Here is a 54,688-nt window from a genome sequence, read left to right as displayed (position 1 = left end):
GCTGCTCAGGATTTGCTGGCTGGCCTGCTCTTGCTGCTCGTAGTTGTTGGCGTCGCGGATCAAGCCGTCGCGCACACCGTGCAGCATGTTCACGATGTTGCGGAAGGCCTGATTCATCTGACCCATGGTGTCGTAGGACGTCGCCTGGGCAGAGCCGCTCCAGCCGGCACCGGCGATGTTCTGCGACGACGCCCACATGCGACGGGCCTCGTCCTCGACGGTCTGGGCGTGGGTCTCGAAACGACCCGCCATGGCCCGCATCGCGTGCGGGTCGGTCATAAAGCGTGTTGCCATGGTGCTTTCTCCTTATCTAGCTGTTGACAGATTTGCTGTTGATCAGACGACGACCTGCTTGGGCATGACGATCGGCTTGAAGCCGTACCGCGGCCCGGCGCCGTAGGCACCCGCGCCCTTGGCGGCGGCGGCCGCACCCGGCATACCGGGCATCGCGGTGACGGGCGCTCCCGCTTCCTCGGCGGCGACGGCCCAGCCGCTGCCGTTGGTGACCGAGCTCACGGTGGTCGCTGGCACGGCACTCGCCCAGCTGGCCGGCACCGACAGCCCGCCGACCGCGGCCGCCTCGCCCAACCCCGCTGCCGCGGCGCCGCCCAGCGGCGTCGTCGAGCCCGCCAGGGCCGCCGCTCCCGCGACGGGGGCAACGACGTCCGCTGCCACTGCGGCGGCCGGCGTGGCGCCGGCGAGGGTGTGGCCCAGCGAGACGGCGGTCGGGATGGCCGCGCCGACGAACCACGCCGCGGTCACACCGATCTGCTGGATGCCGTTGAATATGGAGAGGTCACCGAAGAGCTTGTCTCCGGCCTGGATCAGGCCCGCCATGGACGGGAATGCCGACTGGAAAGCGCCCCAGATGTTGTCGCCGAACGCCACGGGGAAATTGATGGCGCTGGCTGCCGGCGCGGCGGCAGCCGCCTGGGCGACGGCGGCACTCTGTAGGCCCGCCCCACCCGGGTTGGTCGTGGGCGCCGCCGGTGTCAGGTCCGGCAGGACCGAACTGGCCGCGGCCGCGGCCGCGTAGGTGTACATCGTGACGGCGTCCTGGACCCACATCTCCGCATAGTGGGCCTCGGTAGCCATGATCGCCGGAGTGTTGATGCCCAGGAAATTGGTAGCAACGAGCGTCGCCAGCAACGACCTGTTCGCAGCGATGACCGGCGGGGGCACGGTCCCGGTGAACGCCGCCTCGTAGGCGGCCGCGGATGCGGTGATCTGGGTCGCCGCCTGCTCGGCCGCGGCCGCGGTGGTGGTCAGCCAGGCGATGTAGGGCTGGGCTGCCGTGGCCGCCGCCGCCGACCCGCTGCCCGTCCACTGCTCGCCGGTCAGCGTGCCGATGATCGACTCCCACGAGGTGGCCGTCGTGCTCAGCTCCGCGGCCAGGTTGCTCCAGGTGGTTGCCGCGGCCATCAGCGGCCCCGCACCGGCCCCGGCGTACATGAGCGCGGAGTTGATCTCAGGGGGAAGCGCTGCAAAGTCCAAGACCATTTTTTAATCGGCTCCTTCTGACTGAATTTTTCGCTAGTTGTCGGTGTGCTTAGACGGCTGTCAGCTTGGGCATGACGATCGGCTTCACGCCGTAGCGAGGCGCACCGAAGCCAGCGCTGTTGCGCGCAGCGCCCATCCCGGGCAGGCCGGGGATGATCCCGCCCGTCCCCGCGGCGGGCGTGCCGCCAAAGCCGACGGTCCGGATGGCCGTCGCCGGGCTGGTGATGGCGGGGGCGGCGGAAGCCCAGCTCGGCGGCACCGCCAGCTTGTTGCCGACCATGGTTGCTCCGCCCATGCCGGCCACCGGCATCAGGCCCATGCCACCCGCAGCGGGTGCCGTCTCTCCGGCCAGAGCGGCACCGGCGTCGGCACCGACGTCGGCCGCGGCTTCGGCGGCATCCGCGGGCAACAGGCCACCACCGGCCATGCCGACAAGGCAGGACATGGCCGAGGCCCAGTTACCGAACTCGTAGCTGCCGAAGTTGGCCGCGTTGCCGGACAGCGTGAACGGGTTGCCGTTGGTGGTGCTCCCGAGGACGGTCGCAATGTTGTTGATGATGTTGGTAAGGCCGTCGACAGGGTTGGCCGCGGCCGCGTTGGCGGCCTCGGTGGCGCTGTAGGTGCCAGAGCTGAGGCCCAGGGTGTTCACAAACTGCTGCTGAATCTGCTCGGCCTCTGCGGCGAACTGCTGGTACAGCGTGCCGTACGCGCCGAAGATCTGGGACTGAAGCAGCGACACCTGGTCAGACGCGGGGGGCGCGATGGTGGTCGTCGGGACGGCCGCGGCCGCATTCTGAGCGGTCAGCGACGATCCGATCCCCTGCAGCTGTGTCGCTGCGGCGAGCAACTCGGCTGGGATTGCCGTAAGGAATGACATCTATTGCTCCTAGTGTGTTTACATCCGACCCGTACGCTGGGTCCGGCGCTGTGCGTTGGCGTACGAAACCCTGTGCGTTGCCGGTAAATGTAGTGATCCCCGTGTCCACGGTCCGCGTCGAAAGCCGCACTGTGACGGCCGTTTACGGCTTCTTAACGGAGGCGCCGGCAGTTTTAACAGGGTCCTGTCGGCCGACATGGCAACGTCATCTGACACCTAGCCGATGCATACCTGCCAGGCGCGCGGCGCGCGGATCCTACGGGAAGCGCGGCTTTGACGCACGTCGGCCAGACGGCAGAATTGCGGCGGCGAGGGGCCGTCGGCGTCGGTCGTCGCGCACGCTAGATTCGCCGCCGGGCCCCCATAGCCCAATTGGCAGAGGCAGCGGACTTAAAATCCGCCCAGTGTCGGTTCGAGTCCGACTGGGGGCACGTTGTGGCGCAACACCTTTCGCGTTGCGCGCCCGTGCCTCGCCGACGTGCGCTCAGTGCTTTTTGAGCCGTGTCCGCCAGAACACGATCCCGGCATAGAACAGCGACAGCAGCACCAGCATGCCCATGTCGAACAGCCACTTGGCAGGCGTGTGCTTCCAGTGGCTGTCCTGCCGAAGGAACACTTTGGGTATCAGGGTCCAGATGTCGACGGTGGACGCCGACGCCGCATAACCCCAGCGTGAGGGCATGAACCAGGAGATCTGGTCGAGCACGATCCGGTTGGTCACCGGCACCAGCCCACCGCAGAACACCAACTGTGCCATCAGCGACACCACCAGCAGCGGCATGATCTGCTCGTTGGAACGGGCCAGCGACGAGAAGACCAGGCCGAAGATCGCCGCGGCCACGCACACCGTCGCGACGGTGACGTAGAGCTCGAGGGTGGCGTTAGCCAGCACCACCGCCGGCCGGGTGGGCGCGCCTTTGCCCAGGATCGTGATGGTGGTCAGGACCACTGCCTGGACGATCGCGAACACGCAGAATACGGCGATCTTGCCCCCGAGGTAGGCCGTCGTGGACAGGCCGACCGCCTGTTCTCGCTGGAAGATCGGGCGCTCGCCGATGAGATCGCGGATCGTCAGGGCGGTACCCATGAAGACGGCACCCACGGTCAGCAGCGTCAACAGCGTCATCGGTTCGGTGGGCTCCGAACCTCTCGGATCGGCCACGCCGAAGCCCGTCTTGCCGGGAACGGTGAGCGACAGCAACCCCATGACCAGCGGCAACAGCGCCAGAAAGACGAAGTACGCGCGGTCGGCGACGATCAGTCGAACCTGGCGGCGTGCGATCGTCAGGAACTGCTTCCACACGCTGGTGTGTGCCGGCTCACCCAAATCGGCCGGCTTCGCCCCCGCGGGGACGGGTAGGGGCGGACTGGCCTGGGCCAGGAAGCGGCGATTCGCGCCTTCGGGGTCGGCACCCACGCTGCTGAAGATCTCGGCCCAGTCGGTGGTTCCCATCGCCTCGCCGATCTCGCGGGGCGGGCCGCAGTACGCCGTCTTGCCGCCGGGCGCCATCAGCAGCACCTGGTCGCAGAGGCTGAGGTAGCTCAGCGAGTGCGTCACCACGAGCACCACCCGCCCGGCGTCGGCGAGCTGCCGCAGCATCTTCATGACCTGCAGGTCCAGGGCCGGGTCCAAACCCGAGGTGGGCTCGTCGAGGATCAGCAGCGACGGCCCGGTCAACAGCTCCAGCGCCACCGACGCCCGTTTGCGCTGGCCCCCGGACAGCTTGTCCACGCGCGTGCCGGCGTGCTTGGTCAGGCCGAGTTCTTCCATCACCTGGGCAACGACCTGCGCGCGGTCTCGTTTGCTCGTGTCGGGGGGCAGCCGCAGCTCCGCCGCGTAGCCCAGCGCCTGGTCCACCGTCAGCTGACGATGCACGACGTCGTCCTGAGGGACCATCCCGATCCTGCTTCGCAGCGACGCGTACTGCTCGTGGATGTTGTGACCCTCGAACGTCACCGAGCCGGAGGTGGGGCGGGTGGACCCCGCGATCAGCCGGGCCAGCGTCGTCTTGCCCGCACCCGACCCGCCGATGAGCGCGGTCAGCGTGCCCGGCCTGGCGGTCAGGGCCACGTTCTCCAACAGCCGCTTGCCGTCGATCTCGAAGTTGATCCCGCGGACCTCGAGCCCGCCGGTGCGCGTCGCCGCTTCCGTTTGGCGCGCCAGCATTCCAGCGGAGAAGACCAGGTCGACATTGCCGATCGTCACGACGTCGCCGTCGGTGAGCAGCGCGGACCCCATACGGGTTCCGTTGACGAACGTCCCGTTGATGCTGTGCTTGTCCCGGATCTCGGTGCCGAGCGGCGTCGGGGCGAGGTCCGCGTGATACCGCGAGGCCAGGACGTCCGGGATGATGATGTCGTTGTCCAGGGCCCGACCGATAGTGGCGGCCGTCGCGCGCTGCTCGCCCCCCGGTGGGGCCTGCACAGTGCGCACCCTGACGGTTTCGCCCTGCGGTATGTCCGCGATTTCCCCCTTGGGGCCGGCCGGTGCCGGAATCGTCGGCACCGCCGTCTCGGTGGGTTGCATCGAGCTGTCCGGATACGACGTCTGCCGCGCGGCGGGGACCTTGACGACGGGGACCGATGCCACCGTCGGCGGCAGCTGGCCGACCGCGCCCTGGTGGTGTCCGATCTGGAAGCTCAGCCGTGGCCCCTCGGGGCCGCCGAGATTGACGGTCTGACCGTCGCGGATGTCGACGGCCGGCGTGCGGCGACCGTTGACGAACATCCCGTTGAGCGAGCGGTTGTCAATCGCCATCCACTTGCCCTGATCGAAGCGCAGCAGCAGGTGCGCGCGGGCGACCAGCGGATGCGCCACGCGCAGGTCCGCGCGCAGGTCGCTGCCGACGATGACATCGTGGCCCGTCGCGAAGCTCTGTTCCGCGACATCGGAGTGAACCGTGAGTACCGGCGGCGCGACTCGGGTCATCGCAACAGTATTGAGCACGGCTGCGGCAATGATTTGCGCTTTCGCTGGGTTTTGTGTGGGCCGTCAGCCCTGTCGTCAGCCCTGTTGTTCGATGTCCAGCTCGACGAGGACCCGGCGCAGCAGCTTTCCGGTGGCGTTGCGGGGCAGCTCTTCGATGAAGACGACGTCGCGGGGCACTTTGTGGCGGGCGAGGTTGTCCTTGACGAACTGCTTGATCTCGGCTTCGTCCTGGGCGGCGCCCGGCTCGGACACGACAAAGGCGCGCAACCGTTTCCCGAACTCGACGTCGTCGACGCCGACGACCGCCACCTCGGCGATGTCGTCGCGCTCCTCGAGCAGGTTCTCGACTTCCTGCGGGAACACGTTCTCACCGCCGGAGACGATCATGTCGTCGTCGCGGCCGTCGACGAACAGCAACCCGTTCTCGTCGAAGTGGCCCATGTCGCCGCTGGACATGTACCCGTCGAGGATCTGCTTGTTCCGGCCATCGGTGTATCCGGAAAACGGCGCGCCGTTGCGGACGAAGATCCGGCCGCGACGGTTGGCGCCCTCGATACGTCGGTCCTGTTCGTCGTACAGCACCACATCGCAGGTCAGGGGAGCGCGGCCGGCGGTGCCGGGCGCTGCGCGCAGCTCGGCGGGGGTGGCGACCGTCGCGATCGCGCACTCGGTGGAGCCGTACATGTTGTAGAGCACGTCGCCGAAGGTGTCCTGCACGCGAGTGGACAGCTCTGGGCTCAGCGCCGACCCGGCGACCAGGATCACCTGCAATGAGGACGTGTCGTACTTGGCGATGACGTCGGGCGCGAGTTCGACCATCCGGTGCAGCATCGTCGGGACCGCGACCAGCATGTCGGCGCGATGGTCGGCGATGAGCTTCAAGGTGGCTTCGGCCTTGAATCGCCGGGCGGTCACCACCTTGTTGCCCAACGCGGCGCCGACGGTGTAGGTGGCCCAACCGGTGCTGTGGAAGATCGGCGAGACGATCACCATGGTTCCCTTGCGCGGGAACGGGATTCGGTCGACGATCTGGGCGGTCGCCAGGGGAGACACCGTGTCGCGCGGCGCGCCCTTGGGCAGGCCAGTCGTGCCGCTGGTGAGGATGACCGACCCACCCGATTTGCTCGGCGGGGGCAACGGCTCGGTGGGGTGATTCGCCACGATGTCGTCGAGGGTATGCGCGTCGGCGGGCACGTCCGTGCCGTCGTCCACCCAGATCAGCACGCGTGGCAGGTCGGGGGGCAACGCGTCGAGCAGGCCGAGGAACTCGCTGTCGTGCAGCACGACCTTGACGTGCTCGCGCTCGCACACTTCCGCGAACTGCGGCTTCGCGAAACCGGTGTTCATCAGCACCAGGCGGGCGCCGACCTTGCCGCAGGCGGCCATCGCGATGACCAGGCCGCGATGGTCGCGACAGAGCAACCCGACGACGGAGCCCGCGGCCACGCCGAAGGATTGCAGGCCGTGCGCCAACGCCCAGGACTGCTCGTCGACCTGCCCGTACGTCAGCGTCCCGCGTTCGTCGACGATCGCGGGCAAGTCCACGTATCGGCGCCCGCCCAGGATCGTCATGGTGGCCTGGGGTCCGTAGACGCGGGAGAGCTTGGCGGCTTGCACCGTCGAATTCAGATCCCTCAGGTCGAGGATGCCGGTGTCGGCGAGTCGTTTGACCGCGCGGCCCGCCTCGCTCACGTGCTGCAGCTTCTGCTGGATTGTGGTCAGTGCATTGGCCATCGGGGCTCCTCGCGACAGGTTGCGTCAAAAGGTAGCAACCGCCGCCGCGGGGGCTGCGGTACCCGTGTCACACAGCGTTAACACGGCAGCAAAGTTGGTTCAGCAATTCCCTGATACACCAGCACCAATGCATTAACGCAACCATCGGCTCTAAGAGAGGAACAACAGCATGGCTCTCGTACGAGGGTTTGCCGCAACCGTCGCGATCGCCGGTTTGGCTGTCGGTGCGGCCGGAACCGCTTGGGCTGAAACGCCGACCATGAGCGGGACTTACTCGGCGACATCGACATCGCCGACTGGCCGAACGGTTTCGACCGACTGGTCCGTCAGCTCGTGCGGCGACGGATGCATCTGGGTGAAGGCCGGGGCGGGCAGCGGCCAGGGTCACCTCGTCAACGGGATGTGGGAACTGGACACGATGAACAGCCTGAGCTGTCCGGACGGTTCCAACGTCATGTACGGCGCCCAGTCCCACCTCGTCTGGGATCCGGTGACCTACGAGGGGACCTCGCAGATCTCCTACATGGTCCCGGCCTGCGGTCACCCGGCCGGCTTCACGCAGACCAACAAGCTGAAGCTCAAGCCGCCGTCGTAATAGCGGCGTAATAGCGGGTCACCGGCGCGTTGACACCGTGGGACTGTGCGCCCACGGTGGAGGCTGTTGGCGCCCTGCGTGGTGCATGTCGTCGGGGTCTCATGCCGCGGCCAGCAGCGCGGTCGCCGCGACGGCTTCCAGCAGGAAATAGAGCCAGGTGGGGTAGAACGGCGTCCGCTTGTCGACGACGGCGGAGACAAGGCGTCCGAATGCCATACCCGCCATGGCCGTTCCAACGGTGATCATGATTCCCGAGCGATGGAAACCGGGGTCGATGGCGGCGACCGTGAGCAGCGCCGCCATCGCCAGGCCGTAGCCGCCGTCACGGCGCGCACCTCGGCGCGAACGGGCGCAACATCGCGGCCGGGGCCACGAGGGCGTAGACCCCCATGCCGACGAACTCCTGCCCTCGGCTGCCCCCGTCGGAGACCTGCATCGTATCCGGACGCGGACCGAGCGGTTTCCAAGAATCTTTTGAGACCCAGACCTCACGCTCATACCTGCAAGCGCATTGAAAGGAATCAGCTATGAGCACCCAGGCGACGCAAGAACGCTCCGGTACCCAGATCCGCCCGATGACCGGCCCGACGGTCTGGAACCAGGCCAGCCTCCGCTCCGAGGACTACGTGATCACGGTCGAGCCCCACCAGGCCGCCGCCTGCCTGCGCATCCGTGACGAGCTGCGCAGCCGCGGCAAGCGCCTCGACACCATCGAGCCATCCGACTTCCGCGTCAAGGAACTCGCGGAGATCGCCCGCGGCATGCGCCGCGCCATCGGCGGCGGCCCCGGCTTCGCTGTCGTGCGCGGTCTGCCCCTCGACGGCTGGACGGACGAGGAAGCGTCGATGCTGTACTGGGGCCTGGGCACCTACCTGGGCGGCCCGCAGCCGCAGAACAAACAGGGTGACCGCGTCTACCTGGTCGCAGACACCGGCCAGTCCGTCGTCGAGGCGCGCGGCTCCAAGACGAACTCGGAGCTGATCTTCCACACCGACTCCGCCTGCGCCTACGCCGGCAGCCGCCCCGACATCCTCGGCCTGCTGTGCCTGCGCAAGGCCGTGTCCGGCGGCGAGTCGGTCATGGTCAGCGGCCACACCGCCTACAACGTCCTGCTGGAGACCCAGCCCGACCTGGTACAGGAGCTCTACGGGGAGTTCTGCTACGACCGCTCGCACGAGACCGAACCGGGCGAGGACCCGATCACCGTCGGCTCGGTCTTCACCGACACCCCGGACGGCGTGCAGATCCGCTACAACCGCCTGCACATCGAGCTGGGCCACTACCGCGGCGGCCGGCCCCTCACCGACCGTCAGCGCCAGGCGCTCGACGCCTTCGACCGTGCCCTGAACGACCCCGCCAACTTCGTCGAGTTCACGCTCAACCCCGGCGACGTCTTCTTCGCGGACAACCATGTGACGCTGCACAACCGGCGCGCATTCGTCGACGCCACCGAGGTGGAGCAACGGCGCTGCCTGGTGCGGCTGTGGCTGGCCGCAGAGCCGCGCAACGCGGCCGTAGCGCAGGCCCCCCACGGTGCCCGCAGCCGGACCGTCAGCGCACGCGCGCACGCCGCCGCCGAAGGCCGGGCGCAGCAAACCTGAACAGGGTTTTGGTCGTAAGGAAGGAGCAGTATGAACAACCGCGGCATCAAATTGAGCATCGCGGCGGCTGTCATCGCCGGCGGATTCCTCGCGATGCCATTGGCGCAAGCCGCTCCGAACTGTACGGTGGCCGGGCCGCACCTGGACCTGCACCACTCCAGCGGCTACGACGTGACCGTCGAGGCCAGGGGCGCGTCGATCGGACCCACCGCCGTGGTCCGCAGCCCCGGCCGGGTCACCAATTGGAATGCCACTGGCGCCGTCAACGGCCACAGCATCGATTTCACGATCACCGCGGCCGGCAGCAAGGCGTACGTCCACTACACCGGGACGGTCGGCAACGACGGCATTGCGCATGGCACATCCGGCGAGATCGGCAGTCCGGTCCCGCTGGCCGCGGGGCCGTGGACGTCGACAAGTGCGCTCACCTGCTAGCGGCAACCGATCTTTGGCGAAACGGCAAGACGGGCTCTAAGCAGCTTGTATGCTCCTGGCCGTGGCAATACTGCAAGACATCGAGAAGTGGCGGCACGGCTGGTACGTCGGCGACGACGGCACCCGAATCAAGGCCGTAAAGCAGGCGCTCAGCCAACGGGAAAAGCCCGTCTACCTCGAAATCGGCGTGTGTCGTGGATACGCGTTCCGGAAATTCACCGCGGACGAGAAGATCGCCGTCGACCCCAATTTCAAGCTCTCGGCCCGCTCTCGCAGACTCGCCGCGGAGAAGGGACGCGCGGTCCACTACTTCGAGACGACCAGCGACGCCTTCTTCGAGAACGAGGCGGACTTCCTCGAGCGTCGGGGGGTCGACGTCGCCCTGATCGACGGGCTGCACACCTATGAGCAGGTCGTCCGCGACGTGGAGAACACCCTGCGCTACCTGCGTGACGACGGCGTGATCATCCTGCACGACTGCAACCCGTTGTTCGAGCACATCGGCCGTCGCGCGGAGAACTACGACGACTTCCGCGCAAACGCCCGGTGGTGGGAATGGCTGTGGAGCGGCGACGTCTGGAAGGCGATCGTGCAGCTGCGCAGCACCCGCGACGACCTGCGGGTCGCGGTGCTGAACTGCGACTTCGGCGTCGGGATCGTCCGCAAGGGCGTGCCGGACTCGGTATTGCCCTACACGGTGGCCGAGGTCGAGGCGCTCACGTACGACGACCTGGTCGCCGACCGCGAGCGCCTGCTCAACCTGCGGCCCCCGGGGTATCTGGACGAATTCCTGGCCTCGTCGGCGGGTTCGCCGCGCGGGTAGCTCGACAGCTGGCCCGGACCGCTCGAGTGTCGGGTTAAGGCACGCGAATCGACATGGGGCGTGTATTAAGTCGACACTCGGCGCGGATGTGATGTGGGGCGGAGGCGTCAAACGATCGCGGCGAGATGCTCGAAGCCCGCGATTGCGGCGACCTCGGGAAGGCGGCGGATGCTGCCGTTCTGCGCCCACTGACCTTCGGGCACCTCCTGGATGACGCACGAGGTGACCAACATCCGGCGGTCGTCGCCGTCGATGGCCGACCTGGCCGCCTCCTGAAGCTCCTCGGCGAACCGCGCCTTGCGCGCGCCGTCGAGCACGCCGGTGCTGACCTGCCAGTCGACGAACACGCCGGCGATCGCCGCGTCGACCCGTTGGCCGCCGGAGTAGAAGCACCCCGGCCCAAGCTCTTCCAGCAACACCAGCGCACGCATGCGGGTTTGCGGCAGATCGGGAACCGACTCCGCACGGCACGCTGCTTCGGTGAGGGCTACCGCCAACCGCGCCTTTTGTGCCTCGTCGAATGCCCCGGGCGTCAGCGTCACTCGCAGTAAAGGCATGTTCACTCCTTCGGGATGGGCGTTGCAAACGAATGTGCTACGGCGCGCCCCCCGAGGCCAGTGGCGAGAATGACAATTTTCTTGCGAAATCAGCCATTCCTCTGCGCCCGTCCCGCAGCCGCCCACTTCATGGCAAACCGCAGCTCATAGACTGGCCCATCGTGGGCATGCTGGCTGGCTTCGCGCCGTGGATCGTCTATTGGGTGTTGATCGGTAACGTGCCGTTCCGGGCCGCGGCGCTGATCGCGCTGGCGGTGGCCGTGATCGGGCTCGCGATCGGCCGGGGCGCCCGAAAACCCGCGACCGTCTTCGAGATCGGTTCGATCGCTGTGTTTTCGGTGCTCACGGTGCTGGTACTGGCAACTCGCGAGCCGTCCATCGCGCGGTGGATACTGCCCGTCAGTAACGCCGGAATCTTGACGGTGGCGCTGGTCAGCGTGCTGATCGGCAAACCGTTCGTGCACGAATTCGCCGCCGCCGAACAGCCCGCCGACGTGGTCAAGACCTCGCTGTTTGTCCGGATGAGCAAGGTGTTGACGTGGGTGTGGGTGGGCGCGTTCGCCGGCATGACGGTGTCGTCGCTGATCCCGCCGATCGTGCACGGCATCGACAGCGTCGAGTCGTTCTACGTCTGCTACTGGGTGGTTCCGTTCGTGCTGTTCGGGGCGGCGGCGCTGGTGTCGCAGTTCTTGCCGGCCCGGATGCTCGCGGGGATCGAGGACGTCGCCCGGGAGACCTCGTTCGTCGCTTACGACGAAGCCACCATCGACGAGCTGTACTACCTCGCCCAGGAACACGCCAACCGCGAAGTCGGTCCCGGCAAGGAGGCCTACAGCGTCAAGGTCGGCGGCATGGGCACCCCGTTGACCGGTGACGAGTCGCGAAAGTCGTGGCCGTCGACCTACAAAGTGCGCGACAAACGGCACTGATTGGAACGGGCTTGGGATTCTCGAAGCGCTGGGCGGCCGCGGTGGGGACGGTGCTGTTCCCGGTCGCGGCGTGCTCTTCGCTGGACGCGCCGACGGAGTCGCCGCTCCACGCTAGCGGCACCCCGAGCACGAAACCCGGTGTGGTGCTCACCATTTCACCGAGCCAACTGCTGGCCGCCACGAAAGGCGTGACTCCGGTCGCGTTCGGCAAGCCAGCGCACGGCACCATCAGCTACGGCTCGTACGGGTCCATGATCTACACGCCCGACGCCGGCTTCACCGGCACCGACCAGCTCCCCGTCACCGTCAGCCACGCGGTCAGGCTCTACGCCGAGGACCAGTCGCCGCTGACCATCGTCGGCGAGGTCGCCATCCAGGCCAACGCGCACGGCTCCGCGATCGCCGCCGTGCCCGGCAGCGCCGACGAGATCTACGGCCTCACCGACCGCGGCCCGGCAGTCCCGGGCCGTTCGCCCAACGAAGTCGTGCTCCCGGTGCCCGATTTCCACCCCCAGATCGCCAAGTTCAAACTTGCCGGCGGGGTCGCGTCGCTGGAGCAGATCATCGTGCTGACCGGCCGCGACGGCAAGCCCCTAGTGGGCCTCATCGACCCACAGGCGCCGGCCGCGGAAACGCTGGTGGACCTCGACGGCAACCCGCTGGCGCGTTCGGATCACGGCCTGGATGCCGAAGGCCTGGTCGCCATGGCCGACGGCACGTTCTGGGTGTCCGACGACTACGGCCCGTTCATCGTTCACTTCGACGCCCACGGCAAGGAGCTGGACCGCCTCTCGCCGTTCGACGGGACCCTGCCGCGGGAGCTCGCGCTGCGCAGTCCCAACCAGGGCATGGAGGGTCTGACGATCACGCCCGACGGCAAGACGCTGGTCGGCATCATGCAATCGGCCCTCAATACGCCGGGCCTGACCGGCGCGCCGAAATCCGTCCCTGTCACCCGCATCGTGACCGTCGACCTCGCCGACCGCACCAAGGTGCACGAGTACCTCTATCCCCTGTCCAATCCTCAGGAGACGCGGGTGGGCGTCTCGGACATCACCGCGCTGAGCGCCACCACGTTCCTCATCGCGGGACGTGACGGCGCGCCCGCGCCCGCCGGCAGCAAGAAGATCTACACCGCCGACATCTCCGGAGCCACCGACGTGGGGCCCCTTTCGGCGGTGCCTGGCACGTCGTATCGCGCCGACGCGGGCGGGCTGCTGGTCAACGGCGTTCCGATCGAGACCTTTGTCGGCGTCAGCACCGACGCGGCCGCGGCGGACAAGCTCAAGGCGGCCGGCATCACCGTCGCCGTGAAAACGCTTGAGCTCGACGTCGGAGAACTGCTCCGTTCGCTGTCGCCCAGCGGGGACTTCTTCGGCCACGACAAGATCGAAGGCATCATCAGCCGTGACGGCGGGAAGACGCTGATGATCGCCAACGACAGCGACTTCGGCCTGGCCGGCCTGGCCACCGACACGCCGCCGTTTGTCCTCAAGCCGAAGATCCTGCCCAACGGCACGCAGGACAGCGGCGAGATCCTGGCCGTCGATACCACCCAGCTGCCCGCCAAGCTGCAGACGGTAACGATGTCGATCAACGTGGGCTGAGCGCTCAGGCGGGCGTGAGGCGGAAGACCCGGATGACGCGGGGAGCGCACTTGGTGCGGTAGTCCTCGTAGCCGGGATAGAAGTCGACCGCGGTGGCCCACGCGTCCGCACGGGCATCGCCCTCGAGCAGTTCGGCGCGGTACGGCCGGGGCGCGCCCCGGAATTCGATCGTGCATTCGGGATGCGCCAGCAGGTTGGCGCTCCACGCCGGATGGCTGTCGCGCCCGTAGTTGGATCCGATCGCCAGCAGGGTGGTGCCCTCGTCGATCAGTGCCAGCGGATGGGTGCGCTGCTGTCCCGATTTGGCGCCGGTGCTGGTGAGCAGCCCCACCTTGTCGACGCCCATCACACTGAGCCGGCCGTTGGTCCGGGGGATCACGAACTTGTCGATGTGCGGCGCCAGGTGCAGGGTGAACAGGAAACCGGCGCGGCTGCGCGCGAACCGCTCCACCAGCGCCTCGTCGAGCCGCAACCTGCGCCCGCGATACGGGCTTTCCCGGAGAAACGCCACGGCTAGGACAGTACCCCCGCGAGTGGCAAGCTGGCATGGTGAATGCGATCAGCCCCGATGCCATCCGCGCGGAGACCATTTCCATCACCGGCCACGGCTGCGACGAGATCGAGGCCTACCGGGCCAGCCCGCTGGCCGACGGGGCGCGCGGCGGCATCGTATGGATCCACCACATGCCCGGATATGACCGGGAGACAAAGGAATTCGTCCGCCGCCTGGCGGTGAGCGGGTATCACGCGCTGGCCCCGAACCTGTACTCCCGGGAAGCGCCGGGCGCGGCTCCCGACGACGCGGCCGCGGCCGCGCGGGCGGCCGGCGGGGTGCCCGACGAACGATTGGTCGGCGACGTCGCCGGCGCGGTCGAACACCTGCGGTCGCTGCCGGGCGCGAACGGAAAGTTCGGCGTCATCGGACACTGCTCGGGCGGACGGCACGCGTACCTGGCGGCCTGCTCGCTGCCGTTCGACGCGGCGGTGGACTGCTACGGCGCGTTCATCGTCGAGGAGGCGCCGGAGGGGATGCCCAAGACCATGAAGCCCATCCTCGACCTGGTGCCGCGCCTGAGCTGCCCGTTGCTGGGCCTGTTCGGCGCCGACGATCGCTTCCCGGCGCCCGACGGGGTCGCCACGCTGGATGCCGAGCTGACCCGGCACGGCAAGCCGCACGAGTTCCACTCCTACGACGGCGCCGGCCACAGCTTCTTCTCCGTCGACCGGCCCGCCTACCGCCCGCAGGCGGCGGTCGACGGCTGGCGCCGCATCGACGAATTCTTCGCCAAGTACCTGAAAGGCTAAGCATGTGCACATATCTCACTGAACACGTCGAGATCGACGGCAGCGGCAAGGGCGCCACGGGCTGGTTCGGCGCCGACCGCGCCACCGTGTACGTCGACCATCCCGTCCATGCGCCCTACGGCCACACCGTCAACATCGACGTGCTCAACCCGGGGCTGGGCCCGTCGGCGCGGGTGGCGCTCGAACTCACCGAGGAGAGCGCGCTCGCGTTGGCCGACGCCATCCATCGCGCGATCGGCCACGCGCCCGCCGGCCTGGCCTCCAGGGACCAGCCGTGACCGACTATCCGCCGCCGGCCGCCGCGCGGGGGCGCGTCGAGCCGGCGCCGCGCCGGGTCCGCGGCTTTCTCGGGCATGAGCTGGTCTTCGACACCACCGCGGCCCGTTATGTGTGGGAAATCCCTTACTACCCGGCGTATTACGTGCCGCTGGCCGATGTCCGCGCGGAGTTCCTGCGCGACGAGGACCACCCGCAGAAGGTGCAGTTCGGCCCGTCGCGGTTGCACTCGCTCGTCGGCGCCGGGCGAGCCCACCCCTCGGCCGCGCGGGTGTTCGACGCCGACGGCGACGGCCCGGTGGCGGGCTACGTGCGCTTCGAGTGGGAGCCGTTGCGGTGGTTCGAGGAAGACGAGCAGGTCTACGGCCACCCGCGCAATCCGTATGCGCGCGTCGACGCGCTGCGGTCACACCGCCACGTCCGCGTGGAGCTGGACGGCGTGCCGCTGGCCGACACCCGCGCACCGGTGCTGCTCTTCGAAACCGGCTTGCCGACAAGGTATTACATCGACCCGACCGATGTGTTCTTCGAGCATCTGGAACCCAGCCCGACGCAGACGCTGTGCCCGTACAAGGGCACGACATCGGGGTACTGGTCGGTGCGGGTCGGCGACAGCGTGCATGCCGACCTCGCGTGGACTTACCACTATCCGCTGCCCGCGGTGGCGCCGATCGCCGGACAGGTGGCGTTCTACAACGAGAAGCTCGACATCATCGTCGACGATGTCGCGCTGCCGCGCCCGCGCACGCAGTTCAGCTGAGTGCGGTCCGCTTGCGCCCCGCGACCCGGCGGGCGATGACGTGCGGCAGCCTGGCGACGACGGCGACCGCCAGCAGGAGCCAGACGACGGCGTTGGGGACGGACTCGCCGAGGGCGACGAAGCCCGTCGCGACGCCGGTTGCGGCGAGGACGACGAAGCTGGCGAGCACGGCGAACCATTCGGCGCGGCTCTCGAGGGGGGTCTCCATGGTGGCACGGTTCCTTTGCTTGCTCGCCGCTCGCGCGACGTGGGCTGTCAAGCAAAGGTTGAGCCGTAGCCCTTGTAGAGATCTGGAGGGATTCTTGGAACGCCGTGCCCGGTGGCCGAGTGCGCACCCGGCGAGATTACCTGCACGTTTGCCCCGGTATTGGAACGACACGCCTCCGGTGCGCAGTGTGATATATACCTCGTTAACCTCTAATTTCTGAGAATTTCTTATTTAAACGTAAGTGACACTGCCCGCCTAGAAGTTAACCACTGCGGCGAATGGCGATGTCAATCCTGGTTATTAGGTTGCCAGGTCCTGGCAACTCGAATATTCGATTGTCTGGAGCTGAGTCGAACCTGAGTTGACCGAGTGACGTAGGTAACACCGCCAAAATTAAATAATTTCGACCGAAATTCGACCGGTAGAATCGATATTCAGTGTGGCCGTAGCAGCGCTTCTCTATCGGCGTTGAATGCCCGATCCGAGGGCTGCGAGCCCGTGTGCACGTCCGACGAACACAGCAAAGGCGGTGCCAGTGTGACTGATGTGAACGGCAAAGAGATAGCTCCCTATGGCCGGGACGAGCTGGACCTGGTGGCTCCTCACGACGCCGTCCGCGCTGCGGTCGTCGTCGACGCGCCCGTGCACGTCGCGGTCCGCAGGGGCCCGATCAGCGGCATCGCCGTCAGCCCCGACGGCAGCCGCCTGCTGGTGACAAACTTCGGCGGCGACAGCGTCTCGGTCATCGACACCAGGACCCGGCGTGTCGTGCAGACCGTCGACGGCGTCGACGAGCCCTACGCGATCGCCGTCAGCGACGCTGATGCCGACCGCGCCTACGTCAGCATCGTGTCGGCGGCGTACGACGCTATCGGCGTGATCGATGTGCCGTCCAACACCGTCGTGGCGACCCATCCGCTCGCCCTGCGCGTCAGCGATCTGGCCGTCAGCCCCGACGGCGCGCACATCTACGCCACCCGCGACGGCGCCCGCGCCGCCGACGTCGCCGTCGTCGACACCGCGTCCGGCGCGGTGCAGGTGTTGGACCTGGCCGCCGTGGGCGCCACCAGCGCCGAATGCGTGCGCGTCAGCTCCGACGGTTCGCGCGTCTACGTCGGCACCAACGGCCCGGCCGGCGGCCGGCTGGTCGTGATCGACACCCGCGGCGAGGACGACGCCCGTGGCGGCGCCCGTTCGCGGTGGCGCAAGAAGCGCGGCAAAGACGAGCCGAAGGCCCTGCAGCAAGGCGCCGGACACGCACCGCGCGTCGTCGCCGCCATCGAGATCGGACTGCCCGTCCGCGACGTCGCGCTCAGCCCCAACGGCGCCATCGCCTACGTGGCCAGCTGCGGTCCCGACGTCGGCGCCGTGCTCGACGTGGTGGACACCCGCACCAACAAGATCACCAACACGCGCAAGATCGCCGAGATCGGCGGCGTACTCACCGGGCTGACCCTGAGCAGCGACGGCGACCGCGCCTACCTGGTCAGCGACGACAGCATCACCGTGCTGTGCACGCTCACCCACGACGTGATCGGCACGGTCAAGGCGACCGCGCAGCCGTCGTGCCTGGTCGAAAGCCCGGACGGGACGCAGCTGTACATCGCCGACTACGACGGCGTCGTCACCGTGGCGCCGCTCGCCTCGACCCTGACCGGCATCGACAGCGCGGACTCGGGCGACTGGAGCATGCCCGAACTGCTGCAGTACGAGGCAGCTCTCGCCTAACCCGCTTGTGCGGCGATAGCATTCGCCCGGTGTACAGCACGATGCAGGACTTCCCGCTGACCCTGGCTGCCATCATGCGGCACGGCTGCGGTGTCCACGGAGCGCGCACCGTCACCACCGCGGTGGGGGACGGCGACTATCGGCAGGCCACCTACCGCGAAGTGGGCGAACAGGCGGCTCAGCTGGCAAATGCGTTGCGCCGCCTCGGCGTCAGCGGCGACCAGCGCGTCGCCACGTTCATGTGGAACAACGCCGAGCACCTGGTGGCCTACCTGGCGGTGCCCACCATGGGCGCGGTGCTGCACACGCTGAACATCCGGCTGTTCCCCGAGCAGGTCACCTTCGTGGCCAACGAGGCCGAAGACCAGGTCGTCCTGGTCGACATGTCGCTGGCCAAACTGCTGGCGCCAATCCTGCCCACCCTGGACACCGTGCACACCGTGATCGCGGTCGGGGAGGGAGATCTGGAGCCGCTGTCCGAGTCCGGCAAGACCGTGCTGCGCTACGCCGAGGCGATCGGCGGCGAGCCCACCGAATTCGACTGGCCGCAGATCGACGAGCACTCCGCCGCCGCGATGTGCTACACCAGCGGCACCACCGGCCATCCCAAAGGCGTTGTGTACAGCCATCGTTCGAATTTCCTGCACACCATGGCCGCCTGCACGGCCAACGGCATGGGGCTGGGGTCCAGCGACAGCGTGCTGCCGATCGTGCCGATGTTCCACGCCAACGCGTGGGGGCTGCCGTACGCGGCGTTGATGGCGGGCGCGGACCTGGTGTTGCCCGACCGTCACCTGGACGCCCGGTCGGTGGTCGACATGGTCGAGAAGGTGCGGCCGACGGTAACCGGTGCGGTGCCGACGATCTGGAACGACGTGATGCATTTCCTGGAGAAGGAGCCCGACCACGACCTGTCGTCGCTGCGGCTGGTGGTCTGCGGCGGCTCGGCCGTGCCGGTGTCGCTGATGCGCACCTTCGAGGAGAAGCACGGCGTCCAGATCCGCCAGCTGTGGGGCATGACCGAGACGTCGCCGCTGGCGACCATGGCGTGGCCGCCACCCGGCACACCGGAGGAGCAGCACTGGGCGTACCGCGGGACGCAGGGTCAGCCGGTCTGCGGCGTGGAGGCCCGGATCGTCGACGACGACGACCACGTGCTGCCCAACGACGGTGAAGCCGTCGGCGAACTGGAAGTTCGCGGGCCGTGGATCGCCGGCTCGTACTTTCTGGGCCGTGACGAGGCGAAGTTCGCGTCTGGCTGGCTGCGCACCGGCGACGTCGGCCTCATCGACGAGCGTGGTTTCATCACGCTGACCGACCGCGCCAAGGACGTCATCAAGTCCGGCGGCGAATGGATCTCCTCGGTCGAGTTGGAGAACTGCCTGATCGGACACCCCGACGTGCACGAGGCCGCGGTCGTCGGGGTTCCCGACGAGCGCTGGCAGGAACGGCCGTTGGCGGTCATCGTGCTCAACGACGGCGCCTCGGCCAGCGCGGCCGATCTGCGAACGTTCCTCGAGGACAAGGTCGTTCGCTGGTGGCTGCCCGAGCGGTGGGCGTTCACCGACGAGATCCCCCGAACCAGCGTGGGCAAGTACGACAAGAAGACCATCCGCCAGCGCTACTCCGACGACAGCTACGACGTCACCACCCTCTGACGGGCGGTAGAAAGGTAGCCATGCGCGTCGTTCAGTGGGCAACCGGCGGGGTGGGAGTGGCGGCGATCAAGGGCATCCTCGAGCACCCCGAACTCGAATTGGTCGGCTGTTGGGTGCATTCCGACGCCAAGGCCGGCCGCGACGTCGGCGAGATCATCGGCACCGCGCCGCTCGGCGTGATCGCGACCAGCAGCCTCGACGACATCCTCGCGCTGGATGCCGACGCCGTGATCTACGCGCCGCTGATGCCCGACGTCGAGGAGGTCGCCGCGCTGCTGCGGTCCGGCAAGAACGTCGTCACCCCGCTCGGCTGGTTCTACCCGACCGAGAAGGAAGCGGCGCCGCTGGAAGTCGCGGCCCAGGCCGGCAACGCCACCCTGCACGGCGCCGGCATCGGGCCCGGTGCGGCCACCGAGTTGTTTCCGCTGTTGCTGTCGGTGATGTCCACCGGCGTGACGTTCGTTCGCGCCGAGGAATTTTCAGACCTGCGCACCTATGGCGCCCCGGATGTGCTGCGCTACGTGATGGGGTTCGGCGGCAGCCCGGACAGCGCGCTGACCGGCCCGATGCAGAAGCTGCTGGACGGCGGCTTCCGGCAGTCCGTGCGGCTGTGCGTCGACCGGCTGGGATTCGCCGCCGACCCGAAGATCCGCTCGTCGCAGGAGGTGGCCGTCGCCACCGCCCCGATCGACTCGCCGATCGGGGTGATCGAGCCCGGCCAGGTGGCCGCGCGCCGCTTCCACTGGGAGGCGATGGTCGGCGACACGGTGGTCGTCCGGATCACCGTGAACTGGTTGATGGGATCCGAAAACCTGGACCCGCCATGGACTTTCGGGCCGGCGGGCGAGCGCTACGAGGTCGAGGTGCGCGGAAACCCGGACACCTTCGTGACGATCAAGGGCTGGCAGCCGGAAAGCGTGGCGGCGGGCTTGGAGAGCAACCCCGGGATCGTCGCGACCGCGGCGCACTGCGTCAACGCCGTCCCCGCAACCTGCGCCGCCGCGGCCGGCATCCAGAGCTTCTTCGATCTGCCGCTGATCACCGGCCGCGCAGCGCCCGGGCTGGCGCGCTGACGGCGCGGAAACCCGACGCCGTCAAGAGGCCTTGGCGTACCTGCGAACCAAGTCATCCTCTTTGAACGTGCTCGCATGCTGCAGGCCGTGCTCGTCGCTGCCGAAGAATGTCCACTGCTGCGGATCCACCTTCGGGCCGCTGATCAGCTTGACCTTGTAGCGCTTGTCCGTGGGACGAATCGTGCCGATGACGTCACCCACCCGGATCTGCGACGGGTGAATCTGGGGTGCGTCATGCCAACTTTGGACAGCCATGCCACCGATCCTTAACGCTCGTGTCGACGGCGCATTCGGTGGCGCCAGTCAGATACCTCACCCTACTCCGATCCGACGCGGCGCGGATCAAATCGCGGACCGCGCGGCATTCGTTGCGGGGCGCCGAGATCGGCGACGTCGCGACGGCTGGTGATGCACGGCGGGCCGGGCCGGTGGGTGGACCTTCCGGCGTTGCTGCTCGCCCCCGACGGGTGTGCACGGGGCAGTTCCAACCAGCGCCTCCACCGCGTCGGAGGCCGCGGTGACCCGCTGCGGGACGGCATGGATTGCCGCCTTGCGCATCATCGATTGGGTGTCGCGGCGTTGTTCCGGCAGCGCGATGGTGACCACCTCGCCCGACGCGCCGGCCCGTGCCGTGCGGCCGGACCGATGCAGGTAGGCCTTGTGCTCGGCGGGCGGATCGACGTGCACCACCAGCCCGATCTCGTCGACGTGCACCCCGCGGGCGGCGATGTCGGTCGCCACCAGCACGCGCGCGTCGCCGGCGGCGAAGGCCGCCAGGTTCCGGTCGCGCGCGGGCTGGGACAGGTTGCCGTGCAACTCGACCGACGTGATGCCCGACTGGGTGAGCTGACGGGCCAGCTTGCGGGCCTGATGTTTGGTGCGCAGGAACAGGATTCGCCGCGAGTCGCCGGCCGCCAGCCGATACACCAGCTCCTTCTTCGCTTCGACGCCGTCGACGTAGAACAGGTGATGAGTCATCACCGAATCCGTCGAAGCCGGTTCGGCGACCGAGTGCGTCACGGGGTCGTGCAGGAACTTCTTCACCAGGGTGTCGACGGCGGCATCCAGCGTGGCCGAGAAGAGCATGCGCTGGCCGCGCGCCGGAGTGGCCGCCAGGATGCGGGTGACGGTCGGCAAAAAGCCCAGGTCGGCCATGTGGTCGGCTTCGTCGATGACCGTGACGCGCACGGCGTCCAGCTTGACCAGGCCCTGCTTCATCAGGTCATCCAGGCGGCCGGGGCAGGCAACGACGATGTCGACGCCCGCTTGCAGCGCCTTGACCTGCTTGTTCTGCGGAACACCGCCGAAAACGGTGATCACCTTCAGGCCCCGCACGCGGGCGAGCGGCTCGATGGTCGCGGCAATCTGTGTCGCCAGTTCGCGTGTCGGCGCCAGCACCAGGCCGGTGGGCCGGCTCGGCCGCCGATCGCGCGATTCCAGCCGGCTGACCAGCGGAATCGAGAAGGCCAGCGTCTTGCCGCTGCCGGTTTTGCCGCGGCCCAACACATCGCGGCCGGCAAGCGTGTCCGGCAGCGTCTGCTCCTGGATCGCAAACGGTCGGTCCACGCCGCGCGCGGCCAGCGCCTCGACCAACGGTGGGCTCACGCCGAGGTGAGTAAAAGTCTTGTCTTCGTGCATGTTTCAGTGTTCCTAACACGTTTTGAAAGCGGTGGGATCGTCGCGGCTCGAAGCTGTGCACGCGGCACCGGTCATCTTGGACTCGGCGCCCGGCGAGGGATCTGAGCAAAGAAAACGGAGAATCGATCACGACCTGCTGGCACGGCATTGTTGCGGCCAACGTTGTGAACAGTCTAGCGCACCTGGAATCGGGCCGGCCCGCGACCGCGACTAGAGTCCCTACGAACTCCACCCGATCCGGTAAAGGGGCCCGAATTCCCATGGCCAGGTCCGTCGTCGTCGCGCAATCACGGGCGATCCCCGTCACGGTCGAGGACGCGTTCGCCCGAACGCTGCCCATCGAGCTGCCGGAGATCTGTTCGCAGTGGTACGGGGTGTTCCCGCCGATCAAAGCGATCCGCAGCCAGTCCGGTGCCTGGGATGCCGCGGGGCAGACCCGGGTCATCACGATGGTCGGCGGCGGCAGCGTGCACGAGACGCTGACCAGCGTCGATCCGCCGCGCTCCTTCGGCTACACGCTGAGCGACATCAAGGGCGCGATGGCGGCGCTGGTGAGCTCGGTCGACGGCGTGTGGAGCTTCGCGCCCGCGGGCACCGGCACGACGGTGACCTGGCAGTGGACCATCCACGCCAAGTCGGGCCTGGTAGCGCCGCTGCTGCCGATGTTCGGCCAGATGTGGAAGGGCTACGCCCGCGTGACGCTGGAAAAGCTCTCCGATCACCTGGTGGGCTGAGTTTCGGTATGTGTCGACTCTTTGGCCTGCACGCCGGCAAGAAGGCGTGCACCGCGACGTTCTGGCTGCTGAACGCCCCGGACAGCCTGTCCGAGCAGAGCCGCAGAAACCCCGACGGCACCGGCCTGGGCGTCTTCAACGAGCACGGGCACCCGGAGCTGCACAAGGAGCCGATGGCCGCCTGGCAGGACGCCGACTTCGCCACCGAAGCCCACCACCGAACCGGCACGACGTTCATCGCCCACGTCCGGTATGCGACGACGGGATCGCTGGACGTCCGCAACACCCACCCGTTCCTGCAGGACGGCCGGATCTTCGCGCACAACGGCGTGCTCGAGGGACTCGACCCGATCGACGCCCGGCTGCGTGAGGTCGGCACCGACGACCTGGTCCTGGGCCAGACCGATTCCGAGCGGGTGTTCGCGCTGATCACCGGCGCCATCCGGGCCCGCGACGGCGACGTGACGGCGGGGTTCGTCGACGCCATGCGGTGGCTGGCGGCCAACGTCCCGATCTTCGCGGTCAACGTCCTGCTGAGCACGGCCACCGACATGTGGGCGCTGCGCTACCCGGACACCCACGAGCTCTACATGCTGGATCGCCATGCCATGGCGCGGCCCGAATTCAACTTGCGCACCAAGCGAATCCGCGCACACTCCGAGCATCTGCGCACCCGGCGGTCGGTGGTGTTCGCCACCGAACGGATGGACGACGACCTGGGCTGGTCCCTGCTGGCCCCGGGCGAGCTGGTCCACGTCGACGCGGATTTGCGCATCACCCGTAGCCTCATGCTGCCCGACCCGCCCGCGCGGCTGCTGCGCCCCGACGAGCTGAGCCCGGCTGCCCAGGCCGCGCAGCACTGAGCCATGGCAACCCGACAAGCACTCGTCCTGGCCGGCGGCGGGTTGGCCGGAATCGCTTGGGAAACAGGCATTTTGCGCGGTATCGCGGACGAGTCGCCGACGGCGGCGCGGCGGCTGCTGGACTCCGATGTGCTGGTCGGCACGTCGGCCGGTGCGGCGGTGGCCGCGCAGCTCGGCAGCGGCCGCCCACTCGAGGAGCTGTTCGACCGGCAGATCGCCGAGGCGTCGGCGGAGCTGGACCCCGGCGTCGACATCGACACCATCACCGAGCTATTCCTGGCCGCGCTGCGCGAAGCGCCGCCAGGGGATCGGCCGACGGACCGGACGCGCGCCCGGATGCGGCAGATCGGTTCGGTGGCGCTGGTGACCGAGACCGTTCCCGAGGGCGTCCGCCGCCAGGTGATCGCGCAGCGCCTGCCGTCGCACCAGTGGCCGGACCGGGTGCTGCGGATCGCCGCGATCGACACCGCCACGGGCGAACTCGTGGTATTCGACCGGGAATCCGGGGTCGAACTCGTCGATGCCGTGGCGGCCAGTTGCGCGGTTCCGGGGGCGTGGCCGCCGGTGACGATCGCGGGCCGGCGCTACATGGACGGCGGGGTTGCCAGCACCGTCAACATGCCCGTCGCCGACGACTGCGACGTGGCGGTGGTCCTGGTGCCCAGCGGCGCGGACGCTCCGTCGCCGTTCGGCGCCGGACCGGCCGACGAGATCGCGGCGTTCGGGGCCGCGGGGCGCGTGACGCTGACCGTGTTCGCCGACGACGCCGCATTAGCGGCGTTCGGTCCCAATCCGCTGGATCCGCGCTGCCGGCCGCGGTCCGCGTCCGCCGGGCGCGAGCAGGGCCGCCGCGAAGCCGCGCGAGTCGCGCGGTTCCTCGGCGTCTGATCGGCGCGCTGCCGCACGCGGTTTTCTCGCAGCCAGTGCACCCTCGGCGCCACGGATGAAGCGGCTGCGGCGTCCGGCCCGTCAGCCCTCGATCGCGGGAGTGCGGTCGGCGGCCTTGACTTCCAGGGCGTCCAGGGCTTCGCCGGCCAGCGTGCGGCCGGTCTCGATGACCTCGGCCGCGCGGTTGAATTCCATGCTGCGGCACGTCGAGCGGGGCACCTCGATCAGCAGGTCGGGCGGGTAGGCGGCCAGCGTGTGGCGGGCCAGCGCGGATTGGGCGATGTCGATGGTCCGGTTCATCACCTCGAAGCTGCCCATCTTGGGAACTTCGGCCGGCACCGCCTCGTCGGCCTCGTCGGTGTCGGGCAGCTCGATGTCGGACTCCTCGGGCCAGGTTTCCGACTCCGGCAGCGACGCACCAAGCCGACTGAGCACCGCCCGCGCGGCCGGCCGGTCGAGCAGTGACCGCGCGGCGCTGGCGTCGAACAGCGCCGAGGTGCTGCGTATTACGCGGTTGAGCCACTCCGCGGTGACGCTGGGCTCGGCATCGTGGCTGGCGCCGGGCTCGCTGCCGTTGAGGCTCACCGCGATGGTCAGGTCGGCGTTGACCGCGGCGATCGGTGCCATCGGCAACGGGTCCAGGATGCCGCCGTCCGCGAGCAACCGCCCGTCGATCTCGTGGGGAGAGATCACGCCCGGAATCGCGATGGAGGCCCGGATGGCCTCGTCGAGCGGGCCGCGCTGAAACCACACCGATTTTCCGGCCAGCAGGTCGGTGGCCACCGCGGTGAACGGAATCTGCAGGTCCTCGATGTCGACCGGTCCGACGATGTCTCGCACCGCGTCCAGGATCTTCTCGGCCCGCAGCACCCCGGCCGCGGCGATCGAGGGATCCAGCAGCCGCAAAATGGTGCGCTGGGTCAGCGACTTCGCCCAGTCGGCGAGTCCGTCGAGCCGTCCGGCGGCCTGCACCCCGCCGACCAGCGCCCCCATCGACGAGCCGGCGATGCCCACGATCTCGTAGCCGCGCTCCTGCAGCACCTGGATCACCCCGATGTGTGCGTAGCCGCGGGCGCTGCCGCTGCCGAGCGCCAGCGCGACTCGGGTGGGGGCCATCCGCTTATCTTGCCGTGGCGAAACCCGCGCCCATTCAGCCGGGTGCACCCCAGCGTCGGCAATTTCGTACACGCGTGATCTGAATGCGTCGCGGGGTCCCTCAGCCGCACTCGTCGTTGGCGGCCGCGCGCGCCGCCGTGATGACCGCCGCCTGCCGCGCCGGGGTCAGCTCCGCCCACCGCTTGTTCCACGTGCCGGCGCCGCCCGACGGCGAGGCCTGCACCATCGCCAGGTACGGCTCGAGCGGTGACTCACCGGTCTTGGGTCTGGTCTCCATCCACTGTTTTGCGGCGTGACAGGCCTGGAAGTACTCTTCCTCGGTCGAATCGGCGGGCACGTCGACTCGGGTCGTGACACCGGCCGGCGAGAGGCCGATGGCCTCCGGCGGCACCGCACCCGGACCGCGCGCCGGCGCCGACGAGAGCCCTGGGGCCGGCGTGGCCCGGCCGCTCACGTCGTGCGTGCAACCCGCGATCAGGCCGGTGGCAACGACCGCCGTGACCGACAGCAGGACGCGATCGCGGCACCGGTGCACAGTGCCAATCTATGCAACACTGTCGGTCGTGATGGAGCAGTTCGGATTTTGCGAGTGTTGTCGGCCCTGACGCGCCGCCGCTTGTCCAATTCCGTTCACCCTGGAGCTCCCGAATGTCTGCATCTCTCGCCACCCCTGTCGCGCTGCGCACGCTGACGTCGCCCCCGTCGTCGGGACCCACGCGACTGCGGGTGCCCGACCTGTTGCACGCCACCGACCAGGCGGCCGACGACGTCCTGAGCGGCCGGTGCGACGACCTGCTGCCGCCGGGCGGGGTGCCGACCGACGAGCGCTGGTTCACCCGCATCCGCGGCGACGACGAGCTGGACGTCTGGCTGATCAGTTGGGTGCCGGGCCACGCGACCGAACTGCATGACCACGGCGGCTCGCTCGGTGCGCTGACCGTGCTGTCCGGCTCCCTCAACGAATTCCGTTGGGACGGCCGCCGATTGCGCCGCCGTCGCTTGGATGCCGGCGATCAGGCCGGGTTCCCGCTGGGCTGGGTGCACGACGTGGTGTGGGCGCCGCGGCCCGCCGACGCCGTGGCCGTCCAGCCGACCTTGAGCGTGCACGCCTATTCGCCCCCGTTGACCGCGATGTCGTATTACGAAGTGACCGAACGCAATACGCTGCGCCGTCAGCGCACCGAGCTGACCGACCAACCCGAAGGGCCCTGAGATGAGTCGCATCGACCGGGTACTGGCCGCCGCCCGCCGCCGCTACCGCCGCCTGCCCGCCGCCGACGTTCCCGACGCGCTGCGGCGCGGCGCGGTGCTCGTCGACATTCGGCCGCAGGCCCAGCGGTCGCAGGAGGGCGAGGTGCCCGGTGCGCTGGTGATCGAACGCAACGTCCTGGAATGGCGCTGCGACCCGACCAGCGACGCCCGGCTGCCCGAGGCCGTCGACGACGACGTCGAGTGGGTGATCGTGTGCTCGGAGGGCTACACCTCCAGCCTGGCCGCGGCCGCGCTGCTGGACCTCGGCCTGCACCGCGCGACCGACGTCATCGGTGGTTACCACGCGCTGGCCGGGGCCGGCGTGCTGGACCAGCTCGGGCGCGTCCGGGGCGAGTTGGCCGGCGCCACCGGCCGCCGGTGGATCTAGCCCGCGTCGGCGTTGGGATGCAGCAGCGGCCGCAGCCGTGCGGTCTTTTCCGGCGTCCAGCCGGGCGGTGACAGCACCGCGGCCCAGGCGTTGGCGACGTCGGCGACGTACTTGTGCCCGTGCCCCTCTGGCACATCGACGGCCACCGCCATGTCGGCGGACACCTGCAGGAACGTGACAAACGGAATCCACCGCGTCTCGGGCAGCACGTCGTAGCCGCGCGGCTCCTTCAGCCAGTCCGGCCGCGCGAACAGCAGATCGGGTGTCCACCAGGCGATCGGGTCGGAGGCGTGCTGTAGATACACCACCCGCGGGCCCGGCCCCCACTGCGGTTGCGGGCGATCCAAATCGCTTGGGCGAGCGACGAATCGGACGTTGGCGCCGCGGTGGTAGATGGGCAGCCACTGCGGCGAGCCGGCGTCGCGGGTGTTGGTCAGGTCGTTCCAGATGGTGTTGTTGAAGGTCGGGCCGCTGAACAACGCGCCGTCGGTGCGGGCCAGGACGTTGTTGAGGCTCATGAACGGCGCCTCGCCGCCGAACGATCCCAGACTCTCGCCGAACACCACGAGCTTGGGGCGCTGCCCCTCGGGCATCTGCCGGATCAGCCTGTCGACGGCCTCGAACAGGGCTTGGCCGGCGCGCCGGGCGTTCTCCTTGTCGACCAGGAAGGACAGCCAGCTCGGCAGGTACGAGTACTGCATGCTCACGATCGCGCTGTTGCCGTTGTACATGTACTCCAGCGCGTCGGCCTCCGCCTCGTTGATCCAGCCGGTGCCGGTGGTGGTCGCGACCGCGACGACGGCGCGCTGCAGGCCGCCGGTGCGCTTGAGTTCCTGCGCGGCGAGCTCGGCGGTGGCGGTGATGCCGGGCTCCTCGGCGGAATCCAGCCCCGCGTACGCGCGGATCGGCGGGATGGCCGAGACCCCGTTGAACGCGGTGAGTTGCTCCACGGTGGGACCGGCGGCGACGAAGATCCGGCCCTGATGGCCCAGCGACCTCCACGACGCCTTCGACCCCGGACCGCCGGAGCGCAGTTCCGTCGTCGGCGGCGCGGTGTTGGGGTTCGTCTCGTCGTTGACCTGCGCGAAGGTGCCGTTGGCCTTGCGCATCGCGAACTTGATCACCACGCCGTTGAGCAGGGTGACCGTCAGCGCCACCAGCAACACCACGACGATGGTCGCCGAGAGGCGAAATGGCGCGTACCGGTCGACCTTTCCGACCAGGAAGCCGACCAGCCAGTGGATGAACTGACCGACTTCCACCAGGCTGAACAGCACGATCAGCGACAGGGCCACGGTCAGCGGGTAGTCGTACCAGTTCAGGTGCTCGACGCCCATCAGGTCGCGCACGCGGTCCTGCCAGACGTGGAACCAGATCGCCATCAGGATCTGGCCGATCACGCCCAACCCGATCAGCGGGAACCAGGCCCAGCGCGGCGGCGGCGGGCTGGAGTCGCGGGATCGCATGTAGCGGACCAGCCAGACCAGGAAGACGCCCAGGCCATAGCCGATGGCGCCGGAGCACCCGCTGACCACGGCCTGGAACAGCGGACCGCGCGGCAGCAGCGACGGCGTCAGGGAAAGCCAGATGAACACCAGCCCGAACGCGGTGCCGGTGAACGTGTAATGCCGCACCCAGAACGCCTCGTGCTTCGGTTGCGGCTCAGGGACTTCCGGACCGACCGGCTCGGCAGCCGATTCCTCTTGTCCGGCGGGAGCCGCGGAGGCGGTCTCGCTCATCGGTGTTTGAAGTTGGGGGGACGCTTCTCGACGAAGGCCGCCATGCCTTCGGACTGGTCGTGGGTGGCAAAGGTCGAGTGAAACAGCCTGCGCTCGTAGAGAAGTCCTTCGGACAGGCTGGTTTCGAACGCCCGGTTGACGGCTTCCTTGGCCGTCCTCGCCGCGGACCGCGACATCTGCGAGATGGTGGCGGCGACGGCCTTGGCCTCGGTGATCAGCTCGTCGGCCGGCACCACGCGCGAAACCAGGCCGCTGCGTTCGGCTTCGGCGGCGTCGATGGTGCGCCCGGTCAGGATGAGGTCCATGGCCTTGGCCTTGCCGATGGCCCGCGTCAGCCGCTGCGAGCCGCCCATCCCTGGCAGCACACCGAGCTTGATCTCCGGCTGGCCGAATTTCGCTGTGTCCGCGGCGATCAGCAGGTCGCACATCATCGCCAGCTCGCAGCCGCCGCCCAGCGCGTAGCCGGCCACCGCCGCGATCGTCGGGGTGCGGACGGCGGCCAACCTGCTCCACTTCTCGAAGAAGTCGGCGTCGTACGCGTCGGCGAAGCTCAGGTTCGCCATCTCCTTGATGTCGGCACCCGCCGCAAATGCCTTGCTGCCCGAACCGGTGATGATGATCGCCCCGATGCCCGGGTCGTTGTCCAGTTCGGCTGCGGCGCTGGTCACTTCGTTCATCACCTGACTGTTCAGCGCGTTCAGTGCCTCGGGACGATTCAGGATGATGGTGCCGACGCGGTCATCGCGCTCGACCAGGATGGTCTCGTAGCTCATGAGGTGCCTTTCTCGAAGCGAAGGTCGTCGTCGACGGGCTCGAAATACGACTCGATGTCGGCGGCGGTGACTTCGGCCAGCGTCGACGGCGACCACTTCGGGTTGCGGTCCTTGTCGACCAATTGCGCGCGGATCCCCTCGACGAAGTCGTGGGAGCGCAGCGACGCCGTCGACACCCGATAGTCCTGCGTCAGAACGTCTTCCAGCGTGTCCAGCTTGCCGGCGCGGCGCACCGCCTCCAGGGTCACCGACAGCGCGATGGGGGAGCGGGTGCCGATCAGGTTCGCGGCGTCTTGAGCGGGTCCGCCGTGCGCGCGCAGCGCGGCCACGATCTCCTCGACCGTGTCACCCGCGAAGCACTTGTCGATCCAATCGCGTTGTTCGGCAAGGGGGCTCGGCGGCGGCTCGACGGCGTGCTGAGCCACCGCGCCGTCGACCCCGCCGGCGACGATGGCCGCGGTGAACGCCTCGAGGTCGTCGTGCGGCACGTAGTGGTCGGCGAAACCCAGCGCGATCGCGTCGGCGCCGGAGAACGGTGCGCCCGTCAGCGCCGCGTGCAGGCCCAGCGCGCCCGGGGCACGCGAGAGCAGATACGCCCCGCCGACGTCAGGGATGAAGCCGATGCCGACCTCGGGCATCGCGACCTTCGACGTGTCGGTCACCACCCGCACGCGGGCGTGCGCGCCGACGCCGACGCCGCCGCCCATCACGATGCCGTCCATCAGCGACACGTACGGTTTGGGGAATCGGCCGATCTGCGCGTTGAGCAGATACTCATCGCGCCAGAACCGCCGCGCATCCACGCCGTCCTTGCGGGCGCTGTGGTACAGCGCGACGACGTCGCCGCCGGCGCACAGTCCGCGCTCGCCGGCCCCCGACAGCACCACCGCGCGGATCGCGTCGTCGCCCTCCCAGCGGATCAGGACCGTGCTGAGCAGCTCCACCATCGTCTGGCTGAGCGAGTTGATCGCCTTGGGGCGGTTGAGGGTGATTAGGCCGACGCCGTTCTCGACGCGGGTCAGGACTTCATCGGACTCTCCGGTCACGGCTGCAGTCACGCCCTGGTCTCCCCTCGCCGGCATCGGTGGTTATGACTTTGACCAGCAATCTAGATCCTTGGTGACTCGCGAGCGTCCGCGGGTAAGGTTTACCGTGGTCCCGCCGAGAAATCACCAGCTCCCCTGGGAACCCGGGCGGGTCGCTGTTCGTTGATCGTGTGTTCGTACGGCTCGAGCACTGCCACAAGAGAGGATCCGACGGTGCGGGAGACAAGCAACCCGGTATTTCGTTCGCTGCCTAAGCAGCAGGGCGGATACGCGCAGTTCGGCACTGGCCCGGCCCAGATGCAGGCGTATCAGGCGAACCCCTACGCCCCCTATCAGGAGGCCAAGGCCTCCCGTCCGCTGACCATCGACGACGTCGTCACCAAGACCGGCATCACGCTGGCCCTGCTGTCGGCCGTCGCCGCCGTCTCGTATTTCCTGACATCGGCCAACCACGCGCTGGCGTTGCCGCTCGTCGCGATCGGTGGACTCGGCGGCTTCATCCTCGTGATGATCGCCACCTTCGGCAACAAGCAGGACAACCCCGGCATCGTGCTCACGTACGCCGGCCTGGAGGGGCTGTTCCTCGGCGCCATTTCGTTCCTGCTGGCCAACTTCACTGTCGGCGGCGGCAGAACCCACGCCAATGCCGGTGGTTTGATCGCGGAGGCCGTGCTCGGCACGATCGGCGTGTTCGCCGGCATGCTCGTCGTCTACAAGACCGGCGCCATCCGCGTCACGCCGAAGTTCACGCGGATGATTTTCGCTGCCCTTATCGGCGCGGTCGTGCTGATGGTCGGCAACCTGATCATGGGCCTCTTCACCCACGGTGCCGGCCCGCTGCGGGACGGCGGCCCGGTCGCGATCATCTTCTCGCTGGTCATGATCGGCATCGCGGCGTTCAGCTTCCTGATCGACTTCGACGCGGCCGACCAGATGATTCGCGCCGGTGCGCCGGAGAAGGCCGCATGGGGTATCGCGCTGGGCCTGATGGTGACTCTGGTCTGGCTGTACCTTGAGATCCTGCGCCTGCTGAGTTACTTCCAGAACGACTAGCTGCTCTAGCAGCCGCTGAAGCCCCCGGCTTGCCGGGGGCTTCTTGCGTTCGCGCGTCGGCGGCCGCGGGGTTTGCGCGGCTGCGGCCGCGGGCTTTGGGGGCCGCGGCGGCCTGTGGGCCTGGGAGGCGTTGAGTTTGCGGCGGCTGTGGTGTCTACTCGTGCTTTTGCGCGGTGGGCGCAGAGTCAAGTCGGCGCCGCGGCCTGGGAGGCGTTGAGTCTGCGTTGGCTGTGGTCGTTACTCGGACTTGTGCGCAGTGGGCGCAGAGTGAATGCGGATTTCGGTGCCGGGCTGACAACATGCCGCCATGGAAGCGAGTCATCAACCGTTCATCGGCAGCGAGGCGCTGGCCGCCGGCGACGTCACCGCGTTTGAGCTGCGCAGGTACTACCGCGCGATCATGCCGAACGTTTACCTCGACAAACGCGTCAAGCCGTCGTTGCGACAGCGCACTTTCGCCGCGTGGCTCTGGTCGCGCAGGCAGGCGGTCATCGCGGGTGCAGCGGCGTCGGCGATGCACGGCGCCAAGTGGGTCGACGACAAGACCCCGGTGGAGCTGATCTGGCGCAATGCCAGAGCACCGAAAGGCGTCGTCGCGCGGGACGAGTTGCTGTTGGACAGCGAGTCCGAGTGGCTCGGCGGCCTGCGCGTGACGACGCCGGAGCGCACGGCCTTCGACATGGGCAGACGCGGACCCAGGAATCGTGCCGTCGCGGACCTCGACGCGCTCGCGGCGGCCACTGACTTCAAGGTTCGCGATGTCGAGGAGTTGGCCGGCAAACACCGTCGTACCCGCGGCCTGCGTCAGTTGGCGACGGTGCTGGACCTAGTCGATTCCGGCGCTCAGTCGCCGAAGGAAACCTGGCTGCGGCTGCTGTTGATCGACGCGGGGTTCCCGAGGCCGCAGACGCAGATCCCGGTGCTGGGGCCGGACGGCTTTCCGCGGTACTTCCTCGATATGGGCTGGGAGGAGATCATGCTGGCCGTCGAGTACGACGGTGAACAGCACTGGACGGATCCGTGGCAGTTCGGCAGCGACGTCGATCGTCAGGAGTACGTCACTCACGTCGGCTGGACCGATATCAGAGTGGTCGCGCAACACGGGGCCCACGACGTCATTCGCCGAGTTCGCCGGGCCTGGGATGCGTTGAGTCTGCGCTGACTGCGGTCGCTACTCGCGCTTTTGCGCAGTAGGCGCAGAGTCAACCGCGTCGGCGAACTAGGACAGCCGCTCCAGCACCATCGCCATGCCCTGGCCGCCGCCCACGCACATGGTTTCCAGGCCCAGCGTCTTGTCGTGGGTCTTCAGGTTGTTCAGCAGCGTGGTGGCGATCCGGGCGCCGGTCATGCCGAAGGGGTGACCCAGCGCGATCGCTCCACCCGACACGTTGAGCTTGTCCTCGTCGATGCCCAGCTCCCGCGCAGAGCCCAGCACCTGCACCGCGAAAGCCTCGTTGATCTCGAACAGGTCGATGTCGCCGATCGACAGACCGGCGCGGGCCAGCGCCTGCTTGGACGCCTCGATCGGGCCCAGGCCCATGATCTCCGGCGACAAGCCGCTGACCCCGGTGGACACGATGCGGGCCAGCGGCGTCAGGCCCAGCTCCTTTGCCTTGGTGTCGCTGGTGATCACCAGCGCGGCGGCGCCGTCGTTGAGCGGACACGCATTGCCGGCGGTGACGGTGCCGTTGGGGCGGAACACCGGCTTGAGCTCGCTGATCTTCTCGTAGGTGGTCCCGGCGCGCGGGCCGTCGTCGGTGCTGACCGTGCTGCCGTCGGGCAGGGTGACCGGGGAGATCTCGCGCTCGAAGAACCCGCTCTTGATCGCCTCCTCGGCACGATTCTGGCTGCGCACGCCCCAGTGGTCCTGGTCCTCGCGGCTGATGCCGGACAAGATCGCCACGTTCTCGGCGGTTTGGCCCATCGCGATGTAGACGTCGGGCACGTTCCCGTCGGCGCGCGGGTCGTGCCACTCGTCGGCGCCCGCCGCGGCCGCCTGAGAGCGTTCCTGCGCCGAGTCGAACAGCGGGTTCTTGGTGTCCGGCAGGGAGTCCGAGTTGCCCTTGGCGAACCGTGACACGGTCTCCACGCCCGCGGAGATGAATGCGTCGCCCTCGCCGGCCTTGATCGCGTGGAACGCCATCCGGGTGGTCTGCAACGACGACGAGCAGTACCGGTTCACCGTCGTGCCCGGCAGGAAGTCGAACCCGAGCGCAACCGAGACGACGCGCCCCATGTTGAAGCCCTGCTCGCCGCCGGGCAGGCCGCAGCCCAGGATCAGGTCGTCGATCTGGTGCGGGTTCAACGCCGGGACCTTGTCCAGCGCCGCACGCACCATCTGTACCGCCAGGTCGTCGGGGCGCATGCTGACCAGCGACCCTTTCATCGCACGGCCGATCGGCGAGCGGGCAGTTGCGACGATGACGGCTTCCGGCATGACGACTCCTTTGTATAGGCCCGGCTTGGAAACCGAGACCCAACAAATCTAGTCGCTGCCGACCGGCTGGCACGACGACGGGGCGGCCAGATCCGACGACGGACGCCGCCATAACCGCGACACCACGCCGAGCCGCGAGTGCGCCGCGCCCGGACCGGGCGCAGCTGCCGACGGCAGCGGCGGCGCGGGAACATCCAACTCCACGCAGAGAGCGGCCAGCAGCTGCGCGGCCGCCAGCGCATACGCGGGGGCGGCGGGGTGGTAGCCGTCCGGGGAGAACATCCGCTCCGGCATCGAACGGAAATGCGGCGCCATGATCTGCGCCAGCGGGACCGGCACGCCGCCCGCGGCCCGCACGGCCGCGGCCTGGGCCCGGGCGAGCTGCGTGCCCCGCGTGTGCGCCAGCGAGCGCAGCGGCTGGGGGATGGCGCTGATGACGCCCAGATCCGGGCAGGTGCCGACGACCACCGCCGCTCCGCGCGCGCGCAGCTTGCGCACGCACATGCCCAGCCGGCCCGCAGACTGGCTGACGCCGTTGAGCGCGGTGATGTCGTTGGCGCCGAGCATCATCACCGCGGCATCCGGCGGCGGGCCGGCCACGAACATCGCGTCGACCTGGCCGCAGAGGCCTTTCGAAGTGGCGCCGACGATGGCCTTGGTGCTCAACCGCACGCGCTTGCCGGTGCACTCGGCCAGTCCGCGGGCGATCTGCACGCCGGGCACGTCGTCGGCGCTCATACAGCCGTAGCCGGCGGCCGTCGAATCACCGAAGATCATCAGACAAAGGTCGAAGGGCGCCCCGCGCCGCCAGCGTTGCACGGGGCCGCCGCCCGGCGTGTACACGCCGTCGGCGCGGGGCGGAATGTCCCAGGATTTCGGGATCACGGTGCGCGCGTGCGTCGCCTGGCCAACCAGTAGGTTGCGTGCGCCCAGATAGGCCGTGCCCGTCGAGGCCAGCGCACCCGCTGTGGCCAGGGCGATCGTCGAACGACGCGGCACCCGCATGGTCACGTGAATCAGTTTAGGTCGTCTGCGGACTTTGCGCGGGTTGCTGACGAACTACGCGATTACGTTGTGGAAGAAATGTGGTATCGAATTAGCTTCTTCATATCCGCCACTCAGCTAGGCCTGTCAAGCTAAGTTTGCGGGGTTGGCTGAACGCTCGGGGAACACCAGTTGAACCGGACGGACCGCCGCTTCGTCACATGCTGTATCGGACTACAAAGACGTAGGAAGTGTTGAGCATGACCGCACCTAGCAAGGTATCCGGCTCGCCCCGTCATGCCATTCGGCCACGTGACGTACTGCGGGCACGTAAAGTTGAAAACCGCAGATTCGCGATCAGCGATGGCGCCCCGGTCGAGGTGCTCGAATCCGGGCCAAGCATCGCTGCTCGATTAGCCACGCTGGCGTCATGGTTGACGATCCGGCCGGTGCTCGCGGTCGGAAGCTACGTTCCGAATCTGCCCTGGCCCTGGGGCCTCGTCGACATGACGGCCAAGGCGCTCCTTCCGACAACCGCCACCGTGCGGGCCGAGGTGACCTTGCCTAATGCGTCGGCGCAGCTGGTTCGAGCGCCGGGAGTGCTTCCCGCGGACGGCACCCGACGCGTCGTCCTGTATCTGCACGGTGGCGCGTTCCTAACCTGTGGAGCAAACTCGCACGGGAGGCTCGTCGAAGCGCTCTCGGAGTTTGCTGACACGCCGGTTCTGGTCGTCAACTACCGGCTGCTGCCCAAGCATTCGATCGGGATGGCGCTCGACGACTGTTACGACGGCTACCGGTGGCTGCGGCTGCGCGGCTATGACCCGGAGCAGATCGTGCTGGCCGGCGATTCGGCCGGCGGCTACCTCGCGCTGACCCTCGCGCAGCGTCTGCAGGACGAGGGCGAGGAGCCGGCGGCTCTGGTAGCCATCTCGCCACTGCTCCAGCTAGCAAAGGAATGCAAGCAGGCCCACCCCAACATCAAATGCGATGCGATGTTCCAGGCGAGGGTTTTCGACGCGCTCACCGAGTTGGTTGCTGGGGCGGCTGCCAAGCACATGGTTGACGGCAAGCCGGAGGAGATTTACGAGCCCTTGGAGCACATCAAGCCGGGGCTGCCGCGCACGCTGATCCACGTGTCCGGGTCCGAGGTGTTGCTGCACGACGCGCAGTTGGCTGCCACCCGGCTCGCGGCCGTCGGGGTGCCGGCGGAGGTGCGGGTCTGGCCAGGCCAGGTTCACGACTTCCAGCTCGCCGCGCCGCTGGTGCCCGAGGCGCTCCGTTCGCTACGCCAGATCGGCGAGTACATCCGCGAGGCCACCGGCTAGCAGATCGGACGGTGCGCCGCATCGAGCCGGCAGAGCGGGTGTGCGCGGCGCGAAATCGCCTGAGACGATATGCGCATGCGGATTGCGCAGCACATCAGTGACCTCATCGGGCATACGCCACTGGTTCGCCTGAATTCCGTCGTCCCCGCCGGTGCCGGGACCGTGGCGGCAAAGGTCGAATATCTCAATCCCGGCGGCAGTTCGAAGGACCGGATCGCGGCCAAGATGATCGACGCCGCCGAGGCCAGCGGAGAGCTGAAGCCGGGCGGCACCATCGTCGAACCCACCTCCGGCAACACCGGCGTCGGCCTGGCGCTGGTGGCGCAGCACCGCGGCTACAAGTGTGTCTTCGTCTGCCCGGACAAGGTCAGCGAGGACAAGCGAAATGTCTTGATCGCCTACGGCGCCGAGGTGGTCGTTTGCCCGACGGCGGTGCCGCCCGACGACCCGGCAAGTTACTACAGCGTCTCCAACCGGCTGGTCACCGAGATCGACGGCGCCTGGAAGCCCGACCAGTACGCCAACCCGCAGGGGCCGGCCAGCCACTACGACACCACCGGCCCGGAGATCTGGGCCGACACCGAGGGCAAGGTCACCCATTTCGTCGCGGGCATCGGCACGGGCGGCACCATCACCGGGGCCGGACGCTATCTCAAAGAGGTGTCGGGCGGCGCCGTACGCATCATCGGCGCCGACCCCGAGGGCTCGGTGTATTCGGGCGGCACCGGCCGGCCGTATCTGGTCGAGGGCGTCGGCGAGGACTTCTGGCCCGCGGCGTATGACCCGACGGTGCCCGACCAGATCATCGCGGTGTCCGACTCCGACTCGTTCAACATGACCCGACGGCTGGCCCGCGAGGAGGCGATGCTGGTCGGCGGGTCCTGCGGGATGGCGGTGGTGGCGGCGCTCAAAGTGGCCGTGGAAGCCGGGCCCGACTCGCTCGTCGTCGTCCTGCTGCCCGACGGCGGACGCGGCTACATGTCGAAGATCTTCAACGACGCGTGGATGTCGTCCTACGGTTTCCTGCGCACTCGCCTCGACGGGTCGACCGATGAGTTCAGCGTCGGCGATGTGCTGCGCCGCAAGTCGGGCGAGCTGCCGGACCTGGTGCACACCCATCCGTCGGAGACCGTGCGCGACGCGATCGGCATCCTGCGCGAGTACGGGGTGTCCCAGATGCCGGTCGTCGGCGCCGAGCCGCCGGTGATGGCCGGCGAGGTCGCCGGCAGCGTCTCCGAGCGCGAGTTGCTCTCGGCCGTCTTCGAGGGGCGCGCCAATCTCGCCGACGCGGTGTCGGAGCACATGAGTCCGCCGCTGCGGATGATCGGTGCCGGTGAGTTGATCAGCGTGGCGGGCAAGGCGTTGCGTGACTTCGACGCGCTGATGGTGGTGGAGCAGGGCAAGCCGGTCGGCGTGATCACCCGCTACGACCTGTTGGGTTTCCTGTCGGACGGCCCCCGCCGGCGGTAGCTGCTCAGGTACTGTAATGCCGCTAGTTCGGCTTTCTTCGGAGTGGAAGGTTGCACCATGACCAATCAACCGCCGACCAATCAACCGCCCGGCGGCCCCAATCAGCCGCCCCCGCCGCCCGAGGGCATGTCCTACCCGCCGCCGCCCCCGCCTTCCGGTGGCGTCGCGCCGCCGCCGCCCGGGCCGGTGGTCCGTGCCATGCCGAAAGAGAGCTACACGCCATGGCTGACCCGCGTGCTGGCTTACCTGATCGACAGCATTCCCGTCGCCGTCCTGTACGGCATCGCCGCGGTGATCGGTGCGGTCAGTGTGGAGCACAAGTGCGTCAGCAGCCCCAACCCGTCCGTGTCTGATTTTTGCTACGACGCGCCTTCGCCGATCGCGTCGATCGTGTGGGGGCTGGTGGGCTTGCTGGTCTTCGCGTACGTCGTCTGGAACTTCGGCTACCGCCAGGGCACGACGGGCTCAAGCATCGGCAAGGGCGTCATGAAGTTCAAGGTGGTCAGCGAGGTCACCGGGCAGCCGATTGGATTCGCGATGTCGTTCGTGCGTCAGCTGGCGCACATCCTCGACTCGTTCTGCTTCGTCGGTTACCTGTTCCCGCTGTGGGACGCCAAGCGTCAGACGTTTGCCGACAAGCTCATGACGACGGTCTGCCTGCCGATCTGACCTACGCTGGTCGTCGATGAACGATCAGCACGCATTCACGGGCCTGGCCACCAAGGCCATCCACGCCGGCTACCGTCCCGATCCCGCGACCGGGGCGGTAAACGCGCCAATCTATGCCAGCAGCACGTTCGCCCAGGACGGGGTCGGCGGCCTGCGTGGCGGGTTCGAGTACGCCCGCACCGGCAACCCCACCCGGGCTGCGCTGGAGGCCGCGCTGGCCGCGGTCGAAAACGGCAGCCACGGGCGGGCTTTCGCGTCCGGGATGGCCGCGACCGACTGCGCGCTGCGGGCGATGCTGCGGCCGGGGGACCACGTCGTCATCCCCGACGACGCCTACGGCGGCACCTTCCGGCTGATCGACAAGGTCTTCACGCAGTGGAACGTCCAGTACACGCCGGTCTCGCTGGCCGACCTGGACGCCGTGGCGGCGGCGATCACGCCGGCTACCCGGCTGATCTGGGTGGAGACGCCGACCAATCCGCTGCTGTCGATCGCGGACATCACCGGAATTTGCGCCATCGGCGCGCAGGCGTCCGCGAAGGTGCTGGTGGACAACACCTTCGCCTCGCCGGCCCTGCAGCAGCCGTTGACGCTGGGTGCCGACGTGGTGTTGCACTCGACCACCAAGTACATCGGCGGGCACTCCGATGTGGTGGGTGGTGCGCTGGTCACCAACGATGCGGAGTTGGACGCCGCGTTCGCCTTCCTGCAGAACGGGGCCGGGGCGGTGCCGGGCCCGTTCGACGCCTACCTGACGATGCGCGGCCTGAAGACCCTGGTGCTGCGGATGCAGCGGCACAGCGAAAACGCCCAGGCCGTAGCGGAATTCCTCCACGACCAGCCGTCGGTGAGCGCGGTGCTGTATCCGGGCCTGCCCAGTCATCCGGGGCATGAGGTCGCCGCGCGGCAGATGCGGGGCTTCGGCGGGATGGTGTCCGTGCGGATGCGCGGCGGACGCCGGGCCGCCGAGGCGCTGTGCGCGCGCACGCGGGTGTTCATCCTGGCGGAGTCGCTGGGCGGGGTGGAGTCGCTGATCGAGCACCCCAGCGCCATGACGCACGCGTCGACGGCCGGCTCACAGCTCGAGGTTCCCGACGATCTGGTGCGCCTTTCGGTCGGCATCGAGGACATTGCCGACCTGCTGGCCGACCTGGAGCAGGCCCTCTAACACCGCCGAGCAGACGCAAAAGTGCCTCATTTCGTGCCGAAATGGGGGCTTTTGCGTCTGCTCGCGCAAAATTACGAGTGGTAAGGCTCCGCGCTGACGAGCGTGACCTGGACGGTGTTGCCGTTGGGCACCGTATAGCTGCGCGTCTCGCCCTCTTTGGCGTCGATCAGGGCGCCGCCCAGCGGTGAGGCCGGCGAATACACCTCGAGCTTGCCGTCCTGGACCGACTGCTCGCGGGTGCCGATCAGGAACGTCTCGCTGTCCGACTCGTCGCCGTTGTAGTAGACCTTCACGACCGAACCGGGCAGCGCCACGCCCGACTGCTTGGGCGCCTCGCCGACCTTGGCGTTGTTGAGCAGGTCCTGCAGCTGCCGGATGCGGGCCTCCTGCTGGCCCTGCTCCTCGCGGGCGGCGTGGTAGCCGCCGTTCTCGCGCAGGTCGCCCTCCTCGCGGCGGTCGTTGATTTCCGCGGCGATGACGGGACGATTGGCAATCAAATGGTCGAGCTCGGCCTTGAGTCGGTCATGTGATTCCTGGGTCAGCCAGGTCACCTGAGTATCCGTCATCTCGTCGCGCTCCTCATGTTCTCTGTGTTCGGCTCCGCGTATCGCGCAAGCTTCCGATCCCGCCTGCCGGGAAGTGTCCGGGTCCCACCCCGCGGGTCGCCGCTCCGTTCTGCTCACGGCCATTAATGCAGCAATACACGGTCCCAGGCCGGAACCGTGCATCGACCCATGTTACCACTGCGGAAACTTGCAGTGACGGACGTCACGCATTCGGGTCGCGACGAGCCGTCAGGCCGGACGCAGGTAGGCCGGAACGGTAGTGCCGCAACCGTAAACGTCCGCCATCACCGGCGGCTTGCTGGATTTCAGCGTGGTCGTGACCTGCATCGTGCCCTGCGTCGACGGGGGGACCAGCACCTCCCGTCGGCCCGTTTCGCTGCCGTCCTTGGCCTTGACCCGCACGATGCAGTCCACCGGCCGCGACGGGTCCGAGCGCGTCACGCTGATCGTCACCGACGCCGTCTCGCCGTCGATCACCTGGTAGCCGGCCAGCGTCCCCGAGACGGGGCTGGTGCCCAACCGCTGGTAGCCGAGGATGGCGACGACGACACCGGTCGCGAGGACCAGCACCGTCAGGGCGATGACGACGCGGCGTCGTGACCTGCCGGAAAGCCCCGGACGCCCGTAGCGGGCTTCGGGTCGTGCGTCGGGTGAGCGGGATGCGGCCATCGGAATTTGGAATTATAGGGTCACCTGAAGGATCGATAAGGGGACAAGTGAGCAAACTGCGGTTGATGGCGGTGCACGCCCACCCGGACGACGAGTCCAGCAAGGGCGCCGCCACGCTTGCCCGCTACGCCGACGAGGGCCATAACGTGCTCGTGGTGACGTTGACGGGCGGCGAACGCGGCGAGATCCTCAACCCCGCGATGGACCTGCCCGACGTGCACGGACACATCGCCGAGATCCGCCGCGACGAGATGGCCAAGGCGGCCGAGATCCTGGGCGTCCAGCACACGTGGCTGGGCTTCGTCGACTCCGGGCTGCCCAAGGGCGATCTTCCGCCGCCGCTGCCCGACGGCTGTTTCGCGCTGGTGCCGCTCGAGGTTTCGACCGCGGCCCTGGTGCGGGTGGTGCGCGAGTTCCGGCCGCATGTGATGGTCACCTACGACGAAAACGGGGGTTATCCGCACCCGGATCACATTCGCTGCCACCAGGTATCGGTGGCCGCCTACGAGGCGGCGGCCGACTACTGCCGATTCCCCGATGCCGGTGAGCCGTGGACGGTGTCCAAGCTCTACTACGTCCACGGCTTCCTGCGTCAGCGGATGCAAATACTGCAGGACGAGTTCGTCCGGCACGGCAAGGAGGGGCCGTTCAAGAAATGGCTGGAGCTGTGGGATCCCACGCATGACGCGCTGGCAGACCGCGTGACCACGCGCGTCGAGTGCTCCGCCTACTTCGGCCGGCGCGACGACGCATTGCTGGCCCACGCCACCCAAATCGACCCGAAGTCCGAGTTCTTCACCGCGCCCATCGAGTGGCAGCGGCGGCTGTGGCCGACCGAGGAATACGAGTTGGCGCGGTCGCGGGTCCCCGTCGCCATGCCCGAGCACGAGCTGTACGCCGGAATCGAGCTGGACGCGTGACCGGGCTGGTTCTTGCGGTGAGCGTGCTGGCCGACGGCGGCGCGCCCCACAACACGGGCCCCGACTTCGGCAAGGCCAGCCCGTTCGGGCTGCTGATTGTCGTGCTGCTGGTGGTCGCGACGGTGTTCCTGGTGCGTTCGATGAACAAGCAGCTGAAGAGGGTGCCCAAGTCGTTCGACCGCGACAACCCCGAGCCCGACCAGGCCGCCGACGAGGGCACCGACACCGCCGGCGGCCCGACCATCGATGGCCCCGGCTAATACCCTCGGGCTGGCCACCAGCCCGTATCTGCGCCAGCACGCCGACAACCCGGTGCACTGGCAGCAGTGGACGCCGCAGGCCCTGGCCGACGCCGCCGCGCGCGACGTGCCGATCCTGCTGTCCATCGGGTACGCGGCTTGTCACTGGTGTCACGTGATGGCGCACGAGTCGTTCGAGGACGACGAGGTGGCCGCCGTCATGAACCAGGGCTTCGTCTGCGTCAAGGTCGACCGCGAGGAACGGCCCGACATCGACGCGGTCTACATGAACGCCACCGTCGCGCTCACCGGGCAGGGCGGTTGGCCCATGACCTGTTTCCTGACGCCCGACGGCCGACCCTTCTTCTGTGGCACCTACTACCCGAAGGCCAGTTTCCTGCAGCTACTTTCGGCCGTGACCGAGACGTGGCGGGATCGCCGCGACGAGGTCGAGCAGGCATCCGACCATATCGCGGGCGAGCTGCGCTCGATGGCTTCCGGGCTGCCGTCGGGGGGTCCGGACGTGGCGCCGGAGTTGTGCGACCACGCCGTCGCCGCGGTGCTGCGCGACCAGGACACGCTCCACGGCGGCTTCGGCGGTGCGCCCAAGTTCCCGCCGTCGGCGCTGCTCGAGGCGTTGGTGCGGGCCTACGAGCGCACGGGCTCGCCGGACGCGCTGCACGCGGTCGAGCGGACCGGCAGCGCGATGGCCCGCGGCGGCATCTACGACCAGCTGGCCGGCGGCTTTGCCCGCTACAGCGTGGACAACGCCTGGGTGGTGCCACATTTCGAGAAGATGCTGTACGACAACGCGCTGCTGTTGCGGGTGTATGCGCACTGGGCGCGACGGACCGGGGATGCGTTGGCCCGCAGGGTTACCGAGGAGACCGCGCGGTTTCTGCTCGACGACCTGATGGCTGACGAGGTGTTCACCTCCTCCCTGGACGCCGACGCCGACGGTCACGAGGGCTCGACGTACGTCTGGACGCCCGCGCAGCTGACCGAGGTGCTCGGCGACAACGACGGCCGTTGGGCGGCGCGGCTTTTCGCCGTCAGCCCGTCGGGCACCTTCGAACACGGCACCTCGGTGCTGCAGCTGCCCGCCGACCCGGATGATCCGCAGCGGGCCGACCGCGTCCGGGCGGCGTTGCTGCGGGCGCGGCTCGGCCGGGTGCAGCCCGGCCGCGACGACAAGGTCGTCACCTCCTGGAACGGTCTGGCGATCACCGCATTGGTCGAGGCGAGTGTCGCGTTGGCGCAACCCGAGCTGTTGACGGCCGCGCAGCGATGCGCGACCACGCTGCTGAGCCTGCACGTGGTCGACGGGCGCCTGCGGCGGGCCAGCCTGGGCGGCGTGGTGGGCGACAGTGCCGCGATCCTGGAGGACCACGCGATGCTCGCAACCGGTCTGCTGGCGCTCTATCAACGCAGCGCCGACGACTCCTGGCTGCCGGCGGCCACCGACCTGCTGGACCTCGCATTGGAGCACTTCGCCGATCCGGAGCAACCCGGCCGCTGGTTCGACACCGCCGACGACGCGGAGCGGTTGGTGCTGCGTCCCGCCGACCCGATGGACGGCGCGACGCCGTCGGGTGCGTCGTCGATCACCGAGGCGTTGCTGACCGCGGCGCACCTGGTCGACGGCGAACGCGCCGAGCGCTACCTGCAGGCCGCGGCCGACGCGCTGCGGGCCAGCTCGGTGCTACTGGCCCGGGCGCCGCGGTCGGCCGGGCATTGGCTGGCCGTCGCCGAGGCCGCGGTGCGCGGGCCGCTGCAAATCGTGGTCGCCGGCGATCCAGCGCGGTCGTCCCTGCTGGCCGAGGCGCGGCGGCTGGCGCCGGGCGGGGCGATCGTCGTCGGGGGAGAGGCGGACTCGTCGCCGCTGCTGGTCGGTCGCGACCGGGTGGCCGGCGCCGACGCCGCCTACGTGTGCCGCGGCCGCACCTGCGACTTGCCGGTCACATCGGCTGCCGAGTTGGCGGCCGCGCTGGGCTCCGGCGGTCGTTGATTCTGCGTTGACCGCGGTCGCTTCTCGCACTTTCGCGCAGTAGGCGCAGAGTCAGTGTGAGGGTGGCCGCGCTGGGCCCCGGCGGTCGTTGATTCTGCGTTGACCGCGGTCGCTTCTCGCACTTTCGCGCAGTAGGCGCAGAGTCAGTGTGAGGGGCGCAGGGGCGTCGCTCAGAACACCACGAACCACATCGCGATGTAGTGGCAGATCGCCGCCACCGCGGTGCAGGCGTGGAAGAACTCGTGATAGCCGAAGGTGGTCGGCCAGGGGTCCGGCCAGCGCAGCGCGTAGAGAACGCCGCCGATGCTGTACAAGGCGCCCCCGACGATCAGCAACACCATCGCGGCCACACCGGCGTTGTGCAGGATGGTCCCGGTAAACCAGATCGCCACCCAGCCCAGCAATATGTACAGCGGTACGCCCAGCCAGCGCGGCGACGACGGCCACAGCACCTTCAGCAAAATCCCGGCCGCCGCACCGCCCCACACGATCCCCAGCACCAGGTGACCCTGGTTCGGTGGCAGGGTGAGCACCGCGAACGGCGTGTAACTGCCGGCGATGAACACGAAGATCATCGAGTGGTCCAGCCGCTTCATCCAGTTTCGCGCGGTCCGGGACTTCCACTTCACGCGGTGATAGGTGGCGCTGACCGTGAACATCACGATCGTGGCCGCCGTATAGGCCAGCGTCGCCAGCCCTGCGCGGGTCGATGCGACCGCCCACGAGACCGCGACCAGCGACGCGCCCGCGAACACCGCGACACCCGCGGAATAGACGTGGATCCAGCCGCGGAACCGCGGCTTGGTCAGGACCTTGGTGACGCCATCTACCAAGCCTTCGACCAGCTGCTCGGCGACCGAGCCCTGCTCGGGAGCCTGCGGCTCGGGCTTCGTGTTCGTGACCGTGCTCACCTAGCCAGGTCCTTTCTGGGCCGTCGTCGATCTTTCAGGGTAACGCCGAAGTCCGTCCAACGTTGTTGGGCCGAACGTGGTGTTGCCCAAACGCGGGTCCGAAACTGGTCTGCGTCACAGTAGTGTGGATTTCCGTGGAGATCATCCCGCCGCGGCTCAAAGAGCCCTTGTATCGCGTCTACGAGCTGCGGTTGAAGCAGGGTCTGGCCGCCTCGAAATCCGAACTGCCCCGCCACATTGCGGTCCTTTGCGATGGTAACCGTCGATGGGCCCGCAGCGCGGGCTACGACGACGTCAGCTACGGCTACCGGATGGGCGCCGCCAAGATCGCCGAGATGCTGCGGTGGTGCCAGGAAGCCGGCATCGAGATGACCACCGTGTACCTGCTGTCGACTGAGAATCTGCAGCGTGACCCCGACGAGCTCGCCGCGCTCATCGAAATCATCACCGACGTCGTCGAGGAGATCTGCGCGCCGGCCAACCGCTGGAGCGTGCGCACCGTCGGCGATCTCGAGCTACTCGGCGAGGAACCGGCCCGCCGGTTGCGCGGCGCCGTGGAGTCGACGCCCGGCACGGCCTCGTTCCACGTCAACGTCGCGGTGGGCTACGGCGGGCGGCAGGAGATCGTCGACGCGGTGCGCGCGCTGCTGAGCAAGGAACTCGCCAACGGCGCGACCGGCGAGGACCTCATCGAGGCGGTAACGGCAGACGCCATCTCCGAGAACCTCTACACCTCCGGCCAGCCCGACCCCGACCTGGTGATCCGCACGTCCGGCGAGCAGCGCCTGTCCGGCTTCCTGCTCTGGCAGAGCGCGTATTCGGAGATGTGGTTCACCGAGGCGCACTGGCCCGCGTTCCGCCGGGTCGACTTCCTGCGCGCGCTGCGCGACTACAGCCAGCGGAACCGCCGATACGGAAAGTAACCTGGCGTCATGGCTGCGCTGTCGGCGGTGGTCTTCACGCTGAGCGGTTGGCTGGGGCTGTATTTGCTGGCCCGCGACCCGCGCAAGCCGGTGCTTGTGCTGGCGGCGACCGGGCTGTGCGGCTTCGCGCTGGTGGTGGCGCTGGACGCGGTGCGATCGGCCAGCGTCGTCAACACCCGCCTGCTCGGCCAGATCGAGATCTACCTGGCGGCCGTGCCCAGCGTGGCGTGGTTCGCCGTGCTCGTCGAGCTGGCCCGGCCGTGCGACACCTGGCGCACCCGCACCAAGGAGCTGCTGCTGGTCGCCGGCGTCGGCGCGCTGACGCTGCTCGCGGCGGCCATGGCCGGCAGCGTCGAAGGGCCCCTGCGGACCGGGCACGTGCTGATGGTCGCGGTGATCTCGACGTCCACATTGGCCGCCATGGTCGCGGCGGTGCGCCGGCCCGCGCAACCGGTGCCCGTCGTGGGGGTGGTGATCGTCGCGACGCTGTTCTTCGCGCTGGCCAACGCCATCGTGATCATCCCGCTGGGCCTGCTGCCCAGCTGGCTGGCGCTGGCGTCGACGGGGATCGATGTGCTGCTGCTCGGGGTGGCGGTGGCCAGATGGGACGCGTTCGACGAGGGTCAGGCGCTGCGGGCCGACATGCTGCGCTCGTTCGCCGGCTGTTCGGCGGTGGCCGTGCTGTTCGGCGGCCAGGCGCTGATCGGCCTGGCGGTGACCCGTCACGAACCGACCGCGCAGACCGCGCTGACCGTGCTGTTGTTCACCAGCCTGGCGATCTCGATCGCCGTGCAGGTGCTGGCCGATCCGCTGGCCGGGGTGCTGGACCGGCTGGCCTTCTCCAGGTCGCCCGCGCTGCGCGCGGACCGCGCCGCCCTGCGCAACACCGGGGCGGCGCTGCCGCTGCGCGCCGAAGATCCCTTGAGCGACGTCGACGACGACACCTTCGCCCGCCTGACCCGCCGCGCACTGGGCCACTACGCCGACCTGACCAAACTGGTCGCCAGCCCGCTCACCGCCCTGCCCGTGATCGACCAGCGGCTGGCCGCCCGCGGCGCACCCGATCACCCGCTGGAACGGGCCAACGAGCTCAAGGCCGTCCTCGCCGACGGCATCGGGCGGCTCAAGCCGCGCGAGGCCGGTGACTTCGGCACCACCGAGGAGTGGCGCTACTACAACTCGCTGTACTTCCCGTACGTCGTCGGCGTGCGGGCATACGCGCAGAACGCCACCGCCGCAGGGCTGGATCCCACCGCCCGGCAGGCCTGGCAGTGGCTCGTCACTGAAGTCCCGCAGCGCTCGCTACACAACTGGCAGAACGCCGCGGCCCGGCTCATCGCTGCCGATCTGCGTGGACGCATCACCGTCACCAGTGACTAAGCTCGCGGCCGTGTCCTCATCAAAGTTTCCGCCCGCCAACGTCGTTCGAGTAATCGACACGGCGCGCCAGCAACTCGGCCGCCTGCACCGGCGGATGGTTCCGCCGCCGGCCGCGATGCTGGAGATCGTGGTCGGCGCGTGGACCGCGCAGGCGATCGCCGCCGCGGCGGAACTCGGTATCGCCGACGCGCTCGCGACCGGGCCCAAGTCGGCCGAGGACTTGGCGGCGGCCGTCGGCGCCGATGCCGACGCGCTTCGCCGGCTGCTGCGGGCGTTGATCGGCCGCGGCATCTTCCGTCAGCGTCGGGACGGCCGCTACGCCCTGACCCCGCTCGCGGACACGCTGCGCCGCGACGCCGAGGTGTCGCTGGCGGGCTGGGCTCGTTGGTTGGGTTCGCCCCAGCACCGCGAACACTGGAGTCACCTGACCGAGGCGATTCGCACCGGGCGCTCGGTCGTGCCCGCGTTGCGCGGTAAACCCATGTTCGAGTACCTGGCCTCGGAGCCCGAGCTCAGCGAGATCTTCAACGACGCGATGACGGCGGGGTCGGCACTGTCGATCGGTCCCGTCATCGCCGCCTACGACTTCAGCCCCTACCCCACGATCGTCGACGTCGGCGGCGGCCACGGTCGGCTGCTCTCCGAGGTGCTGGCCGCCACGCCCACCGCGCAAGGCGTGCTGTTCGATCAACCCCAGGTGGTGGCCGGCGCCGGCGCCCTCTTCGCCGAGCGCGGTGTCGCCGACCGGGTCCGCATCGCCGAAGGATCGTTCTTCGAATCCGTCCCGAGCGGCGGAGACGCGTACATCCTCAAGAGCGTCATCCACGACTGGCCCGACGAGGACGCGGTGCGGATCCTGCGTAACGTGCGCGACGCGGCCGCGGTGGGCAGCCACGTTCTGCTGGTGGAGTTCGTCGTCCCCGACCACGACCGTGACTACGCGGGCAACTGGCTGGACCTGGAAATGCTGCTGGCGCTGGACGCGCGCGAACGCACCGTCGAGGAATACGGGGAATTGTTCCGGCGCGCCGGCTTCCGGCTGACGCGCGCGGTCCAGACGGCGTCGCCGTTCAGCGTCCTCGAAGCCGTCGCGGTCTAGGTGATCCGGCTCATAACTTTTTGGTCCCCGCGGGGAATACCCGGGAATATCGTGGTGAACTCCCTGGTCGTTTAACTCGTGGCAGTAGTTGGCAGTGCCACGAGTCGATATGGCAGTGGGCCGGACGGCACGCTCAGACATGTCCGACCCGGCCCCTCCACCGCAAGGAGTAATCGCATGACCGCTGTAATGACTACCCGGCCCCTCTACGACTCAACGGACTCGCTGCTGCGGTTCGCGATGCGCGCCGACGCGACGCTGACCGGGCTGCTGGGCCTGGCCGCTGCCTTCCTCGCCGACCCGCTCGCGCGGCTGACCGGCCTGACGCCCAGCCAGGAATTCGGCATGGGCGCGTTCTTCGTGCTCTACGGCCTGGCCGTGTACGCCTTGGCGGCGCTGCCCGACCTGCGTCGCGCCGGCATCGGAGTCATCGTCGCCAACGTCGTCTACACCCTGGCCGTGATCGTGGTGGTCGAACTGCTGCCGATGACCGCTTTCGGCGTCGCGGCGACGCTGGCCAGCGGTGTGTACACCGCGATCTTCGCCGGGCTGCAGTACCTGGGAGTGCGCCGCCTCGAGGCGTGACCCGCTGATGCTCGCCGAGTGTCGGATTGAGACACGTTTCGACCTCTGTGGCGTGACACAACCCGACACTCGGCCGACGGCCAAGAGCAGTTACAGCTTGCGCAGGCGCAGCCGATTGATCGAGTGGTTCGCGTCCTTGCGCAACACCAGGGTGGCGCGGGGACGCGTGGGCAGGATGTTCTCGACCAGATTCGGCCGGTTGATCGACCGCCAGATCTCCTTCGCGGCGACGACGGCCTGCGGGTCCGCGAGGGCCGAGTAGTGGTGGAAGTGCGATTCCGGGTCGGCGAACGCGGTGCTGCGCATGGCCAGGAACCGCGACACATACCACTGCTCGATGTCTTCGATCCGGGCGTCCACATACAGCGAGAAGTCGAACAGGTCCGACACCATCAGCGTCGGACCCGTCTGCAGGACGTTGAGACCCTCCAGAATCAGGATGTCGGGGTGCCGGACGACGTGCTTGGCGCCGGGAATGATGTCGTAGTGCAGGTGCGAATACACCGGCGCGCACGCGTAGTCCGACCCCGATTTGACCGAGGTCACGAACCGCATCAGGGCCCGACGGTTGTAGCTCTCCGGAAAGCCCTTGCGATGCATCAGGTTGCGCCGATCCAGCTCGGCGTTGGGATAGAGGAAGCCGTCGGTGGTCACCAGGTCCACGCGCGGGTGGTGATCCCAGCGGGCCAGCAGCGCCTGCAGCACACGCGCGGTGGTCGACTTGCCGACCGCCACGCTGCCGGCCACGCCGATGATGAACGGCACCGGCCGGTCCGGGTTCTGCACCGGCTCGCCGAGGAACTCCGCGGTCGCGGCGAACAGCCGCTGGCGGGCGGCAACCTGCAGATGGATCAACCGGGCCAGCGGCAGATAGACCTCTTCGACCTCGAGCAGGTCGATCTGTTCGCCGAGTCCGCGCAGGCCGACCAGTTCCTCTTCGGTGAGGGCCAGCGGCGTCGACATGCGAAGCGCACGCCACTGCTTCCGGTCGAACTCCACGTAGGGGCTCGGCTCGCTCAGCCGCGGCATAGGTCACAGTGTTGCAGGGCTGGGCGCTCGCCCGACGGCTGGGCTGGCGAAAACGTCGGTCGATAGACTGGCGTTCGTGACTGCCGCACCTGATGCCCGCCCGTCCGTTTCCGCGACCGGCGCCGTGATGAGCGCCCCGCTGGCCGAGGTCGACCCCGATATCGCCGAACTGCTCGGCAGAGAGCTCGGGCGGCAGCGCGACACCCTGGAGATGATCGCGTCGGAGAACTTCGTGCCGCGCGCGGTGCTGCAGGCCCAGGGCAGCGTGCTGACCAACAAATACGCCGAGGGCCTGCCCGGGCGGCGTTACTACGGCGGTTGCGAGCACGTCGACGTCGTCGAGAACATCGCCCGCGACCGGGCCAAGGCCCTGTTCGGCGCCGACTTCGCCAACGTGCAGCCGCATTCGGGTGCCCAGGCCAACGCCGCGGTGCTGGCCGCGCTGATGTCGCCGGGGGAGCGGCTGCTCGGCCTGGACCTCGCCAACGGCGGACACCTGACCCACGGCATGCGGCTCAATTTCTCCGGCAAGCTGTATGAAAACGGCTTCTACGGCGTGGACCCGACCACCCACCTGATCGACATGGACGCGCTGCGGGCCCAGGCGCTCGAGTTCCGGCCGCAGGTGATCATCGCCGGCTGGTCGGCTTACCCGCGGATTCTCGACTTCGCCGCGTTCCGGTCGATCGCCGACGAGGTCGGCGCCAAGCTGTGGGTCGACATGGCGCACTTCGCGGGCCTGGTCGCCGCGGGATTGCACCCGTCGCCGGTGCCGCACGCCGACGTGGTGTCCACCACCATCCACAAGACCCTCGGCGGTGGCCGCTCCGGCATGATCCTGGGCAAGCAGGAGTACGCCAAGGCCATCAACTCCGCGGTCTTTCCCGGCCAGCAGGGCGGACCGCTGATGCACGTCATCGCGGGCAAGGCCGTCGCGCTGAAAATCGCCGCCACTCCCGAATTCGCCGAGCGCCAGCAGCGCACGCTGGCCGGTGCGCGCATCCTCGCCGACCGGCTGCTGGCCGATGACGTCGCCAAGGCCGGCGTGTCGGTGGTCAGCGGCGGCACCGACGTCCACCTGGTGCTGGTGGACCTGCGCAACTCGCCGCTCGACGGCCAGGCCGCCGAGGACCTGCTCCACGAGGTCGGCATCACCGTCAACCGCAACGCCGTCCCCAACGACCCCCGGCCGCCGATGGTGACCTCCGGCCTGCGGATCGGGACTCCGGCGCTGGCCACCCGCGGCTTCGGCGAAGCCGAGTTCACCGAGGTCGCCGACATCATCGCCGCGGCGCTGGCCGCCGGAACCTCCGCAGACATGGTTGGGCTGCGCGAGCGCGTGACCCGGCTGGCCAGGGAGTTTCCGCTGTATGACGGGCTCGAAGACTGGAGCCTGGCCGCCGGCTAACGTCTGCTCGCACCGCACCGCGACACGCAGCGCGCCGGAATTTGAAAGAACCTGTGTATGCGAGTTACAGTAACCGCATGGCACAGAGACCTGTCGCTAACGCGCTGATTCTTGAACTTGAACCGCTGGTGGAATCCGAGATGGACCGCCACCTCAACACCGAGGACATCTGGTTCGCGCACGACTACGTGCCGTTCGACCAGGGCGAGAACTTCGCGTTCCTCGGCGGCCGCGACTGGGATCCGTCTCAGACGACGCTGCCCCGGACCATCACCGACGCCTGCGAGATACTGCTGCTGCTCAAGGACAACCTGGCTGCCCACCACCGCGAGCTCGTCGAGCACTTCATCCTCGAGGACTGGTGGGGCCGCTGGCTGGGCCGCTGGACCGCCGAGGAGCACCTGCACGCGATCGCGCTGCGCCAATACCTGGTCGTGACCCGCGAGGTGGACCCGACGGCCAACGAGGAAGCCCGCGTCCAGTACGTGATGAAGGGCTACCGCGCCGAGACCCTCTCGCAGGTGGAAACCCTCGTTGAGCGGGCGTTCGCCGAGCATTCCTTCGCGGTCTACTGCCACAACCTGGCGGTGCGGATCGAGGAGCCGATCCTGGCCGGGCTGATCGACCGGATCGCCCGGGACGACGCGCGTCACGACCTGTTCTGGGGCAACCTCGTCGCGCGCTGCCTCGAATACACCCGCGACGAGACGATCGCCGCGATCGCGTCGCGGGCCGCCGCGCAGGAAGTGCTGGGCGCCGACATCGACGCCTACGCGGACAAGGTGCAAAACATCGCCGAGGCCGGCATCTTCGACCCCGCGCAGCTGCGCCAGGCGGTCTCCGAGCGCATCACCGCGTGGGGCCTGGCCGACGAGCCGCAATTGCAGGAATTCGTCACCGGCTAAGCAGATTTCCCTTCGGTACTTCAATGTCGGCGCGCCTGCCCTGCGGGCGTGTCGGCATCGGAGTAGCGTCGCACTCGATGGCCAGCGACATGCTCTGCTGCCAGGGCGGCACTCCCGGTTTCTGCTCGGGTTACTACAACGGCAGGACCGGCCCCGGTCCTGGTGCCGCGGCCCCCGCCGACATGCCTGTGTGGGTCCGCGCGGGCGCTGACCGGCCTCACAAGGGCTTATAGGAGCGCTCCGTGACCGATATCCGGACGTACGTGCTCGACACCTCCGTACTGCTGTCCGACCCCTGGGCGTGCAGCCGGTTTGCCGAACACGACGTGGTGGTTCCCCTGGTGGTGATCAGCGAGTTGGAGGCCAAACGCCACCACCACGAGCTGGGCTGGTTCGCCCGGCAGGCGTTGCGGCTGTTCGACGACCTGCGGCTCGAGCACGGCAGGCTCGATCAGCCCATTCCGGTTGGCACGCAAGGCGGTTCGCTGCGCGTCGAACTGAATCACACCGACCCCGCAGTGTTGCCCGCGGGTTTCCGAACCGACAGCAACGATTCGCGGATCCTGTGCTGCGCGGCCAACCTCGCCGCGGAGGGCAAGCAGGTCACGCTGGTCAGCAAGGACATTCCGCTCCGCGTGAAGGCCGCGGCGGTGGGACTGGCCGCCGACGAGTACCACGCCCAGGACGTCGTCGCCTCCGGCTGGTCCGGGATGCGCGAGCTCGAGGTGGCCGCGCAGGACATCGACACCCTGTTCGCCGACGGCGAGATCGACCTGGCCGACGCCCGGGACCTGCCCTGCCATACCGGGATTCGGCTGCTGGGCGGGAGTTCGCATGCGCTCGGCAGGGTGACGGCCGCCAAACGGGTTCAGCTAGTGCGCGGTGACCGCGAGGTGTTCGGGCTGCGCGGGCGTTCCGCCGAGCAGCGGGTGGCGCTCGATCTGCTGCTCGACGAGTCCGTCGGCATCGTCTCGCTCGGGGGCAAGGCCGGCACCGGGAAGTCGGCGCTGGCGTTGTGCGCCGGGCTGGAGGCGGTGCTGGAGCGTCGCACCCACCGCAAGGTCGTCGTCTTCCGCCCGCTGTACGCCGTCGGCGGGCAGGAGCTGGGCTACCTGCCCGGCAGCGAGAGCGAAAAGATGGGCCCCTGGGCCCAGGCCGTCTTCGACACCCTCGAAGGCCTGGCCAGCCCGGCGGTGCTCGACGAGGTGCTCTCCCGCGGCATGCTCGAGGTGCTGCCCCTCACCCACATCCGGGGCCGCTCGCTGCACGACTCGTTCGTGATCGTCGACGAGGCGCAGTCGCTGGAGCGCAACGTGCTGCTCACCGTGCTGTCCAGGCTGGGTACCGGCTCTCGCGTCGTGCTGACCCACGACATCGCCCAGCGGGACAACCTGCGGGTCGGCCGCCACGACGGGGTGGCCGCGGTGATCGAAAAGCTCAAGGGTCATCCGCTGTTCGCCCACATCACCCTGCTGCGTAGCGAACGGTCGCCGATCGCCGCGCTGGTCACCGAGATGCTCGAGGAAATCGCCGGGCCGCAATAGCCTGCGCTGACGGCACGATTGCCCCCGATTTCCGGGCCCTGGACGCGGGGTCAAAAGCCCTGGTTGCAGGGTGCAATGCCGCGTTGCCCGCGCGACCCCCGACGGTCGGCGCGCGGGACGCGGAGCACGCGCCCGGTAAACTTCCCTCGTGCCGAAACGACCTGACACGCAGGCCTGGCGCTACTGGCGGACCGTCTTCGGCGTCGTGGCGGCTGGGGCGGTGCTGGTCATCGGCGGTCTCACGGGCCACGTGACGCGCGCGGACAACCTCAATTGCGCGGTCGTGAAGTGCATCGCGCTGACGTTCGACGACGGGCCCAGCCCCTACACCGACCGGCTGCTCAAGGTGCTGAGGGACAACG

General features: G+C 68.5%; 55 protein-coding genes, 1 tRNA gene and 1 pseudogene (1 of these 57 cut by a window edge). 35 read left to right on the top strand and 22 right to left on the bottom strand.

What is annotated here, in order from left to right; translation table 11 throughout:
- From AC5Y5V_RS21645 to AC5Y5V_RS21635, 3 genes are all read right to left on the bottom strand, one after another.
- A partial coding sequence (locus AC5Y5V_RS21645; protein WP_499939688.1) for a WXG100 family type VII secretion target occupies positions 1 to 294 on the bottom strand: 294 nt, incomplete at its 3' end.
- 42 nt (positions 295 to 336) lie between these two features.
- Complete coding sequence (locus AC5Y5V_RS21640) at positions 337 to 1,500, bottom strand: PPE family protein (RefSeq protein WP_499939686.1); 1,164 nt, start codon at positions 1,498 to 1,500, stop codon at positions 337 to 339.
- Between the two features lie 49 nt (positions 1,501 to 1,549).
- A complete protein-coding gene (locus AC5Y5V_RS21635; RefSeq protein ID WP_499939684.1) occupies positions 1,550 to 2,377 on the bottom strand; it encodes a PPE family protein, SVP subgroup in 828 nt (275 codons plus the stop codon).
- A gap of 357 nt (positions 2,378 to 2,734) precedes the next feature.
- On the opposite strand from AC5Y5V_RS21635, the gene AC5Y5V_RS21630 reads away from it, so the two are divergent.
- Positions 2,735 to 2,808 (top strand) — tRNA-Leu (locus tag AC5Y5V_RS21630).
- 53 nt (positions 2,809 to 2,861) lie between these two features.
- Here the strand turns inward: AC5Y5V_RS21630 and AC5Y5V_RS21625 are convergent.
- Both AC5Y5V_RS21625 and AC5Y5V_RS21620 read right to left on the bottom strand, forming a co-directional pair.
- Complete coding sequence (locus tag AC5Y5V_RS21625; protein ID WP_499939682.1) at positions 2,862 to 5,306, bottom strand: ATP-binding cassette domain-containing protein; 2,445 nt, start codon at positions 5,304 to 5,306, stop codon at positions 2,862 to 2,864.
- 75 nt (positions 5,307 to 5,381) lie between these two features.
- On the bottom strand, positions 5,382 to 7,040 hold the full coding sequence (locus AC5Y5V_RS21620; protein ID WP_499939680.1) for an acyl-CoA synthetase: 1,659 nt from the start codon (positions 7,038 to 7,040) through the stop codon (positions 5,382 to 5,384).
- Positions 7,041 to 7,395: 355 nt separating this feature from the next.
- Here AC5Y5V_RS21620 and AC5Y5V_RS21615 point away from each other — a divergent pair, with 355 nt between their 5' ends.
- Complete coding sequence (locus tag AC5Y5V_RS21615) at positions 7,396 to 7,635, top strand: hypothetical protein (protein WP_499939678.1); 240 nt, start codon at positions 7,396 to 7,398, stop codon at positions 7,633 to 7,635.
- A 99-nt stretch (positions 7,636 to 7,734) separates the two neighbouring features.
- On the opposite strand, the gene AC5Y5V_RS21610 is transcribed toward AC5Y5V_RS21615, so the two are convergent.
- Complete coding sequence (locus tag AC5Y5V_RS21610; protein WP_499939676.1) at positions 7,735 to 7,938, bottom strand: DUF4345 family protein; 204 nt, start codon at positions 7,936 to 7,938, stop codon at positions 7,735 to 7,737.
- A 224-nt stretch (positions 7,939 to 8,162) separates the two neighbouring features.
- Between AC5Y5V_RS21610 and AC5Y5V_RS21605 the strand changes: the two genes are divergently transcribed.
- From AC5Y5V_RS21605 to AC5Y5V_RS21595, 3 genes are all read left to right on the top strand, one after another.
- A complete protein-coding gene (locus tag AC5Y5V_RS21605; protein WP_499939674.1) occupies positions 8,163 to 9,236 on the top strand; it encodes a TauD/TfdA family dioxygenase in 1,074 nt (357 codons plus the stop codon).
- A gap of 30 nt (positions 9,237 to 9,266) precedes the next feature.
- Positions 9,267 to 9,671, top strand: a complete 405-nt coding sequence (locus AC5Y5V_RS21600) for a hypothetical protein (protein WP_499939671.1) — start codon at positions 9,267 to 9,269, stop codon at positions 9,669 to 9,671.
- A gap of 67 nt (positions 9,672 to 9,738) precedes the next feature.
- Positions 9,739 to 10,494: a class I SAM-dependent methyltransferase gene (locus AC5Y5V_RS21595; protein ID WP_499939715.1), complete on the top strand. Its 756-nt coding sequence runs from the start codon at positions 9,739 to 9,741 to the stop codon at positions 10,492 to 10,494.
- 107 nt (positions 10,495 to 10,601) lie between these two features.
- On the opposite strand, the gene AC5Y5V_RS21590 is transcribed toward AC5Y5V_RS21595, so the two are convergent.
- Complete coding sequence (locus AC5Y5V_RS21590; protein ID WP_499939669.1) at positions 10,602 to 11,051, bottom strand: tautomerase family protein; 450 nt, start codon at positions 11,049 to 11,051, stop codon at positions 10,602 to 10,604.
- Between the two features lie 161 nt (positions 11,052 to 11,212).
- Between AC5Y5V_RS21590 and AC5Y5V_RS21585 the strand changes: the two genes are divergently transcribed.
- Positions 11,213 to 11,980 carry a hypothetical protein gene (locus AC5Y5V_RS21585; protein WP_499939667.1) on the top strand — a complete coding sequence of 256 codons (768 nt, stop codon included), beginning with the start codon at positions 11,213 to 11,215 and terminating at the stop codon, positions 11,978 to 11,980.
- A gap of 11 nt (positions 11,981 to 11,991) precedes the next feature.
- The gene (locus tag AC5Y5V_RS21580) at positions 11,992 to 13,587 is read left to right on the top strand and encodes an esterase-like activity of phytase family protein (protein ID WP_499939665.1); all 1,596 of its coding nucleotides are present in this window, start codon (positions 11,992 to 11,994) and stop codon (positions 13,585 to 13,587) included.
- Positions 13,588 to 13,591: 4 nt separating this feature from the next.
- On the opposite strand, the gene AC5Y5V_RS21575 is transcribed toward AC5Y5V_RS21580, so the two are convergent.
- Complete coding sequence (locus AC5Y5V_RS21575) at positions 13,592 to 14,098, bottom strand: nitroreductase family deazaflavin-dependent oxidoreductase (RefSeq protein ID WP_499939663.1); 507 nt, start codon at positions 14,096 to 14,098, stop codon at positions 13,592 to 13,594.
- Positions 14,099 to 14,133: 35 nt separating this feature from the next.
- Between AC5Y5V_RS21575 and AC5Y5V_RS21570 the strand changes: the two genes are divergently transcribed.
- Genes AC5Y5V_RS21570 through AC5Y5V_RS21560 form a run of 3 tightly spaced genes read left to right on the top strand, consistent with a single transcriptional unit; the run spans position 14,134 to position 15,928 of the window.
- The gene (locus AC5Y5V_RS21570) at positions 14,134 to 14,892 is read left to right on the top strand and encodes a dienelactone hydrolase family protein (protein WP_499939660.1); all 759 of its coding nucleotides are present in this window, start codon (positions 14,134 to 14,136) and stop codon (positions 14,890 to 14,892) included.
- A 2-nt stretch (positions 14,893 to 14,894) separates the two neighbouring features.
- On the top strand, positions 14,895 to 15,170 hold the full coding sequence (locus AC5Y5V_RS21565; RefSeq protein ID WP_499939658.1) for a DUF6295 family protein: 276 nt from the start codon (positions 14,895 to 14,897) through the stop codon (positions 15,168 to 15,170).
- On the top strand, positions 15,167 to 15,928 hold the full coding sequence (locus tag AC5Y5V_RS21560; protein WP_499939656.1) for a DUF427 domain-containing protein: 762 nt from the start codon (positions 15,167 to 15,169) through the stop codon (positions 15,926 to 15,928). Before AC5Y5V_RS21565 ends, AC5Y5V_RS21560 begins: the two co-directional genes overlap by 4 nt.
- On the opposite strand, the gene AC5Y5V_RS21555 is transcribed toward AC5Y5V_RS21560, so the two are convergent.
- Entirely contained in the window at positions 15,921 to 16,136 is a 216-nt protein-coding gene (locus tag AC5Y5V_RS21555; RefSeq protein WP_499939653.1) for a hypothetical protein, read from the bottom strand. The genes AC5Y5V_RS21560 and AC5Y5V_RS21555 overlap by 8 nt on opposite strands.
- A gap of 537 nt (positions 16,137 to 16,673) precedes the next feature.
- On the opposite strand from AC5Y5V_RS21555, the gene AC5Y5V_RS21550 reads away from it, so the two are divergent.
- Genes AC5Y5V_RS21550 through AC5Y5V_RS21540 form a run of 3 tightly spaced genes read left to right on the top strand, consistent with a single transcriptional unit; the run spans position 16,674 to position 20,595 of the window.
- Positions 16,674 to 17,864 carry a YncE family protein gene (locus AC5Y5V_RS21550; protein ID WP_499939649.1) on the top strand — a complete coding sequence of 397 codons (1,191 nt, stop codon included), beginning with the start codon at positions 16,674 to 16,676 and terminating at the stop codon, positions 17,862 to 17,864.
- A 29-nt stretch (positions 17,865 to 17,893) separates the two neighbouring features.
- Complete coding sequence (locus tag AC5Y5V_RS21545) at positions 17,894 to 19,522, top strand: long-chain fatty acid--CoA ligase (protein WP_499939644.1); 1,629 nt, start codon at positions 17,894 to 17,896, stop codon at positions 19,520 to 19,522.
- Between the two features lie 20 nt (positions 19,523 to 19,542).
- Positions 19,543 to 20,595, top strand: coding sequence for an NAD(P)H-dependent amine dehydrogenase family protein (locus tag AC5Y5V_RS21540; RefSeq protein ID WP_499939641.1), 1,053 nt, complete (start codon positions 19,543 to 19,545; stop codon positions 20,593 to 20,595).
- 21 nt (positions 20,596 to 20,616) lie between these two features.
- Here AC5Y5V_RS21540 and AC5Y5V_RS21535 read toward each other — a convergent pair whose 3' ends face one another.
- Together AC5Y5V_RS21535 and AC5Y5V_RS21530 are read right to left on the bottom strand one after the other, a co-directional pair.
- Positions 20,617 to 20,850: a hypothetical protein gene (locus tag AC5Y5V_RS21535; protein ID WP_499939637.1), complete on the bottom strand. Its 234-nt coding sequence runs from the start codon at positions 20,848 to 20,850 to the stop codon at positions 20,617 to 20,619.
- Between the two features lie 87 nt (positions 20,851 to 20,937).
- Positions 20,938 to 22,233, bottom strand: coding sequence for a DEAD/DEAH box helicase (locus tag AC5Y5V_RS21530; RefSeq protein WP_499939634.1), 1,296 nt, complete (start codon positions 22,231 to 22,233; stop codon positions 20,938 to 20,940).
- Positions 22,234 to 22,493: 260 nt separating this feature from the next.
- Between AC5Y5V_RS21530 and AC5Y5V_RS21525 the strand changes: the two genes are divergently transcribed.
- From AC5Y5V_RS21525 to AC5Y5V_RS21515, 3 genes are read left to right on the top strand one after another with little or no spacing between them, the layout of a single operon-like run.
- Positions 22,494 to 22,967, top strand: coding sequence for an SRPBCC family protein (locus AC5Y5V_RS21525; RefSeq protein ID WP_499939632.1), 474 nt, complete (start codon positions 22,494 to 22,496; stop codon positions 22,965 to 22,967).
- A gap of 8 nt (positions 22,968 to 22,975) precedes the next feature.
- Positions 22,976 to 23,830, top strand: a complete 855-nt coding sequence (locus AC5Y5V_RS21520) for a class II glutamine amidotransferase (RefSeq protein WP_499939629.1) — start codon at positions 22,976 to 22,978, stop codon at positions 23,828 to 23,830.
- Positions 23,831 to 23,833: 3 nt separating this feature from the next.
- Entirely contained in the window at positions 23,834 to 24,718 is an 885-nt protein-coding gene (locus tag AC5Y5V_RS21515; RefSeq protein ID WP_499939626.1) for a patatin-like phospholipase family protein, read from the top strand.
- An 81-nt stretch (positions 24,719 to 24,799) separates the two neighbouring features.
- Here the strand turns inward: AC5Y5V_RS21515 and AC5Y5V_RS21510 are convergent, their stop codons facing one another.
- Complete coding sequence (locus tag AC5Y5V_RS21510) at positions 24,800 to 25,834, bottom strand: patatin-like phospholipase family protein (protein WP_499939624.1); 1,035 nt, start codon at positions 25,832 to 25,834, stop codon at positions 24,800 to 24,802.
- A 100-nt stretch (positions 25,835 to 25,934) separates the two neighbouring features.
- Entirely contained in the window at positions 25,935 to 26,369 is a 435-nt protein-coding gene (locus tag AC5Y5V_RS21505) for a lipoprotein LpqV (RefSeq protein WP_499939622.1), read from the bottom strand.
- Positions 26,370 to 26,482: 113 nt separating this feature from the next.
- Between AC5Y5V_RS21505 and AC5Y5V_RS21500 the strand changes: the two genes are divergently transcribed.
- Positions 26,483 to 27,046: a cysteine dioxygenase gene (locus AC5Y5V_RS21500; RefSeq protein ID WP_499939620.1), complete on the top strand. Its 564-nt coding sequence runs from the start codon at positions 26,483 to 26,485 to the stop codon at positions 27,044 to 27,046.
- Between the two features lies 1 nt (position 27,047).
- Positions 27,048 to 27,473, top strand: coding sequence for a rhodanese-like domain-containing protein (locus AC5Y5V_RS21495; protein ID WP_499939618.1), 426 nt, complete (start codon positions 27,048 to 27,050; stop codon positions 27,471 to 27,473).
- On the opposite strand, the gene AC5Y5V_RS21490 is transcribed toward AC5Y5V_RS21495, so the two are convergent.
- From AC5Y5V_RS21490 to AC5Y5V_RS21480, 3 genes are read right to left on the bottom strand one after another with little or no spacing between them, the layout of a single operon-like run.
- Positions 27,470 to 29,212, bottom strand: a complete 1,743-nt coding sequence (locus tag AC5Y5V_RS21490; RefSeq protein WP_499939616.1) for an alpha/beta hydrolase — start codon at positions 29,210 to 29,212, stop codon at positions 27,470 to 27,472. The two genes, AC5Y5V_RS21495 and AC5Y5V_RS21490, sit on opposite strands and share 4 nt — an antisense overlap.
- Positions 29,209 to 29,985 carry an enoyl-CoA hydratase gene (locus AC5Y5V_RS21485; protein ID WP_499939614.1) on the bottom strand — a complete coding sequence of 259 codons (777 nt, stop codon included), beginning with the start codon at positions 29,983 to 29,985 and terminating at the stop codon, positions 29,209 to 29,211. Before AC5Y5V_RS21485 ends, AC5Y5V_RS21490 begins: the two co-directional genes overlap by 4 nt.
- Positions 29,982 to 31,031, bottom strand: a complete 1,050-nt coding sequence (locus AC5Y5V_RS21480; protein WP_499939713.1) for an enoyl-CoA hydratase/isomerase family protein — start codon at positions 31,029 to 31,031, stop codon at positions 29,982 to 29,984. Before AC5Y5V_RS21480 ends, AC5Y5V_RS21485 begins: the two co-directional genes overlap by 4 nt.
- 213 nt (positions 31,032 to 31,244) lie before the next feature.
- Between AC5Y5V_RS21480 and AC5Y5V_RS21475 the strand changes: the two genes are divergently transcribed.
- On the top strand, positions 31,245 to 32,084 hold the full coding sequence (locus AC5Y5V_RS21475) for a Bax inhibitor-1/YccA family protein (protein WP_499939611.1): 840 nt from the start codon (positions 31,245 to 31,247) through the stop codon (positions 32,082 to 32,084).
- A gap of 307 nt (positions 32,085 to 32,391) precedes the next feature.
- On the top strand, positions 32,392 to 33,246 hold the full coding sequence (locus AC5Y5V_RS21470) for a type IV toxin-antitoxin system AbiEi family antitoxin (RefSeq protein ID WP_499939608.1): 855 nt from the start codon (positions 32,392 to 32,394) through the stop codon (positions 33,244 to 33,246).
- 57 nt (positions 33,247 to 33,303) lie between these two features.
- On the opposite strand, the gene AC5Y5V_RS21465 is transcribed toward AC5Y5V_RS21470, so the two are convergent.
- Positions 33,304 to 34,521, bottom strand: a complete 1,218-nt coding sequence (locus AC5Y5V_RS21465) for an acetyl-CoA C-acetyltransferase (protein WP_499939606.1) — start codon at positions 34,519 to 34,521, stop codon at positions 33,304 to 33,306.
- A 48-nt stretch (positions 34,522 to 34,569) separates the two neighbouring features.
- On the bottom strand, positions 34,570 to 35,520 hold the full coding sequence (locus tag AC5Y5V_RS21460; RefSeq protein WP_499939711.1) for an SGNH/GDSL hydrolase family protein: 951 nt from the start codon (positions 35,518 to 35,520) through the stop codon (positions 34,570 to 34,572).
- Positions 35,521 to 35,765: 245 nt separating this feature from the next.
- On the opposite strand from AC5Y5V_RS21460, the gene AC5Y5V_RS21455 reads away from it, so the two are divergent.
- The 4 genes and pseudogenes from AC5Y5V_RS21455 to AC5Y5V_RS21440 all read left to right on the top strand — a co-directional run bounded on the left by AC5Y5V_RS21455 (position 35,766) and on the right by AC5Y5V_RS21440 (position 40,140).
- Positions 35,766 to 36,833 carry an alpha/beta hydrolase gene (locus AC5Y5V_RS21455; protein WP_499939604.1) on the top strand — a complete coding sequence of 356 codons (1,068 nt, stop codon included), beginning with the start codon at positions 35,766 to 35,768 and terminating at the stop codon, positions 36,831 to 36,833.
- A gap of 75 nt (positions 36,834 to 36,908) precedes the next feature.
- Positions 36,909 to 38,303: a cystathionine beta-synthase gene (locus tag AC5Y5V_RS21450; protein ID WP_499939602.1), complete on the top strand. Its 1,395-nt coding sequence runs from the start codon at positions 36,909 to 36,911 to the stop codon at positions 38,301 to 38,303.
- A 72-nt stretch (positions 38,304 to 38,375) separates the two neighbouring features.
- A pseudogene (locus tag AC5Y5V_RS21445) lies at positions 38,376 to 38,972 on the top strand (RDD family protein); the annotation flags it as partial.
- A 16-nt stretch (positions 38,973 to 38,988) separates the two neighbouring features.
- Positions 38,989 to 40,140: a cystathionine gamma-synthase gene (locus AC5Y5V_RS21440; protein WP_499939600.1), complete on the top strand. Its 1,152-nt coding sequence runs from the start codon at positions 38,989 to 38,991 to the stop codon at positions 40,138 to 40,140.
- A gap of 71 nt (positions 40,141 to 40,211) precedes the next feature.
- Here the strand turns inward: AC5Y5V_RS21440 and greA are convergent, their stop codons facing one another.
- Both greA and AC5Y5V_RS21430 read right to left on the bottom strand, forming a co-directional pair.
- Positions 40,212 to 40,706: a transcription elongation factor GreA gene (greA, locus tag AC5Y5V_RS21435; RefSeq protein ID WP_499939598.1), complete on the bottom strand. Its 495-nt coding sequence runs from the start codon at positions 40,704 to 40,706 to the stop codon at positions 40,212 to 40,214.
- A 228-nt stretch (positions 40,707 to 40,934) separates the two neighbouring features.
- Positions 40,935 to 41,375, bottom strand: coding sequence for a DUF4307 domain-containing protein (locus AC5Y5V_RS21430; protein ID WP_499939595.1), 441 nt, complete (start codon positions 41,373 to 41,375; stop codon positions 40,935 to 40,937).
- Between the two features lie 47 nt (positions 41,376 to 41,422).
- Here AC5Y5V_RS21430 and mca point away from each other — a divergent pair, with 47 nt between their 5' ends.
- From mca to AC5Y5V_RS21415, 3 genes are read left to right on the top strand one after another with little or no spacing between them, the layout of a single operon-like run.
- Positions 41,423 to 42,295: a mycothiol conjugate amidase Mca gene (gene mca / locus AC5Y5V_RS21425; RefSeq protein ID WP_499939593.1), complete on the top strand. Its 873-nt coding sequence runs from the start codon at positions 41,423 to 41,425 to the stop codon at positions 42,293 to 42,295.
- Entirely contained in the window at positions 42,292 to 42,555 is a 264-nt protein-coding gene (locus tag AC5Y5V_RS21420; protein ID WP_499939591.1) for a hypothetical protein, read from the top strand. Before mca ends, AC5Y5V_RS21420 begins: the two co-directional genes overlap by 4 nt.
- Positions 42,542 to 44,542: a thioredoxin domain-containing protein gene (locus tag AC5Y5V_RS21415; RefSeq protein ID WP_499939589.1), complete on the top strand. Its 2,001-nt coding sequence runs from the start codon at positions 42,542 to 42,544 to the stop codon at positions 44,540 to 44,542. The genes AC5Y5V_RS21420 and AC5Y5V_RS21415 overlap by 14 nt, the downstream gene beginning before the upstream one ends.
- A 170-nt stretch (positions 44,543 to 44,712) precedes the next feature.
- Here AC5Y5V_RS21415 and trhA read toward each other — a convergent pair whose 3' ends face one another.
- Positions 44,713 to 45,387 carry a PAQR family membrane homeostasis protein TrhA gene (trhA, locus tag AC5Y5V_RS21410; protein WP_499939709.1) on the bottom strand — a complete coding sequence of 225 codons (675 nt, stop codon included), beginning with the start codon at positions 45,385 to 45,387 and terminating at the stop codon, positions 44,713 to 44,715.
- A gap of 200 nt (positions 45,388 to 45,587) precedes the next feature.
- Here trhA and AC5Y5V_RS21405 point away from each other — a divergent pair, with 200 nt between their 5' ends.
- The 4 genes from AC5Y5V_RS21405 to AC5Y5V_RS21390 all read left to right on the top strand — a co-directional run bounded on the left by AC5Y5V_RS21405 (position 45,588) and on the right by AC5Y5V_RS21390 (position 49,440).
- Complete coding sequence (locus AC5Y5V_RS21405; RefSeq protein ID WP_499939587.1) at positions 45,588 to 46,376, top strand: (2Z,6E)-farnesyl diphosphate synthase; 789 nt, start codon at positions 45,588 to 45,590, stop codon at positions 46,374 to 46,376.
- Between the two features lie 9 nt (positions 46,377 to 46,385).
- The gene (locus tag AC5Y5V_RS21400; protein ID WP_499939585.1) at positions 46,386 to 47,756 is read left to right on the top strand and encodes a hypothetical protein; all 1,371 of its coding nucleotides are present in this window, start codon (positions 46,386 to 46,388) and stop codon (positions 47,754 to 47,756) included.
- Between the two features lie 10 nt (positions 47,757 to 47,766).
- Positions 47,767 to 48,855, top strand: coding sequence for a methyltransferase (locus tag AC5Y5V_RS21395; RefSeq protein ID WP_499939582.1), 1,089 nt, complete (start codon positions 47,767 to 47,769; stop codon positions 48,853 to 48,855).
- Positions 48,856 to 49,032: 177 nt separating this feature from the next.
- The gene (locus AC5Y5V_RS21390) at positions 49,033 to 49,440 is read left to right on the top strand and encodes a hypothetical protein (RefSeq protein ID WP_499939580.1); all 408 of its coding nucleotides are present in this window, start codon (positions 49,033 to 49,035) and stop codon (positions 49,438 to 49,440) included.
- 90 nt (positions 49,441 to 49,530) lie between these two features.
- Here AC5Y5V_RS21390 and coaA read toward each other — a convergent pair whose 3' ends face one another.
- Positions 49,531 to 50,469 carry a type I pantothenate kinase gene (gene coaA, locus AC5Y5V_RS21385; RefSeq protein ID WP_499939577.1) on the bottom strand — a complete coding sequence of 313 codons (939 nt, stop codon included), beginning with the start codon at positions 50,467 to 50,469 and terminating at the stop codon, positions 49,531 to 49,533.
- 127 nt (positions 50,470 to 50,596) lie between these two features.
- Between coaA and glyA the strand changes: the two genes are divergently transcribed.
- The 4 genes from glyA to AC5Y5V_RS21365 form a co-directional block, all read left to right on the top strand.
- Entirely contained in the window at positions 50,597 to 51,877 is a 1,281-nt protein-coding gene (gene glyA / locus AC5Y5V_RS21380; protein ID WP_499939706.1) for a serine hydroxymethyltransferase, read from the top strand.
- A 77-nt stretch (positions 51,878 to 51,954) separates the two neighbouring features.
- Positions 51,955 to 52,782 carry an acyl-ACP desaturase gene (locus AC5Y5V_RS21375; RefSeq protein ID WP_499939575.1) on the top strand — a complete coding sequence of 276 codons (828 nt, stop codon included), beginning with the start codon at positions 51,955 to 51,957 and terminating at the stop codon, positions 52,780 to 52,782.
- 242 nt (positions 52,783 to 53,024) lie between these two features.
- Positions 53,025 to 54,326 carry an RNA 5'-3' helicase PhoH2 gene (gene phoH2, locus AC5Y5V_RS21370; protein WP_499939573.1) on the top strand — a complete coding sequence of 434 codons (1,302 nt, stop codon included), beginning with the start codon at positions 53,025 to 53,027 and terminating at the stop codon, positions 54,324 to 54,326.
- A 148-nt stretch (positions 54,327 to 54,474) separates the two neighbouring features.
- Positions 54,475 to 54,688: the beginning of a polysaccharide deacetylase family protein gene (locus tag AC5Y5V_RS21365; protein ID WP_499939571.1), read on the top strand. Its footprint extends 662 nt past the window's final position; only the first 214 of its 876 coding nucleotides appear in the window; the start codon lies at positions 54,475 to 54,477; its stop codon lies beyond the right edge, outside the window.

It is taken from the genome of Mycobacterium sp. NGS68, from assembly GCF_059812195.1.
The sequence above is the reverse complement of the archived record's forward strand: the minus strand, read 5'-3'. Positions and strand labels throughout refer to the sequence as shown.

Coding starts and splice junctions, on each gene's coding strand:
- AC5Y5V_RS21640 (WP_499939686.1), bottom strand. CDS start 1,500: ATGGTCTTGGACTTTGCAGCGCTTCCCCCTGAGATCAACTCCGCGCTC.
- AC5Y5V_RS21635 (WP_499939684.1), bottom strand. CDS start 2,377: ATGTCATTCCTTACGGCAATCCCAGCCGAGTTGCTCGCCGCAGCGACA.
- AC5Y5V_RS21625 (WP_499939682.1), bottom strand. CDS start 5,306: ATGACCCGAGTCGCGCCGCCGGTACTCACGGTTCACTCCGATGTCGCG.
- AC5Y5V_RS21620 (WP_499939680.1), bottom strand. CDS start 7,040: ATGGCCAATGCACTGACCACAATCCAGCAGAAGCTGCAGCACGTGAGC.
- AC5Y5V_RS21610 (WP_499939676.1), bottom strand. CDS start 7,938: ATGGCGGCGCTGCTCACGGTCGCCGCCATCGACCCCGGTTTCCATCGC.
- AC5Y5V_RS21605 (WP_499939674.1), top strand. CDS start 8,163: ATGAGCACCCAGGCGACGCAAGAACGCTCCGGTACCCAGATCCGCCCG.
- AC5Y5V_RS21600 (WP_499939671.1), top strand. CDS start 9,267: ATGAACAACCGCGGCATCAAATTGAGCATCGCGGCGGCTGTCATCGCC.
- AC5Y5V_RS21590 (WP_499939669.1), bottom strand. CDS start 11,051: ATGCCTTTACTGCGAGTGACGCTGACGCCCGGGGCATTCGACGAGGCA.
- AC5Y5V_RS21570 (WP_499939660.1), top strand. CDS start 14,134: ATGGTGAATGCGATCAGCCCCGATGCCATCCGCGCGGAGACCATTTCC.
- AC5Y5V_RS21565 (WP_499939658.1), top strand. CDS start 14,895: ATGTGCACATATCTCACTGAACACGTCGAGATCGACGGCAGCGGCAAG.
- AC5Y5V_RS21555 (WP_499939653.1), bottom strand. CDS start 16,136: ATGGAGACCCCCCTCGAGAGCCGCGCCGAATGGTTCGCCGTGCTCGCC.
- AC5Y5V_RS21540 (WP_499939641.1), top strand. CDS start 19,543: ATGCGCGTCGTTCAGTGGGCAACCGGCGGGGTGGGAGTGGCGGCGATC.
- AC5Y5V_RS21535 (WP_499939637.1), bottom strand. CDS start 20,850: ATGGCTGTCCAAAGTTGGCATGACGCACCCCAGATTCACCCGTCGCAG.
- AC5Y5V_RS21530 (WP_499939634.1), bottom strand. CDS start 22,233: ATGCACGAAGACAAGACTTTTACTCACCTCGGCGTGAGCCCACCGTTG.
- AC5Y5V_RS21525 (WP_499939632.1), top strand. CDS start 22,494: ATGGCCAGGTCCGTCGTCGTCGCGCAATCACGGGCGATCCCCGTCACG.
- AC5Y5V_RS21520 (WP_499939629.1), top strand. CDS start 22,976: ATGTGTCGACTCTTTGGCCTGCACGCCGGCAAGAAGGCGTGCACCGCG.
- AC5Y5V_RS21515 (WP_499939626.1), top strand. CDS start 23,834: ATGGCAACCCGACAAGCACTCGTCCTGGCCGGCGGCGGGTTGGCCGGA.
- AC5Y5V_RS21510 (WP_499939624.1), bottom strand. CDS start 25,834: ATGGCCCCCACCCGAGTCGCGCTGGCGCTCGGCAGCGGCAGCGCCCGC.
- AC5Y5V_RS21500 (WP_499939620.1), top strand. CDS start 26,483: ATGTCTGCATCTCTCGCCACCCCTGTCGCGCTGCGCACGCTGACGTCG.
- AC5Y5V_RS21495 (WP_499939618.1), top strand. CDS start 27,048: ATGAGTCGCATCGACCGGGTACTGGCCGCCGCCCGCCGCCGCTACCGC.
- AC5Y5V_RS21490 (WP_499939616.1), bottom strand. CDS start 29,212: ATGAGCGAGACCGCCTCCGCGGCTCCCGCCGGACAAGAGGAATCGGCT.
- AC5Y5V_RS21485 (WP_499939614.1), bottom strand. CDS start 29,985: ATGAGCTACGAGACCATCCTGGTCGAGCGCGATGACCGCGTCGGCACC.
- AC5Y5V_RS21470 (WP_499939608.1), top strand. CDS start 32,392: ATGGAAGCGAGTCATCAACCGTTCATCGGCAGCGAGGCGCTGGCCGCC.
- AC5Y5V_RS21465 (WP_499939606.1), bottom strand. CDS start 34,521: ATGCCGGAAGCCGTCATCGTCGCAACTGCCCGCTCGCCGATCGGCCGT.
- AC5Y5V_RS21455 (WP_499939604.1), top strand. CDS start 35,766: ATGACCGCACCTAGCAAGGTATCCGGCTCGCCCCGTCATGCCATTCGG.
- AC5Y5V_RS21450 (WP_499939602.1), top strand. CDS start 36,909: ATGCGGATTGCGCAGCACATCAGTGACCTCATCGGGCATACGCCACTG.
- AC5Y5V_RS21440 (WP_499939600.1), top strand. CDS start 38,989: ATGAACGATCAGCACGCATTCACGGGCCTGGCCACCAAGGCCATCCAC.
- greA (WP_499939598.1), bottom strand. CDS start 40,706: ATGACGGATACTCAGGTGACCTGGCTGACCCAGGAATCACATGACCGA.
- AC5Y5V_RS21430 (WP_499939595.1), bottom strand. CDS start 41,375: ATGGCCGCATCCCGCTCACCCGACGCACGACCCGAAGCCCGCTACGGG.
- AC5Y5V_RS21415 (WP_499939589.1), top strand. CDS start 42,542: ATGGCCCCGGCTAATACCCTCGGGCTGGCCACCAGCCCGTATCTGCGC.
- AC5Y5V_RS21400 (WP_499939585.1), top strand. CDS start 46,386: ATGGCTGCGCTGTCGGCGGTGGTCTTCACGCTGAGCGGTTGGCTGGGG.
- AC5Y5V_RS21390 (WP_499939580.1), top strand. CDS start 49,033: ATGACCGCTGTAATGACTACCCGGCCCCTCTACGACTCAACGGACTCG.
- coaA (WP_499939577.1), bottom strand. CDS start 50,469: ATGCCGCGGCTGAGCGAGCCGAGCCCCTACGTGGAGTTCGACCGGAAG.
- glyA (WP_499939706.1), top strand. CDS start 50,597: ATGAGCGCCCCGCTGGCCGAGGTCGACCCCGATATCGCCGAACTGCTC.
- AC5Y5V_RS21375 (WP_499939575.1), top strand. CDS start 51,955: ATGGCACAGAGACCTGTCGCTAACGCGCTGATTCTTGAACTTGAACCG.